Consider the following 51,842-nt stretch of genomic DNA (forward strand, 5'->3'; position numbering starts at 1 on the left):
TCAGAGACTTGGTATTCATTTTTCGTCCGAGGACGTTAAGAATCCATGTCACTTTGAGTGCCCACACAGATTGTCTGATAAATTGTTAAAGAGCAGTGCGACGGCGCCGAGCGCTCTGTCGCGAGGTCCCGTATAATACGTTTTCCTCATTCAGAGTCAAGCGTTTATTTTCGCTTTTCTCCGTTGGCGTTCATCTCTGAACCCCGCTGACCCGGCGGCTTGCATGCCGTTGTTCCGTGTCAGTGGAGGCGCATTATAGGGGGTAATTCTGATGTGGCAAGTTTAAATTCAAATAAATGATTCGTTCGCTCACTTATTAAACAATCCTGCATCCGGACTTTAATTCTTGCCTGGTTTTTAAACAAAAACGAGCCCAGAGGGCCCGTTTTTGTCGTTTTGTGATTTACTGCACTGCCACTATATGGTCGTCTTTCACCACCAGCTGAACTTCTTTACCGGGGATCAGCTCGCCGGAAAGAATTTGCTGCGCCAGCGGGTTTTCGATCTGCTGCTGGATAGCGCGTTTTAACGGACGAGCGCCATACACCGGATCATAACCATTCGCACTCAGCAACTTCAGCGCTTCATCGGACATGTGGACTTCGTAGCCACGTTCTTCCAGACGTTTGTACAGACGCTGCAGCTGAATCTGAGCAATCGAAGCAATGTGTTTTTCACCCAGCGGGTGGAAGACCACGACTTCATCGATACGGTTGATGAATTCCGGGCGGAAGTTCTGACTGACCACACCCAGAATCAGATCTTTCATGTGACTGTAATCCAGTTCGCCGAAACGTTCCTGAATCAGATCCGAACCAAGGTTAGAGGTCATAATCACAACCGTATTACGGAAATCGACCGTTCTCCCCTGTCCATCGGTCAGACGACCGTCGTCCAGCACCTGCAACAGGATGTTAAACACATCCGGATGAGCCTTTTCTACTTCATCCAGCAGGATGACAGAGTAAGGACGACGACGTACCGCTTCCGTCAGATACCCGCCCTCTTCATAGCCGACATATCCCGGAGGCGCACCGACCAGACGCGATACGGAGTGTTTCTCCATAAACTCAGACATATCGATACGTACCATGGCATCATCGCTATCAAACATAAAGTTCGCCAGCGTTTTGCACAGCTCCGTTTTACCGACACCGGTTGGACCAAGGAACAGGAACGACCCGATTGGACGGTTAGGATCGGACAGCCCGGCCCGGCTACGGCGAATCGCGTTGGATACTGCTTCAACCGCTTCGTTCTGACCAATCACCCGACTGTGCAACTCCTGCTCCATACGCAGCAGTTTTTCACGCTCGCCTTCCATCATTCGCGCTACCGGAATACCGGTCCAGCGTGCCAGCACTTCGGCAATTTCCGCATCCGTCACTTTATTACGCAACAGACGCATCGTTTTACCTTCAGACTGTGTAGCCGCTGCCAGCTGTTTTTCCAGCTCCGGGATTTTGCCGTACTGCAGTTCAGACATCCTGGCCAGGTCGCCAACGCGTCGCGCCTGCTCGATGGCGATTTTTGCCTGTTCCAGCTCAGCTTTAATCGTCTGGGTTCCGGAGAGCGACGCTTTTTCCGCCTTCCACTCTTCTTCTAATACGGAATACTGACGTTCTTTATCCGCCAGCTCTTCATTCAGCATATCCAGACGTTTCAGACTGGCTTCATCGGCTTCTTTCTTCAGCGCCTGCTGTTCCAGCTTGAGCTGAATAATACGTCTGTCGAGTCGGTCGAGCTCCTCCGGCTTCGAGTCAATCTGCATACGGATGCTGGATGCCGCTTCATCGATCAGGTCGATAGCTTTATCCGGCAGCTGACGGTCAGCAATATAACGATGCGACAAGGTTGCCGCTGCGACGATCGCCGGGTCAGTGATCTGTACATGGTGGTGCAGCTCATAGCGCTCTTTCAGACCACGCAGGATCGCAATGGTATCTTCAACGCTTGGCTCAGCAACAAACACTTTCTGGAAACGACGCTCCAGCGCAGCATCTTTTTCAATATACTGACGATACTCATCGAGCGTGGTTGCGCCGACGCAGTGCAGCTCACCGCGCGCCAAAGCAGGTTTCAGCATGTTGCCGGCATCCATTGCGCCGTCCGCTTTCCCCGCCCCGACCATAGTGTGCAGTTCATCAATAAACAGAATGACGTTGCCTTCCTGTTTTGCCAGATCGTTCAGCACCCCTTTCAGGCGCTCTTCGAACTCACCGCGATACTTGGCCCCGGCCACCAGCGCCCCCATATCCAGCGCCAGAACCCGACGACCCTTCAGCCCTTCCGGTACTTCACCGTTGACAATACGCTGTGCCAGTCCTTCAACGATGGCGGTTTTACCAACGCCGGGCTCACCAATTAAAACCGGGTTATTTTTAGTTCGGCGCTGCAGAACCTGGATAGTACGGCGAATCTCTTCGTCACGGCCAATGACCGGATCCAGTTTGCCCTGTTCAGCACGTTCGGTCAGATCGACCGTAAATTTTTTCAATGCCTGACGTTGGTCTTCGGCACCCTGATCGTTCACGCTTTCACCTCCGCGCATTTGTTCAATCGCCTGAGCCACATTGGCGGTTGTTGCTCCGGCGGATTTTAAAAGGTCGGTCAGCGTACCGCGTGATTCAAGCGCCGCCAGAACGAACAGTTCTGACGAAATAAAATTGTCCTTCCTCTTTTGCGCCAGCTTGTCGCAAAGGTTCAGAATACGCACTAAATCCTGAGACGGCTGTACGTCACCGCCGGTGCCTTCCACCTGCGGTAAACGGCTCAGCGCCTGAGTGATATTGGTGCTTAACTCTCCGGCGTTAATGCCCGCAGAGGTTAATAAAGGACGTACCGATCCCCCTTCCTGATTCAGCAAGGCGCTCATTAAATGAAGAGGTTCGATGAATTGGTTGTCGTGCCCGAGTGCAAGCGACTGGGCATCGGCAAGAGCAAGCTGGAATTTATTGGTAAGACGATCCAGACGCATAACTCCTCCCATAACAGGTCAAATTTGCTACTGGAGATTAAATGAGGTCATCCCTCAATTATTCAAGGTTAAAGACCTGAACTATGCGAAAAATAAATTTGCCTTCTGGACCGTCTTGATTCGCCAGGTTATCTCAACCAGATAAAACTCGCCATACGGCCCGTAGTCTTATCGCGACGATAAGAGAAAAAATCATCCTTTTCGCTTAGCGTACAGCGATCGCCGCCGAAGATCTGCGTGACGCCAACATTGGCTAAACGCTGACGAGCCAGCCGATAGATATCAGCAAAATATTTCTCGCCGACGGGGCGGAAAGCCTCTTCCGCTTTCCCGTCCTTGACTATAAACGCATCCCGCACTTCCGGACCGACTTCAAAAGCCTCGGGACCGATCGCCGGGCCAAGCCAGGCCAGAATGTTTTTCGGCTTATCGGCGAAACATGCAACCGTCGCTTCCAGCACACCGTCGCATAATCCGCGCCAGCCGGCATGAGCAGCGGCAACTTCCGTCCCTGCGCGATTACAAAAAAGAACCGGCAGGCAGTCCGCCGTCATTACCGCGCACACCGTACCCGGTGTATTACAGTATGACGCATCCGCCCGTTTTGACTCATATGGCCCGCCGTCCAGGGTGAGCACCGCGGTGCCATGAACCTGCTCCAGCCATACCGGATATGACGGCAGCCCGCCAGCGGCAAACATGCGCCGACGGTTTTCTTCCACGTGCTGCAGATTGTCTCCGCAATGGGCGCCCAGATTGAGCGAATCGTACGGAGGCAGACTGACACCGCCAATACGCGTGGAGCTACAGGCAGCCACGCCTTCCGGCACGGCCCATTGCGGTACAATCAGTTTAGTCATAGCCAGTCAATATCGTCCTTGTGATCTTCATAATCTGCACGCATTGCCTCAATCAGATCAACCATATCCTGAGGAATTGGCGCATGCCATTCCATCTCGATACCGCTGATCGGGTGGTACAAGCGTAACATCGTCGCGTGCAGTGCCTGACGGTCAAACTTGCGCAGGGCGGTGATAAACGCTTCCGATGCACCTTTCGGCGGACGCGGGCGGCCGCCATAGACCTGATCGCCCACCAGCGGATGGGTGATGTGAGCCATATGCACACGAATCTGGTGAGTACGGCCGGTTTCCAGGCGCAGGCGCAGGCGCGTGTGAATACGGAAGTGCTCCATAATACGGTAATGCGTTACCGCCGGTTTCCCCATCGGGTGCACCGCCATATGCGTACGTTTCGTCGGGTGACGGCTGATAGGTTCTTCTACCGTACCACCCGATGTCATGTGACCAATTGCTACCGCTTCATACTCACGGGTGATTTCACGCAGCTGCAGCGACTCCACCAGACGAGTTTGTGCCGGGATGGTTTTCGCTACGACCATCAGACCGGTCGTATCTTTATCCAGACGGTGAACAATACCCGCGCGCGGTACGTCGGCAATCGGCGGATAATAGTGCAGCAGCGCATTCAGCACAGTACCGTCGGGGTTGCCCGCGCCTGGGTGAACAACCAGATCGCGCGGTTTATTGATCACGAGGATGTCATCATCTTCGTAGACGATATTGAGCGGAATATCCTGCGGTTCGAAGCGCACGTCTTCTTCGATTTCAACATCGATGGAGACGCTCTCTCCCCCTAAAACTTTTTCTTTCGGCTTGTCGCTGACAGCGCCGTTTACCAGCACTCGCTGGTCGAGGATCCATTCTTTTATGCGCGAACGCGAATAATCCGGGAACATTTCGGCCAAAGCCTGATCTAAGCGTTGACCGAGTTGATTTTCGGACACCGTTGCGGTGAGTTGTACTCGTTGTGCCATATACAGCTTCTTCGTTTAACGTTGGGTTTTACGGCTTTGCCGTTTAATATAGTGTGCTATTGTAGCTGGTCTTAATCGGGAGCAGGAACAGAGATTCTCCCGCATAAACATTTTGAGGAAGTCAAAACGTCATGACGCGCATGAAATACCTGGTGGCAGCGGCCACACTGAGCCTGGCTTTGGTGGGTTGCTCCGGCTCAAAGGAAGAGGTGCCTGATAATCCGCCGAATGAAATCTACGCGACCGCCCAGCAAAAGCTGCAGGACGGTAACTGGAAACAGGCAATAACGCAACTGGAAGCGTTGGATAACCGCTACCCGTTCGGTCCTTATTCCCAACAGGTACAGCTTGACCTGATTTATGCGTATTACAAAAATGCCGATCTGCCGCTGGCTCAGGCAGCCATCGACCGCTTCGTTCGTCTGAACCCTACGCATCCTAACATTGATTACGTCATTTATATGCGTGGTCTGACAAATATGGCGTTGGATGACAGTGCGCTGCAAGGATTCTTCGGGGTCGATCGCTCCGATCGCGACCCGCAGCACGCTCGCGATGCCTTCAACGACTTCTCCAAACTGGTACGCGGTTACCCGAACAGCCAGTATGCGACCGACGCCTACAAACGTATGGTGTTCCTGAAGGATCGCCTGGCGAAGTACGAGCTGTCAGTGGTTGATTACTACACCGACCGCGGCGCATGGGTTGCCGTCGTGAACCGTGTCGATGGTATGCTGCGCAGCTACCCGGATACTCAGGCGACTCGCGATGCGCTACCGAAAATGGAAAACGCCTACCGCCAGATGCAAATGAACGCTCAGGCAGACAAGGTGGCGAAAATTATCGCCGCTAACGGTAAAAACACCTGATCGTTTTTCAGATAAGCAAAACGGCAGCCATGAGCTGCCGTTTTTTATTGTTCAGGCGCCTGAGCTGAAGCGTTTTAGCGCCGAGTCATCCTATCAAATATGACTCCCTTTCCCCTTTCCGACAAGTAAAATCTCACCTGTTCCTGCCCTGCCTCACAAAATGAATTCGTTGACAAAAAGTGACATTAAAATGTGATATAGATCACACATCTTGACATTGGGAGAGGTATGCTGAGTTCACCAAGACGGGAAAGACAAGAGGTAAAATTTATGACAATGAACATTACCAGTAAACAAATGGAAATTACTCCGGCAATTCGCCAGCATGTCGCAGACCGTCTCGCCAAATTGGATAAATGGCAAACCCACTTAATCAACCCGCACATCATTCTCTCTAAGGAGCCGCAGGGTTTTGTCGCTGATGCAACCATCAATACGCCAAACGGGCATCTGGTCGCCAGCGGAAGAAGCGAAGATATGTACGTCGCAATCAACGAATTGATCAACAAGCTGGAACGGCAGCTGAATAAAGTGCAACACAAAGGGGAAGCCCGCCGCGCCGCAACATCGGTGAAAGAGGCAGGCTTTGTGGAAGAAGAAGAGTAATCCTTAACTTAATATTGTGTAACGCCACGCGCCTTCGGGCGCGTTTTTTATTGACAGGATGAAAACAGTACGGGTACTGTAATCTCAACTCAGCAAAGGAATTCATCGTGAAACGACTAGCGTTCTTCTTCGCATTCTTTTTTACCTTCCCCTGAACGGGAGGCGATTCGTCGTGTGATAAAGAATGCGAAGACGAACAACAAGGCCTCCCAAACGGGAGGCCTTTTTTATTGATAAATCAATAACAAGAAAGGCAACACATATGACCGAGGAAAACCCGTTACTGGCTCTGCGCGATAAGATCAGCGCACTGGATGAAAAACTGCTCGCGCTGCTGGCAGAACGCCGCGGACTGGCTGTAGAGGTCGGTAAAGCAAAGCTGGCATCGCACCGTCCGGTTCGTGATATCGACCGCGAGCGCGACCTGCTGGAGCGTCTGATAACGCTGGGGAAAAGCCACCATCTGGATGCCCACTACATCACCCGCCTGTTTCAGCTGATCATCGAGGATTCCGTTCTCACCCAGCAAACCCTGCTGCAACAGCATCTGAATAAAATCAATCCGCATTCAGCGCGCGTGGCTTTCCTGGGACCAAAAGGGTCATATTCACATCTGGCCGCCCGCCAGTACGCGGCGCGCCATTTCGAACAGTTCATTGAGAGCGGTTGCGCGAAATTTGCCGATATTTTTAACCAGGTGGAAACCGGCCAGGCCGACTACGCGGTCGTTCCTATCGAAAATACCAGCTCCGGTGGCATCAATGATGTCTACGATCTACTGCAGCATACCAGCCTGTCGATCGTCGGTGAGCTCACGATCCCAATCGATCACTGCGTTCTGGTCTCAGCTTCAACCGATCCGCAACACATTCAGACCGTATATAGCCACCCGCAGCCGTTCCAGCAGTGCAGCCAGTATCTGAGCCGTTACCCACACTGGAAAATTGAATACACCGAAAGCACCTCTGCGGCGATGGAAAAAGTGGCTCAGGCGAACTCACCGGGCGTAGCCGCGCTGGGTAGCGAAGCCGGTGGCGCACTGTACGGCCTGCAGGTTCTTGAACATTGCCAGGCAAATCAGACACAAAACATCACCCGTTTCCTGGTGTTGGCACGTAAAGCGGTGAATGTTTCCGAACAGGTACCGGCAAAGACCACGCTGCTCATGGCAACCGGCCAGCAGGCCGGTGCGCTGGTTGAAGCGCTGCTGGTGTTGCGCAATCACAACCTGATCATGACCAAGCTGGAATCTCGTCCGATTCACGGTAACCCGTGGGAAGAGATGTTTTATCTGGATATCCAGGCCAACCTGGAATCAATGCCGATGCGTAAGGCACTAAAAGAGCTGGCCGAGATTACTCGTTCCATGAAAGTTCTGGGTTGCTACCCAGGCGAAAACGTCGTGCCGGTCGATCCTATCTAACGCTCTGTAAATACGGGTTTCTTCATCCCTGCCACCGTCACCGGCAGGGTGAAGATAGCGCCGGAGAGCGGATATTTCTGGACTTCGTCGGCAGACATATTTTCGCGCGTGGTCGTAATGTACAACGTGCGCATATCCGCGCCGCCAAAACAGACCATTGTCGGGCAGCGCACCGGTAATCGATGTTCTTCCAGCTGTTCACCGGTCGGTGAAAAACGGGCGACACGCCAGCCATCGAACATTGCGCTCCAGTAGCAACCCTCTTCATCCACGGCCGCCCCGTCCGGGATACCTTCTCCCGGCTGAAAACGACGAAAGACTTCGCGTTTGCCGGGCTCGCCCTGCTCATCCAGCGGAGTGCGGTAGATAACGGCGTTTGGCGTATCCGAGGTGTACATCCAACGCTTGTCCGCGCTAAAGGCCAGACCGTTGGCGCCATGGATATCGCACTGAATCACCCGAGGAGTGAGATCGTGGTTGATGCGCATCAGCAGCGCGCCGTTATAATCTCCCGGCCCCCAGAATGTACCGGCATAAAAGCGCCCGTCGCGATCGGTGCCGCCATCGTTAAAGCGTGCCAGCTGCGGGTTGCTCGGATTATCACAAACTTTGCGCCGCAACAGGCCATGGGCATCGGTAAGCCAGATAGCGCTGCGTAGCGCCACAATGAAGCCCCCTTTCTCGCGCAGGGCAAAGCAGCCCACTTCTTCGGGAAACTGCAGAACCTGATGTTCGCCGCTGCGGATGTCGTAACGGTGAATTTCGCACTGCAGAATATCGGCCCAGTAGAGCGCCTGCTCGGCTTCACTCCAGGTCGGACATTCCGGCAGATGTCCTGCGTAATCAAACAGCGGTTGTGGTTCAGCCATCGTTTTCATCCCTATAAAAAAAGCCAGCGGGTTTCCCCTCTGGCTTTGATTATATATGGTTTTCCGTTACTGCCGGTTATCATTCGCCTGACGCAGCAGCGTCCGACTTTCGCTCTGGAAGCGCTGGGCATAATCGCCAAACCAGTGCTCTACTTTGCGGAAGCTGTCGATAAACGCCTGTTTATCCCCCTGCTCCAGCAGGCCAATCGCTTCACCAAAGCGCTGGTAGTAGCGTTTAATCAGCGCCAGATTGTTTTCCGACGACATAATAATGTCGGCATACAGCTGCGGATCCTGCGCAAACAGGCGGCCAACCATCGCCAGCTCAAGGCGGTAGATCGGCGATGACAACGCCAGCAGCTGTTCCAGGCGAACGTTTTCTTCCGCCAGATGCAGGCCATAGGCAAAGGTCGCAAAGTGACGTAGCGCCTGAATAAAAGCCATATTCTGGTCGTGTTCAACGGCGCTGATACGGTGCAGACGGGCGCCCCAGACCTGAATTTGCTCGAGGAACCACTGATAGGCTTCCGGCTGACGACCATCGCAGTAAACCACCACCTGCTTCGCCAGGCTGCCGCTGTCCGGCCCGAACATCGGGTGCAGACCCAGTACCGGACCACGGTGCGCGGCCAGCATCGCCTGTAAAGGTTCCGCTTTCACCGACGCCAGGTCGACCAGGATACAGTCCGCCGGTAACGGCGGCAGCTGACCAATCGTATCGACCGTGGCATGGATAGGCACGCTGACGATGACCATTCCGGCATCAGCAACAATGTCCGCTGCCCGCGCCCAGTCGTCTTTCTCCAGGATGCGTACCTGGTAGCCTGAAAGCGTCAGCATTTTCTCAAACAGGCGCCCCATCTGCCCACCACCGCCGACAATCACGACCGGGCGCAGATTCGGACACAGCGTTTTGAAGCCTTTATCATTCTCGCTGGAATATGACTCGCGCATGACGCGACGCAGCACGTCCTCGATAAGATCGGGTGGAACGCCCAGCGCCGACGCCTCTTCCCGTCGGGAAGCCAGCATCGCAGCTTCCCGTTCCGGGACGTAAATCGGCAGCCCATACTGGCTTTTGACCTCTCCGACTTCCGCTACCAGCTCCAGGCGCTTAGCCAGTAGCCCCAGCAGCGCCTTATCGACTTCATCAATTTGATCGCGTAACGCGGTCAGTTCAGCAACCATACTATCCTCTTACCCCAGACGAGCCGCCAGATGACCGCGCAGATCTTGATCCAGTTCGCGGAGCAGTGCATCAGTCGTTTCCCAGCTGATGCAGGCATCGGTGACGGATACGCCGTATTTCATATCACAACGCGGCTGCTCAGAAGACTGATTACCTTCGTGGATATTACTTTCGATCATCAGGCCAATGATGGAACGATTACCATCTTTAATCTGTGCGACGACGGATTCCGCAACCGCAGGCTGGCGGCGGTAGTCTTTATTAGAATTCCCATGGCTGCAATCTACCATCAGTGACGGTTTCAGTCCCGCCTGAGCCATCTCTTTTTCGCACTTCTCGACATCTTCCGGGCCGTAGTTTGGGGCTTTACCGCCGCGCAGAATAACGTGGCCGTTCGGATTGCCCTGAGTTTGCAGCAGACAAACCTGGCCGGCCTGGTTAATCCCGACGAAACGGTGCGGCATCGCTGCGGCACGCATCGCGTTAATTGCCGTCGACAGGCTACCGTCGGTACCGTTTTTAAAGCCAACCGGCATTGACAGACCTGACGCCATTTCACGGTGAGTCTGGGATTCGGTCGTACGTGCGCCGATAGCGGACCAGCTAAACAGATCGCCGAGGTACTGCGGGCTGTTTGGATCCAGCGCTTCCGTTGCCAGCGGTAACCCCATATTCACCAGCTCTACCAGCAAACGACGCGCAATCTTCAGACCGCCTTCAACATCAAATGAGCCATCCATATGCGGATCGTTAATCAACCCTTTCCAGCCCACGGTAGTACGAGGTTTTTCAAAATAGACGCGCATGACCAGGTAGAGGCTATCGCTGACCTCTTCGGCAAGTGCTTTAAAACGATGAGCGTATTCAATTGCCGCCTCTGGATCGTGGATCGAGCAAGGTCCACACACCACCAGCAGACGCGGATCGCGGCCGGCAATAATGTCAGATATCGTCTGACGGGACTGCGCAATTTGCGCTTCTTGTTCGAGGCTCAGCGGGAATTCAGCTTTCAGCTGATCCGGCGTGATCAGAACCTGTTCGTCGGTAATATGTACGTTATTCAGCGCGTCTTTTTGCATGATTGCGATCCTGTGTAGCTCGTTTGCGATAGTGGGTTCCTCGGTGAGGAGTGACGTAACGATACCACACAAAGTAAAGATTTCAATCCATAATACGTAAATTTTACTTTACACCAGCAAATTAAATGGCTATTTATTCCGCCACAAGTGTAAAGATATTGGTACAATACGATATTTCACCCTGCCGACACTCACCTTTCCCCCACCTTCGTTTACGAAAAATCCTGGGCAGAATTATCTCAAAGGAAAGGGGGCGGTTAATGACGCTCCCCACCAACAATGGTATCCTGCGCCCGGGCATCAGCGATCTGCAATTCATGCACCCCGACGAACCTGACGGATCCGTTAATGAAAGAGTCTCACCGTCTTTTTTTTATTTTTTTGTTATTTATCGTGGGCCATCCCGCTTTTGCCGCTGACGCGCCTAAAAATGTTCGGGCTATTGTTTCGGGTATTGTCACCTATACCCGCTGGCCAGCATTATCTGGCCCGCCCAGGTTGTGTATCTTTTCTACCTCGCGTTATACCTACAGCCTGGCTCAGGAACAACCTGAGGCTTTACCGTACAAACCGGTCATTGTGCGTAATACCGAAGAAGCGTTGAATACGGTCTGTGATGGATTTTATTTTGGCAGCGAATCGCCCTCTCAACAGGCGAAGCTCACCGCAGAATACCCATCACGTCCCCTGTTACTCATTGCGGAACAAAATAGCGAGTGTGCAATTGGCAGTGCTTTTTGCCTGATCATAAATGACAAAAGGGTCAGATTCTCCGTGAATCTGGATGTCCTGACACACAGCGGTGTGCGGGTTAATCCAGACGTACTGATGCTTGCCCGGAACAATGCACATGAATAAGGATTTCTCTCAGGCTCCGCGCCCCACCTTTAAACGAGCACTACGCCGTATCAGCGTGATAAGCGTGGTGATCTCTATGACCCTGGTCTGGCTATTGCTGAGTACCGCATCAGTCTTTACGTTAAAACAGTATGCGCAGAAGAATCTGGCGCTGACGGCCGCCACAATGAGCCGTAGTCTTGAAGCCGCGCTGGTTTTCGATGACAGCGCTGCGGCAGAAGAGACGCTGGCCACGCTCGGCAGGCAGGGGCAGTTTTCAGAAGCGCTGGTGCTGGATAACCAGCAAAATCACTTCGCCGTCTGGCGTAATACGGACCTGGTTCGGCAGGAGAAATTCAGCGGGATCATCAGCAAATGGCTGTTTCCTGAACCAACAACCCAGCCAATCTGGCATTTGGGGAAGGTCGTCGGCGAACTTCGGCTGACGGCGCTGGACAGCCTGATAAGCCACTTCCTCGGCATATCTATCATCGTTTTGACTGGCAGTATTCTGCTGGCCTCATTTATCGCCTTATTGCTGACGCATTCTCTGCACCACGGTATCGTCACCGCCTTACAAAGCATTACCGAAGTGGTCCATGATATCCGGGAAAACCGCCACTTCTCCCGCCGGGTCCCTGAAGAGCGCATCGAGGAGTTCCATCTGTTTGCCCAGGACTTTAATAGCCTGTTGGGTGAAATGGAGGACTGGCAGCAGCAGCTGCAGGCTAAAAATGCCCAGCTGTTACGCACGTCGTTACATGATCCCCTCACCGGGCTGGCCAATCGCGCGGCGTTTCGCAACGTCATCAGTACATTAATGAAAGATGAGGCTGCCCGACGCAGTTCGGCATTACTCTTTCTTGATGGCGATAATTTTAAGCTGATTAATGATAACTGGGGTCATGCAACGGGAGACAAGGTCCTCATCGAAGTCGCCAGCCGGCTGATGAATTTTGTCAGCAAGCACCATCAGGCCTGGCGTTTAGGCGGGGACGAATTCGCGATCTTGTTGCGTGACGTTCACTCAGAGGCGGAAGTAAAGACGCTCTGCGCATCGTTATCCAGCCAGTTTCTTGAGCCGTTTAATCTGCATAACGGCCATACTGCGACCCTGTCGCTCAGCATCGGCTATGCGCTGGCCTGGGAACATGCGTCAGCGGAGAACCTGCAGGAGTTCGCCGATCAAAATATGTATCGGATGAAACACCGGCGTATTCCGCAAGTACAAAAATAAAAGGAACCACAATGCTCAGGAAATATTTTACTCCCGCGCTGATGGCCGCGGTTTTACTCACCGGCTGTCAGGCCCCGCAAGGGAAATTCTCTCAGGAACAGGTTGCCGCCATGAAGTCTTACGGCTTTACGGAAAGTGATGGCGACTGGTCGCTGGGTTTGTCCGACAGCATCCTGTTTGATAAAAACGACTACCATCTGCGCAGCGACAGCCAGGCGCAAATCCAGAAAATGGCCTCTCGTCTGGCTGCTACCGGGATTACGCACGCTCGGTTAGACGGACACACCGATAACTACGGTAAAGACAGCTATAACGAAATGCTGTCGCTTAAACGCGCCGATATCGTCGCGGATGACTGGGCGAAGGGAGCCAATATCCCGCGCAGCAATTTAACGACCCGTGGATTAGGTAAAAAATATCCGATCGCCAGCAACGATACGGCGAAAGGACGTGCTGAAAACCGCCGCGTTACGGTGGTCATCAGCACGCCGTAGGCACTTAGTCGACCGACTTCGCGAGCAAGACGGCCGTTGCCGCCCGCCAGCGTAGATAGTCAATGACCAGTCCTGCCGCGAGGCTGGCGCCCATTAACGGTAGCGCCAGCCCCAACATCACTGCAATCGCCAGCGTGAGCGCGCGGGCGGGCCATCCCAGGTTGAACCACGCCTGAATCAGGGTATTCGCCGGGTTAAACGCCGCATGAGCCGGCCGCCGGATCCACCACAGACGATATCCCACCACAATCATCACGCACAACGCGATCCCAAACGCAATCAGCAGCAGCTGATTGGCAAGACCAAACAGAATCCCCATATGGAAATCCACGCCCCAGCGGGTCAGCTTCGCCATTAACGGGAAATCGGCAAAGCGGGTGCGATCAACAACCTGCATACTCTCCCCGTCAACTGCCACCGCGTCCACCTGCGTTGGCCAGCTTCGGTCAATTTCATTGACCGTCCACGCACGCCCCGCCGCTGCCGGAGGTCGGATTTCCAGCTTGCTGGCATTGAGACCCGCCGCACGCGCGATTGTCAGCACCCGATCAAACTGTTCGCCTTTCGCCGCCGGCGCCGCATCGGCCATATGCCCCATATGATGTTCGGCATGCGGATCATGCGGCATCGGCATTGCGCTATGCAGCTGCGTATTCACCTGCGGGGTCAGCCAGCCGAATGCCGCGCGCATTTTATCCACATTGCCACCGGCCCACTGCGACCAGGTCAGCCCGGTGGCGGAGAAGAGCAGCATACCTGCCAGTAGCACCCAGCCGAGAGAAACATGCAGACGACGGCTATTCTGCATACGATTATTGATCCGCTTGCGGGGACGAGTCATCGCCCAGAGGACAATGCCACCGAGTGCCGCAACCCACATCCATGATGCAGCCAGCTCGCTATAAAGCCGGCCGCTATCCCCGAGCAGCAATGATTTATGGGCGTAATCGATCCACTGGCGCAACGGTAAAATTCCGCTGGTACCATAGACCGTCATATCGCCCTTCACTTTCAGCGTTACCGGGTCGATAAAGATCGCCCGGGACTCAGACTCTCCCAACTGCGGATCGGAAAACATCACCCGCGTGGTCTCCCCGGCCTTAATAGCCGGGCGCACCGCCTGTAAACGAAGATTCCCCTGAGTCGTCTCTTCCGCGACCATCAGCTGGGCGCTAAGCGGCTGACGATCGCCGTTCAGCGAACCATGAAGGGCATCCTGATAGAGCCAGTTCTCCAGCTGTGGAGTGGCCACGTACAGCGTCCCGGTAAGGGCCGCCACGAAGATAAACGGCCCGATAAACAGACCAATATAAAAATGGAGACGTCGCAGCAGGTTCAGCCATGCCGCGCGTGAGGTGCAGGTAGTCATACTTTTCCTTTCTGAAAGCAAAAAGAGAACGTAGCGCTGTGCGCATTGTTATTTTAGAAAGCAGAAAAAGCAGACCGACGCGGCGGGGCGCGGGTTTCGGGGTACAGCCAGGGGAAGAAATGCCGGCGCTTGAGCACCAGACAGGGGAAAAGCACGCGCACGCGGCGCAGGATAACGGAGATAAGCAGCGCCAGCGCAAAGAGCAGCCCCGGTACGTGAGCCAGCAGCACGCAGTAGCCACAGGCCTCCGCATGGTCGAGCGGCATCGTGTGCGTCGACTGGGGCGCAGGAGAGACCGCCGGGTGGGACATCGCCTGCTCATGCGGCATATCCGCCATCATCATCGCATGATGCATGCCGGGCATAGCGCTCATCGGATCTTTTTGCAGTGACACCGAGATCAGCGGCGCAACCACAATCAGCAGGATCGAAAACAGCGCCAGCCATGCGGCTCGCCGTATAAACGCTGATTGTAGAGAAAGTTTGCTGACCACCGCCCCTCCGAAATGAGAGCGATATTGTAAATGATTTACATCAGAATGGTTAAATTGAAGATAAAAAAAGGGCCGGCCCAACGGGCCAGCCCTTTTCATCAGGATGTCGCGAAAGCGAATCTTAGTTAAGACGCTCTTTGATACGAGCAGACTTACCGGTACGCTCACGCAGGTAGTACAGTTTAGCTTTACGTACAGCACCACGACGTTTAACAGCAATGCTGTCAACTACCGGAGAGTGAGTCTGGAAGACACGCTCAACGCCTTCGCCGTTGGAAATTTTACGAACAGTGAATGCAGAGTGCAGACCGCGGTTACGAATAGCGATAACCACGCCCTCGAATGCCTGCAGACGTTTTTTGGAACCTTCAACAACCCATACTTTCACTTCCACGGTATCACCCGGACGGAAGGAAGGTACGTCCTGCTTCATCTGTTCTTGTTCAAGTTGCTTAATAATGTTGCTCATAATTTAATCTCTTATCCTGGGTAAACTGATATTGGGGGCTTACGCCATCCCATCATGTTTATGCTGCTGTTTTGCGTGTTCAGTTTTGAACTCCGCCAGCAACTTTGCTTGCTCTTCAGTCAGAGCCAGGTTTTCCAAAAGTTCAGGTCTTCTAAGCCAGGTACGGCCCAGCGACTGTTTCAAACGCCAGCGACGAATCTCAGCATGGTTTCCCGACAGCAAAACTGGCGGTACTTCCATCTCTTCTAACACTTCAGGACGGGTATAGTGTGGACAGTCCAGCAATCCATCGGCAAAGGAATCTTCCGTTGCCGATGCCTCATGACCCAGAACCCCCGGAATAAACCGGGAAACGGAGTCAATCAGCGTCATGGCTGGTAACTCACCACCGCTGAGGACGTAATCACCGATTGACCATTCTTCGTCAATTTCGGTCTGGATTACGCGCTCATCTATGCCTTCATAGCGACCGCACACCAGAATCAGTTTCTGATTCGTTGCCAGTTCGCTGACGCCCGCTTGATCAAGCTTGCGTCCCTGAGGTGACAGATAAATCACCTTTGCGCCTTCACCTGCCGCGGCTTTTGCTGTGTGAATGGCATCCCGTAAGGGTTGCACCATCATTAGCATCCCCGGTCCGCCGCCGTAAGGACGATCGTCCACGGTACGGTGCCGGTCATGAGCAAAGTCACGAGGACTCCAGCTCTGGATGCTCAGCAGGCCATTTTTTACTGCCCGGCCAGTTACCCCGTAATCGGTAATTGCGCGGAACATTTCAGGAAACAGGCTAATTATGCCAATCCACATAGCGCCGTCTTTTACCGTTTATCCGGAGAATTTAAAAACCAGGATCCCAGTCTACTTCGATGGTACGAGTAGCGAGATCGACTTTCTTGATAACCTGCCCATCGAGGAACGGAACCAGCCGCTCCTTGATACCAAATGCATCTTTCAGGTTTGCCTTAATGACGAGAACGTCATTTGACCCGGTTTCCATCATGTCGATGACTTTACCAAGGCCATAGCCTTCTGTGGTTACTACCTGGCAGCCCATCAGGTCTTTCCAGTAATAGTCACCCTCTTCGAGCTTCGGCAGCTGCGAGGAATCCACGACAATTTCGCAATTAGTCAGCAGATTCGCAGCATCACGATCGTCAATGCCTTTCAGCTTAATAACGATGTCCTGATTATGGTGGCGCCAGCTTTCCAGCTCAACGACCTGCCACTGACCCGCCTTCTGGATTAACCAGGGCTGATAGTCAAAAATGCTTTCGGCGTCTTCGGTGGAGGAAAACACTCTGAGCCAACCACGGATACCGTAGGAAGAACCCATCTTGCCCAATACGATCGGATCAACAGGTGCTTGTGCGGTGTGTTGCTTGCTCATCATGACCACCGTGACAGATTAAGCTGCTTTGTTTGCTGCTTTGATCAGCGCTGCAACGCGATCGGAAACGGTAGCGCCCTGGCCAACCCAGTGAGCGATACGATCCAGATCCAGACGCGTTTCTTCTTCGTTCGCAGAAGCGATCGGGTTGAAGAAACCAACGCGCTCGATGAAGCGACCGTTGCGTGCATTACGGCTGTCGGTGACAACAACCTGGTAGAACGGACGCTTTTTAGCGCCGTGACGAGCTAAACGAATAGTTACCATAACATCCTCTTGTGTGAATAGAACACCCGGGCCCCATCGAGGAACGGAGCCCGGGTGTCATATTAAAAGCCCGAAAATTTTACTGATTTCTGGGGAAATTGCAATCAGCATATGCTGCGCATAGGCTAAATAGGGCAAATAAGCTCGCCAGATATCATCGACCGCCCGGGAACCCTGGCGGCATCATCCCTTTCATCCCACGCATCATCTTCATCATGCCGCCTTTCGACTTCATCTTCTTCATCATGCGCTGCATATCGTCAAACTGCTTGAGCAGACGGTTCACGTCCTGCACCTGCATCCCGCAGCCGGCGGCGATACGACGCTTACGTGAACCTTTAATGATTTCCGGCTTAGCGCGCTCTTTCAGGGTCATCGAGTTGATGATCGCTTCCATCCGCACCAGCACTTTGTCGTCCATCTGCGATTTAACGTTATCCGGGATCTGCCCCATACCCGGCAGTTTGCCCATCAGGCTGGCCATGCCGCCCATGTTCTTCATCTGCCGCAGCTGCTCGAGGAAGTCGGTCAGGTCAAAGCCATCGCCCTTCTTCAGCTTGGAGGCCAGTTTCTCAGCCTGCGCGCGGTCAACCTTGCTCTCGATATCTTCGATCAGCGACAGCACGTCGCCCATGCCGAGAATACGGGAAGCAATACGATCCGGGTGGAATGGCTCCAGCGCTTCGGTCTTTTCGCCGACGCCGAGGAACTTAATCGGCTTACCGGTGATGTGACGAATCGACAGCGCGGCACCGCCGCGGGCGTCGCCGTCCACTTTGGTCAACACCACGCCGGTCAGCGGTAGCGCTTCGTTAAACGCCTTGGCGGTATTTGCGGCATCCTGACCGGTCATCGCATCAACGACGAACAGCGTTTCTACCGGATTAAGAGAAGCGTGGACCTGTTTGATTTCGTCCATCATCGCTTCATCAACGTGCAGACGACCGGCGGTATCCACCAGCAGCACGTCGTAGAACTTCAGCTTCGCTTCTTTCAGCGCGGCGTTAACGATATCGATCGGCTTCTGGCCCACATCGGACGGGAAGAAATCAACGTTAACCTGCTCAGCCAGCGTTTCCAGCTGTTTAATCGCCGCCGGGCGATAAACGTCCGCGGAGACCACCAGCACTTTCTTCTTGTGCTTCTCACGCAGGAATTTACCCAGCTTGGCGACGCTGGTAGTTTTACCCGCCCCCTGCAGACCCGCCATCAGCACGACGGCCGGCGGCTGAGCGGCTAAATCCAGCGCCTGGTTCTCTTCGCCCATCGCCGCAACCAGCTCGTTACGTACGATTTTGACAAACTCCTGACCCGGGGTCAGGCTTTTGTTCACTTCATGACCCACCGCGCTCTCTTTGACGCGGCTGATGAAGTCACGAACGACCGGCAGCGCGACGTCCGCCTCCAGCAGCGCCATGCGGACTTCACGCAGGGTGTCTTTAATATTGTCTTCGGTAAGGCGTCCGCGGCCGCTAATGTTGCGCAGCGAACGCGACAAACGATCGGTTAAATTATCAAACATTGTCTCTCGCCTGAGGTGGAAACTGTCGGTCGCAGCAGCGACACGAAAACACGGATTTGGCGCAGTATAACACGACATGAAGCGCGATGTGATGCAACGGTTGGAGCAGACGTCGCGTGACGCTATACTGCTTCTCTTTCTTATTTAGTCAACAGTCGACACCCATATGCCTGTTTTTGCTCTGCTCGCGCTTGTCGCCTATTCCATCAGCCTTGCGCTGATCATCCCTGGCCTGTTGCAAAAAAACAGCAGCTGGCGGCGGATGGCGATTCTTTCCGCAACTATTGCGTTGATTTGTCATGCTTTTGCGCTGGAGTCACGTATTTTCCCCGGCGGCGAGAGCGGACAGAATCTCAGTTTATTAAACGTCGGTTCGCTGGTCAGTCTGATGATCTGTACCGTGATGACTATCGTCGCGTCGCGTAACCGCGGCTGGCTGCTGCTGCCTATCGTCTACGCATTTGCGTTGATAAACCTGGCTTTCGCCACTTTCGTGCCGAACGAATACATCACCCACCTGGAAACCACGCCGGGAATGCTGGTGCACATCGGCCTGTCGCTCTTCTCTTACGCAACGCTGATTATTGCCGCGCTGTATGCGCTCCAGCTGGCATGGATCGATTATCAGCTGAAGAACAAAAAGCTGGCCTTCAGCCATGAAATGCCGCCGCTGATGAGTATCGAGCGTAAAATGTTTCATATTACGCAGGTCGGCGTGGTCCTGCTGACGCTGACGCTGTGCACCGGTTTGTTTTATATGCATAACCTGTTTAGCACGGAAAATATCGATAAGGCCGTGCTGTCGATCGTTGCGTGGTTCGTCTATATCGTTCTGTTATGGGGCCACTATCATGAAGGATGGCGCGGTCGTCGGGTCGTCTGGTTTAACGTCACCGGCGCCGGCCTGCTGACGCTGGCTTACTTTGGCAGCCGCGTGCTTCAACAGTTTATTAGTTAACCCCGAACACCCGCCTGTCCCGGTAGGTGCCATCATTGCAGAAAGCCTGAAGACTGGCGCGATCAGCGCCAGCAGGCTCATAAAATAGCCTACCGGGCCAGGCGTTAAGGAGTCCCCCCTGGAACACATATCTACCACCACGCTGATCGTGACGCTGATTATCATGGTGATTATCTCTGCCTATTTCTCTGGTTCTGAAACCGGGATGATGACCCTGAACCGCTATCGACTGCGGCATATGGCGAAACAAGGCAACCGCCAGGCAAAGCGCGTAGAAAAGCTGCTGCGTAAACCCGACCGCTTAATCAGCCTGGTGCTGATTGGCAATAACCTCGTCAACATCCTCGCCTCCGCGCTGGGGACGATTGTCGGTATGCGTCTGTATGGCGATGCCGGGGTGGCCATTGCCACCGGCGTGCTGACCTTCGTGGTCCTGGTTTTTGCCGAGGTCCTGCCTAAAACCATCGCGGCGCTGTATCCGGAAAAGGTCGCCTACCCGAGCAGCTTCTTACTGGCGCCACTACAGGTGCTGATGATGCCGCTGGTCTGGCTGCTGAACACCATCACCCGCCTCCTGATGCGCATGATGGGCATCAAAACCGATATCATCGTCAGCGGCGCGCTGAGCAAAGATGAGCTGCGCACCATCGTGAACGAGTCGCGCACCCAAATCTCCCGCCGTAACCAGGACATGCTGCTGTCGGTGTTGGATCTCGAAAAGGTCAGCGTCGATGACATCATGGTCCCGCGCAATGAAATTATCGGTATTGATATTAACGACGACTGGAAATCGATCGTTCGCCAGCTGACCCACTCTCCTCACGGACGCATCGTGCTGTATCGCGGCTCGCTGGACGACGCCATCAGCATGCTGCGCGTACGTGAAGCCTATCGCCTGATGACCGAGAAAAAAGAGTTCACTAAAGAGGTGATGCTGCGCGCCGCCGACGAAATTTACTTCGTGCCGGAAGGAACGCCGCTCAGCACGCAGCTGGTGAAGTTCCAGCGCAATAAGAAGAAAGTAGGCCTGGTGGTCGATGAGTACGGTGATATCCAGGGGCTGGTGACGGTAGAAGATATTCTCGAAGAGATTGTCGGTGACTTCACCACCTCAATGTCGCCGACGCTGGCTGAAGAGGTCACGCCGTTAACTGACGGAACCGTCATCATCGATGGCAGCGCCAACGTGCGTGAAATCAATAAAGCGTTTAACTGGCATCTGCCGGAAGATGAGGCCCGAACGGTTAACGGGATTATTCTGGAGGCACTGGAAGAGATCCCGGTTCCCGGCACGCGCGTGCGCATCGAGCAATATGATATCGATATTCTCGACGTCCAGGACAACATGATTAAGCAGGTGAAGGTCAAGCCGGTGAAGCCCCTTCGTGAAAGCGCCGCCGAGTAATCGACAGGCCTGAGGCAGAGACGGTGGACCCTGGGTTCGCCGTTTTTTTTGCCCGCCACTCTCCAGGCAACAAAACCGCGGGGCGATAAAAAAACGGCCGCCCTCAGGCGGCCGTTGGAGGCGAATTATTTCGCTTTCGCCACGGTGACCATCGCTGCGCGAATGGTACGACCGTTCAGGGTATAACCCTTTTGCATCACGCCCAGCACGTTGCCAGCCGCCACATCGTCAGACTCAACCATGGCGATGGCCTGGTGCACGTTAGGATCCAGCGGCACATTGGTATCGGCAATCACTTCCACACCGAATTTGCGTACGACATCCAGCATCGACTTCAGCGTCAGCTCGATACCTTCAACCATGGAAGCCATGTCCGGATTGGCTTTATCGGCCACTTCCAGCGCGCGGTCCAGGCTGTCGATTACCGGCAGCAGTTCGTTAACGAACTTCTCCAGAGCAAATTTGTGCGCTTTTTCCACGTCCAGCTCGGTACGACGACGCAGGTTTTCCATTTCCGCTTTTATGCGCAGGACACCATCGCGTTCACGAGTCTGAGCTTCAGCCAGCTGCGCTTCCAGATTCGCAATTTTTTCATCGCGCGGATCCACCTGCTCAGCAGAAACTTCAGGCTCAACCGCCTCAACGTTCTCGTGCTGTTCCGTGATAATTTCTTCCGGGGCTTGCCCGTCAGGCGTTTTCTGTTCTTTACTACTCATGAATTTCTCCGCGTTTTTTTTCGCATTCATCTCGCTAACTTCGCTTATTATGGGGATCCGTTTCCGGGTTTCAAGGGAAGCTGTCAGATTGTCATCATTCATTTAACGCAAGGACATCCAGAACATGAAGAACCATTTCAAGTGTATAGGCATTGTGGGACACCCTCGTCACCCAACCGCGCTGACCACACATGAAATGCTCTGGCGCTGGCTCTCCGGCAAAGGCTACGAGGTTCTGGTCGAACAACAGATTGCCCATGAGCTTCAGCTTAGCAACGTCAAAACGGGCACGCTGGCGGAAATTGGTCAGCAGGCGGATCTGGCGGTAGTGGTGGGCGGCGACGGCAACATGCTCGGCGCAGCGCGAACGCTGGCACGTTATGATATCAACGTCATCGGCATTAACCGCGGCAACCTCGGTTTTCTGACCGATCTTGACCCGGATAACGCCCTACAGCAGCTCGCCGACGTACTGGAAGGCCACTACATTTCGGAAAAACGTTTTTTGCTGGAAGCCCAGGTCTGCCAGCAAGATTGCCAGAAGCGCATCAGTACCGCGATTAATGAAGTGGTCCTGCATCCGGGCAAAGTTGCGCATATGATTGAGTTCGAAGTGTATATCGATGAGGTATTTGCCTTCTCCCAGCGTTCTGACGGCCTGATTATCTCCACGCCGACGGGTTCCACCGCCTATTCATTATCCGCCGGCGGCCCCATCCTGACCCCCTCCCTGGATGCCATTACCCTGGTCCCTATGTTCCCGCATACCCTCTCGGCGCGTCCGCTGGTGATTAACGGTGACAGCACCATTCGCCTGCGTTTTTCCCAGCGCTGCAGCGATCTGGAGATCAGTTGCGACAGCCAGATAGCGCTGCCGATTCAGGATGGCGAGGATGTCCTTATCCACCGCTGCGATTATCATCTGAACCTCATTCATCCAAAAGATTACAGCTATTTCAATACATTGAGCACCAAACTCGGCTGGTCGAAAAAATTGTTCTGATTTTAGCAGCTGCCTCTTTACTGGATAAAAAACCAGTCTATACTGTACGAAAACACAGTAATGGTTTTTCATACAGGAAGGCAGCTATGCTGGCGCAACTCACCATCAGTAACTTTGCTATCGTTCGTGAACTGGAAATCGATTTTCACAGCGGAATGACCGCGATCACCGGGGAAACCGGTGCAGGGAAATCTATTGCCATTGATGCGCTAGGGCTGTGCCTTGGCGGAAGAGCCGAAGCAGACATGGTGCGAAGAGGCGCCAGCCGCGCAGACCTGTGCGCCCGCTTCGCCTTAAAAGATACTCCGGCGGCGCAGCGCTGGCTGGAGGAGAACCAGCTGGAAAGCGGACGTGAGTGTTTACTTCGCCGCGTCATCAGTACCGACGGGCGCTCCCGCGGTTTTATTAACGGTACCGCCGTCCCGCTTTCTCAGCTTCGTGAGCTCGGCCAGCTGCTTATCCAGATTCACGGCCAGCATGCGCACCAGCTGCTGACCCGACCTGAACATCAGAAAACCCTGCTCGATGGCTACACCGGTGAGTATGCGCTTACTCAGCGTATGGCTGAACACTATCGTCAGTGGCATCAAAGCTGCCGCGAGCTGGCTCAGCATCAGCAGCAGAGCCAGGAACGCGCTGCCCGCGCCGATCTGCTGCAATATCAGCTGAAAGAATTAAATGAGTTCAATCCACAGCCGGGCGAGTTCGAACAAATCGATGAAGAGTACAAACGCCTGGCCAACAGCGGCCAGCTGCTGACCACCTGTCAGCACGCGCTGACGGTGCTCGCAGACGGCGAAGAAGCCAACCTGCAAAGCCAGCTCTACACCGCCAGGCAACTGGTGACTGAGCTCGTCGGGATGGACAGCAAACTCTCGGGGGTGCTGGATATGCTTGAAGAGGCGGCGATTCAGCTCAGCGAAGCCAGCGACGAACTGCGTCACTATAGCGACCGTCTGGATCTCGACCCGAATCGTCTGTTCGAGCTGGAGCAGCGCATCTCTCGTCAGATAGCCCTGGCGCGTAAGCATCAGATCACCCCGGAAGAGCTCCCCGCATTTTATCAGGGCCTGCTGGAAGAGCAGCGGCTGCTCGACGACAGCGCGGGCTCGCTGGAATCCCTTAGCCAGACCGTGGTAGAACACCATCAGCTGGCGCTAGAGACTGCTCAGCAGCTGCACGCTCTGCGGCAAAGCAGCGCGGCAGAGCTGGCGCAGTTAATCACCGAGAGTATGCGCTCACTTTCCATGCCTCACGGGGTATTTGCCATCGAGGTTGCCTTTGATGAGCGTCATCTCACCGCCGAAGGGGCCGACCGTATCGAGTTTCGCGTCACGACGAACCCGGGGCAGCCGCTTCAGCCCATTGCTAAAGTCGCCTCCGGTGGCGAACTGTCGCGTATTGCGTTGGCCATTCAGGTCATTACTGCGCGGAAGATGGAAACGCCGGCCCTGATTTTCGATGAGGTAGATGTCGGTATCAGCGGCCCGACGGCGGCAGTCGTAGGCAAACTGCTGCGTCAGCTGGGCGAATCTACCCAGGTCATGTGCGTCACTCACCTGCCGCAGGTTGCCGGCTGTGGCCATCATCATTTCTTCGTCTGCAAAGAGACCGACGGCGAGATGACGGAAACCCATATGCACCCGCTCGACAAACGGGCGCGACTGCAGGAACTGGCCCGTCTGCTGGGCGGTAGCGAAGTCACCCGTAACACGCTGGCAAACGCGAAAGAGTTGCTCGCGGCGTAAACTTTTTGATTTTCGCAGAGTCATAGTGAACAGCAAATTGCCGTAAGACCTGCAGTCGAAGGTTTCCAACTGGGCAAAGGTCTATTATTATCGGCATATTACAGATGAGCCACGTACTGCTCGGGCCCGAAAAGGAATAAAATCACTATGCGCTGTAAAACGCTGACTGCTGCCGCAGCGGTTCTTCTCATGTTGACCGCAGGCTGTTCCACTCTGGAACGAGTGGTTTACCGTCCTGATATCAACCAGGGTAACTATCTGGCACCCAACGATGTAGCAAAAATTCGTGTCGGCATGACGCAACAGCAGGTTGCTTATGCGCTGGGTACCCCAATGATGTCGGATCCGTTTGGTACCAACACCTGGTTCTATGTTTTCCGTCAGCAGCCTGGGCATGAAAAAATCACCCAGCAGACGCTAACGCTGACCTTCAACAGTAGCGGCGTGTTAACCAACATTGATAACAAACCGGCTCTGACCAACGAGTAATGCGGTAAGCACCTTGCTGCAAAAAGACAAAAAGCGCTCACTGAGCGCTTTTTTTATCCCGTTCGCCGCTATTTCCCGGCGTTTTTCTCCGCGCGCTGACGACGCAGCTCTTTCGGATCGGCAATCAGCGGACGGTAGATTTCCACCCGATCGCCATCATGCACCACATCATGCAGCTTAACCGGGCGACTGTATATTCCGACCTTGTTCTTCGCCAGATCGATATCGCCGCGCAGCGCCAGCAGGCCACTGGCAATAATCGCCTGTTCGACCGTGGCGCCCTCTTCAAGCTTTACGCTTTGCAGGTACTGCTTCTCCGGCAGAGCATAGGCAACTTCCACCACGATGTTAGCCGACACGATAAACCTCTTTGGCCCTGGCCGTGAAAGCCTGCACCATATTTAACGCCAGCTCTTTGAAGATGCGACCAAACGCCATCTCAATCAGCATGTTGGTGAATTCAAAATCAAGATGAAACTCAATTTTGCAGGCATCCGAGCTCAGCGGGATAAACTTCCAGCCGCCAATCAGCTTTTTAAACGGGCCATCGACCAGACTCATTAAAATGCTCTGGTTACTGGTAAGGGTATTGCGTGTCGTAAAGGTCTTACTGATGCCAGCTTTGGACACATCAACCGCCGCCATCATCTGCGTCGGCCCAGACTCCAGCACACGGCTCCCGGTGCAGCCCGGCAAAAAATCAGGATAGGACTTCACGTCATTTACGAGTTGATACATCTGTTCCACACTGAAGGGCACCAGCGCAGTACGGCTAATCTGAGGCATAGCAAGTTCCACATTTATACACGTCGCAAATAATATCATTTATCTGCCGCTAAAAAAAACGCTGTGCCGCAACTCGTGCTAAGATAGCGCATTACACCTCGCAGGATGGATTGAGGTACTGTGTTCCCGTTTAGCAATGACTTCAGGACATTATGACCAAGAAAAAAGCCCACAAACCTGGATCAGCCACCATTGCGCTGAATAAACGCGCCCGCCATGAATACTTTATCGAAGATGAATACGAGGCTGGTCTTGCCCTGCAAGGGTGGGAAGTCAAATCTCTGCGCGCCGGCAAAGCCAACATCAGCGACAGCTATGTCATCCTGAAGGATGGCGAAGCCTATCTCTTCGGTGCCAACTTTACGCCGATGGCCGTGGCATCGACCCACTACGTCTGCGACCCGACGCGTACCCGTAAGCTGCTGCTTAATCAGCGCGAGCTGGATGCCCTGTACGGCCGCATCAACCGTGAAGGTTACACCGTCGTCGCCTTGTCGCTGTACTGGAAGAACGCCTGGTGCAAAGTGAAAATCGGCGTCGCCAAAGGTAAGAAGCAGCATGACAAGCGTACCGATCTCAAAGATCGCGAGTGGGCGCTGGATAAAGCCCGCATTATGAAACACGCTGGCCGCTAATACCCTCTTTTTAAGGGCCGGCTCAGCTGGCCCTTATGCGCTATATCGTTGTTGATGCTGCTTTTTCACCCACCCCGCCCCCATAATCGTGCGAACGAGTGCTGGTAACTTCATTCACAAATCTGTTATACTCGCCTTAACACATTGGGGCTGATTCTGGATTCGACGGGATTCGCGAAACCCAAGGTGCATGCCGAGGGGCGGTTGGCCTCGTAAAAAGCCGCAAAAAAATAGTCGCAAACGACGAAAACTACGCTTTAGCAGCTTAATAACCTGCTAAGAGCCCTCTCTCCCTAGCTTCCGCTCTTAAGACGGGGAATAAAGAGAGGTCAAACCCAAAAGAGATCGCGTGGAAGCCCTGCCTGGGGTTGAAGCGTTAAAACTAATCAGGCTAGTTTGTCAGTGGCGTGTCCGTCCGCAGCTGGCCAGCGAATGTAAAGACTGGACTAAGCATGTAGTGCCGAGGATGTAGGAATTTCGGACGCGGGTTCAACTCCCGCCAGCTCCACCAAATAAAACAAAGGGTTACGTGAAAACGTAACCCTTTTTTTTTGAACATTGGCGGCAAAATGGCGGCAGACATTTATCAATGCAAAGGACTACCGATATGAAAAAATCACTTTTGATACTGTTACTCTTAACCTCATGCAATGCCTTAGCTGACAAAATCCCAAGCTCCATTGAGAATGTTATCGCTATCTTTCAAACAAGGACGCATAGCCTTGAAAAAGGCGAGTTAACAGTTAGATACGGCAGACCTGAAGTTACTGAAGAGATGGCCCATTCGTTCCTTGACAGTATTTGTACTGATTTCTTCATGAACAAATGGAAGCCTGAGACGATTAAAAAAATCACGCTTGTGAATATCACGCGCGATCAAGGTTATAAAATCAATGCGGGTGGCGCTGAATGTAAAAACGCGGGCTTTATGAACTCTGATAAAACGAAAATCTACATCGAAGATGCCACTCAGTTTTGACATCATGGCCTTATTAGTTGGTGCCATTCATAGGCATTTTGAATTGGTTTAGAAGTTCATATGCCCCTGCCCCCCTGACGTCGGATGCAGCGGGGCATTATCAATTACACCCGGTGTCATGATAAACCGTACTACGGTTTCATGGGTGATAAAGGTGGCTCCACAATTGATGTTCTGGCACTGACAATAACGCTCTTTTGTCTGGTCCGTTACCCTAAAGCTACTTCGTGTATGTGCCGCATGTCCGCATTTAGGACAATTCATCATATCCGTTTCTCCGCCGCTGCCTCTGAAGTTGCGTTAATAATACACAATATCAATATCGAGAACCAATTATTCAATATTGAGATCATCAATTTTCACTTCCAGTTCGATACTGGTCGTAAATCCGCTATCCGGGTTGACCGTGTGCGTTAACGTCGTGATGGTCCATTCCGCATCATCAATGGGCTGTTTAAAGCCGCTGACCTTTACGGGCATTTCCGTATAGAGATCCGCGCGGCCTTCTGCCAGTTGCAGAGAAAATGAGGCCACGCCGCGCTGTAGTCTCTCCCAGTTCATTTTTGCAGCCCGCTCTGCATTACTGCGGTTCGCATAGGTTCGGTTCAAAACCAGCACGTTCTCATCCGTCCCGATCAGGTAATCCCCCTGCTTTGCTTCCGGCACTTTTTGTTTTGTCGTCCTCCGGCGGCGTTTCACCTTAGCCGTTTCTTTTTTTGCCGGTTCCCGTGTATGCAGCCAGTGCGCGATCACCCCGGTATACGCCCCCCTGTCCGCCAGGCTAAACCGATGGTTGTCACCGTCCTTACGGGTAATAGTGATGACCGGCAGCGGTTTACCACTGGCTGTTTTCCCCTGCCCCTGCCGGATAAAGAGCAGATTACTGTCCTTAACTGAGGCAATCGCGCCGTACTGCCGCGCCAGCTTCATCAAAAAGCTGGCGTCGCTTTCGTTGGTCTGGTCCAGGTGATCCACAGCCTGCGCCGCCACATCATTACCGATGGCAACCTTCAGGCTGTGCCGCGTGGCAATCTCCTTCACCACCTCGCCTACCGTCGTTTTGTGCCAGGACTTTTCCCGGCGGACATTCAACGTCTCCCTGAAATCAGCGCTGCGGGCACGGATTGTCAGTCGATCCGGGCTGCCGCTATGCTCGATCTCATCAACGGTAAACTCCCCTTTTGAAAACAGCGGCTCGCCTTTCCAGCCCAGCGCCAGAGAAATCACCGCGCCACGACGCGGCATAATCACCAGGCCGTCGGCGTCGTCCAGTTCCAGATCGAGCTGATCAGCCTCAAATCCGCGGTTGTCGGTCAGCGTCATACCCAGCAGACGCTTATCCAACGTCTGCGTTGCGTCCTTTCCTTCAATTACGATGCGAAAGGCCGGTATCTTACTGCCCTGATTGAGTAAATCGGTCATCTCACTCACTGCAGTAATCCTCCCACCGTGTTTCTGATATTTCCTACCGCTGCCGCTGCGGAATCCTGCAGGCTGCTAAGCTGGTCACTCAGGCTGCCGAACATTTCGGACAGCGACTCATCAACACGCTTAAGGCCCAGCGAAAACTCTATTTTTCGCGCTTCACCGCTGGCGAAAAACTCCGTTTTCGTCTGGCTCAGGTTTTCAATCACGTACATACCGTAGATGGTCCCGCCACCCTCGATCAGCGGCCAGGCCTTTCCCTGCTCCGCCATTAGCTCCAGTGCCAATAATGACAACCGGCCGCCGGTAACTTCCGGCATGAGGACGCCGGACAGCGTCAGTTGGTCGTTATCTGGCCCCAAAAACTGCGTTGTAGGACGGCGATTAACGCGGTTGTTGGTCACATGCCGCCAGTTCCGCTGATACTGCAGTTGCTGATAGGGCACCGTGCGCAGCTGAAAGACAAACAAGCCCAGAACCATCATCATGAATCGTATCCCCCTTGATCGCTGAAGTTGCTGCGGGCCTTAGCCCTCATGCGGCGCTCGCGCTCATCGAGCTGCCGCGCGACCTCCCGCGCAATATCCTGCGGACTCTGTCCCGGCTGCGCCTGGATAATAATTTGTGCCTGGGTTTCAAACTGGAATACCGGCCGCGTGCCTGCCGGTTTATCTGCTGCAGGGCGATATGATGCTGCTGGCAGACTCATTGGATGAAGCGGCGCGGCCTCTGCGGGCATAGCTCCCCCCATCATTCCGGCCACAACGGACGCCAGCGCCGCCGTCTTCCGGCGGCTGGTCACATAGGCAGGACCGTTAATCAGCTCCGGGCCATTCTCGCCAGCAATGCCCACCTGCCCGCGTGGAATATAGCCGCCACTGTCATACATCCCCGCAAAGAATCCGCCAGCGCCTTTCTGCTGAGGTGCGCCTGGTGATTTGTCTCCGCCGGTCATCCAGTCCGGTAGGTAGCTTTTCACCGATGCCAGCTTGCTCTTGAGCATTTCCCACTTCTCATTGATACCGCTCAGGATGCCATCAATGATCGCGCCGCCCACCGCTTTAAACTTCGCGGGCAGCGCAGCAACATCACTCAGAATTTCATCCCATTTGCTGCTGATGGTCTGCTTAATCACAGCCCATGCCCCTGTCACCCCGGATGAGATGGCATCCCACATTGCTTTAAACTTCGGCCCCAGCGTTTCCCAGTTCTGCCAGATGTAGATGGCTCCCATCGCGATGAGGCCAATTATCGCCAGAATGGGGTTAGCCATCATCAGCCTACCCAGCCACAGAATGGCCTGTCCCGCACCGCCAATCACTTTCGTGATAAGGGCAAATGCAGAGGCAAATTTAAGGCCCAGAACCCCGGCACTCACACGCACTATCGCCATCGGCCCCAGAATGGATGCCAGCGCCAGCGACAACACGCCCGCCGCGGTAGCGACAACGGCAAACACCGCCGCAATTTTGAACAGCGCCGCCGTCAATTGTGGATGACGTTTAACAAACCCGTCGAGAGCTGACGCCAGATCACCTAACCAGTCAGCAATATTTTTCAGTACCGGCGCGACGGTTTCGCCAATACTCGCCATGGCGTTAGTAAACGAGCCGCCAGCGGCTTCCCATTTGTTGCCGAGGGTATTAAGGGACGCATCGACGCGCTCGCGCAGAGTCGCCTGGCTCTCCAGTTTGGCGACGGTTTCACGATAGCCCGCCATGCCTTTTGACATCATAGTATTCAGCGCTTTTAGCACCTCATTATCATTACCAAACAGGGCTTTCGTCGTCGCAAGTTTTGTTTCATCATTTAATTTTTTAAGCTTTTCTAACTGCGCGTACATCTTTTCCAGGCCGCCAAATCCGCCTTTTCCATCGGAAAAATCAAACTTGATACCTTTTGCTTTCAGCTCGTCGTTTACGCCCTTAATATTTTTGGCATCCAGCGTGGCCTGAAAAATTTTACGGTAGGCATTACCCGCTGACTCGCCAGCCATACCGGCCTGATCAGCCATGATCAGAAGCGGACTGAAAGTTTTCGCAGCATCCAATCCCCTCTTTTTGATTATCTCCATTGCGCTGCTGATATTTGCAAACCCCTGGAGCATATTTCCCGGGTCAACGCCCGCGTAATAACCCCGCTGGATCACGTCCATCAGGCTCATCATGTCTTTTTCGGTGGTCTGCGTGGCGTCCTGCAGTTTCGCGGCAAACTCTGCGGCATCCGTCGGTGCCATCTGCAGCTGCACGCCGAGATACGCCGCCGACTCACCCAGCCCGCCCAGGATGACCTGCGCAGACATGCCCTGACGGCGTAACATGGTCATCATGTTCTGAAAGTCTGCCGTGGTGCCGGGCAGCCGGTCACCCAGGGCGATCGCCAGTTTGTTCAGTTGCAGAAACTCCGGCGCTATCTTTCCGCCCGGCCCCATCATGGAGCCTGCCAGCTGATTAGCGGCGTTCTCTGATTCCGAATAGGCGCGAATGGGTGCCAGCAGTGTCGCGCCCGTTGTCACTCCAGCCGCCATCATTCCTGCCCCGTTCCCCGCCAGGCTGTTACGCACGTCGCGCATCTTGTCAGCTTTGGCCCTGATCGCATTCAGCTTGCGCTGTCGCTCGCCCACATCCCGCAAGCGCCGCTCCTGCTCTGCCAGCTGTTTGTTATAGCGATCCGTTTCGCGGGTAATGCGTGCCGTTTCACGGGCACCGCCGCCCGCAGAGATGCCGAGGCGGTACAGCTCCGCCCTGGCTGCCGCCATCTGCCGCGTTTCCTGCTGCTGCTTTTGCTCCAGACGTGACACGGCCCGCCATTGCGTTTCAAGCGCCGCCGTCTGCTTTTTCGTCGGGGATTCGAGGGCTGACATTTCGCGGGTCATCATCTGCGCACGCAGCCGCGCCTGGTCCAGTTCGGTACTGGTCCGGCTCAGGCTCTGTGACAGCTGATCGAAGGATTTTAACTGGCCCCCCGCATCGTTCAGCCGTTTCAGCTGTTCGCGGGTCTGCCGGACGGCAGAGGCCAGCTCCTTAGAGCCAGCCTGCGCCATTTTTAAAGGGCGGGTGAGTTTATCAACCGCATTCAGAACCACCTGCAGACGCAGGTTTTTATCACTCATCGCTGGCCCCGCTTCGCATTATCGCTCTGTGCCGCCACTCCAGCACTTCTGTAAGCGGCATAACTTCAGTGACGGACGGCGGCCAGTGAAAGATCGTGGCGATATCCGCCACCAGGTCATCTACCGTCAGGCTGTCGGCAAATCTGCAAACGCCGACTTCGGCAACAAAAAATAGACAACCTCCATCGACATTGCGGCAAGGTCTGCCGGGTCAAGGTCCGCCATTTCCTGCGGGGTAAGCGTTGGTGTGGAGATGCGGGGGATCACGGTCATCATAGAGGCCACGTCCATTTCCATCACTGCCTGAAGGCGTGTTCCGCGCAGTGCGCCGGACTGCGGTTTACGCAGCACAATTTCCGTAATGGTGGTATCACCGCGCTTGATCGGGCTATCCAGCTTCACCGTTGCTTCTGTTTTCTCACTCATGTTCTTTTCCTGTTATGGGGTGGCTAGCACGGAAGTCCGCGCCAGTGCTGCATTAAAGGCCGATGGCGTTACGGTGCTCTTCCATCAGGTCAACGCCGTCAACAATTTCAATCATGTTGATCACATCGACCTCATAGAGCACTTCGCCGTTAATGGTCAGCTTCGCATAGGAGTTGGTGCTGCTCACTTTGGTGGTGTTGCTCTCGCCGGTTTTCCACTCGCCGGAATCCACCTCTTTGTGGCGTCCGCGCACAACCAGCTCTACGGCCTGCACCTCGCCGGTGTCATCGCGCTGGATAGAGCCGGTGAAGCGCATCTGCACCCCGTCAACCGTGGCCTTGCCCATCTGTTTGAACAGCAGCGCTTCAGTGCCGCCGATGGTCATTTCCGTATCCAGTGCCCCATCATCCAGCCCCAGATCAATACCGACAGAACCGGGCATGCCGCCGCCGCGATAGTTCTCTAACTTGCGGGAATATTTCGGCAGGGTGATCGATTCGGCAATACCCATCCAGTTGTTTCCAGCGTTAAAAATGTTCAGGTGTTTAAGTTTGCGTGGTAAGGCCATTGCTCCCCCTTATGCGCTAACGCGGGTGGTGAAATCCACCAGGTAACGGTCAGTGATGCGCTGGCGCAGCATCAGGTTTTCCAGTGGCGGGACTGGCGTGTAGTCGTAATCGATCCAGAGCTTCCCGGCTTTCAGGGTGTCTTTGTCGTTAACGCTGTCATCAATCCAGCAATCACCGCCGATGAGGTAGCCCTGATTCACCAGACTGCGCATTTTTGCGCGGATACCTTCGATAATGTCGCGGGCCAGCGACGGGTTAAGCGGCATATCCACCGCCCACATATGGCCCTCTGCCATGGTGTCAGCCAGCACCTGCGCGGTGCGGGTGTAGTTTTCAAACTGGAAGAGCGGGTCATCGCTGAGGCAGCGGGAACCCCAGAAGCGAAACCCGTCTTTGCGGATCAACGTGGTCACGTCGTTCTGGTTCAGCAGTCCGGCATCGGTTGCCGGGTCCTGCAGGTCCCAGAACACATCCGCAGACAAGCCAGTAACGCCGTTGACGCCCACGTTAGACAGGGTTTTGTGCCATCCGGTCTGCTCGTCGATTTTGGCCCTCAGGCCAAGGGCGCGGGCGGTGGCGTAGGCGGTCGCATCCGCCTGCAGTACCGTGTCAAAGTTGATGAAGTCAGGCCAGATCAGCATCCCTTCACGCTGGCTGAAGTTTTCACGGTAGGTGATCGCCTCCTCCACCGTTTTACATCCGTAGGCCGACATATAGGCAAAGGCCCGCAGGCTCTGCGCCACGCTCAGCAGCTCAGTGGATACGGCCTGCGTATCATGGCCCGGTACGCCGAGAATGCGCGGCTTCACGCCCAGCTGCGACTGCGCCGAAAGTAGCGCCTTCATGCCTGTTTTCTTACCGTCAGCGGTCACGCCGCCGATGATGTTAGCGGTGGTTTCCGCTTCGGTTTCGCCCTGGGCAACACGGACCACTACGGTCACAGGCTTTGCCTGGTCTGCGATTGCGTCCAGCGAGCGGGCCAGCGTGCCGGACTCGCCCGCTTTGCCGCTGGCGGTCAGTACATCGGTAAGCAGTACCGGCTTATTGAGCGGGAACATGGAGGCATCGGCATCATCGCCGGTGCACACCATGCCCACGATCGCCGTGCTTACCGTCGTGATAGAGCGGGTGCCGTCGTTAACTTCTACAACGCGCACGCCGTGGTGGTAGTCTTGCGCCATGGAATGAATCTCCTGTTTAGGGGTTCACCCATGGTATGGAAATCATTCACCGCAAGCCGTTGATGGGCGTTGTACCGTGGTTGATACAACCGCAGGCAGAAAAAAAGCCCCGTTACGGGGCTGATTTGTTCAGGAATTTATCGGGATATTCAGGCGACGCGGCTCCAGCACATCAGCAGGGTGTGGGCTTCCACCACGCTGAACGATTTACTTTCGCCGAGGTTGTCGGTTTTGCCGCTTGTCGAATGTTTGTGCGGTGGTAAATCGACAATATGAGCGTGGTCTCCCGCCTCATCCGTGTAATTTCGGGTGCGCCGGCTGTCATTATCCGAACCAACAACATAATTATCATCCCAGACTTCACCCGGAGCGAGCATCCCGCCCCTGTGTTTATGTCGCCCTGCCTCCCTGGTTGTCAGCTCTTGTCCCTGTGACTCGCTGGTTTCGCCGGTAACGTTAATCTGCACGGCTGGCAGGTTAGCCTGCTGGAGTGTGACGGTATCGCTGCCGCCGGTCTGCCCGACGTTCGAACCGTCAGCCTTGCCGATGCGGATCGTTTTATTTTCGCCGGTGTACACCCATTGCGACCACGGCCAGCGCTCATTGGGGTTAAGGTTCTGACTAAAAAATCGCGTCGTACCAACGGGGTTATCATCTTCCCAGAAATCACGCTTTGCCGCCGTTATCGCATCAGCAATCACCTGCTGAATATCCACATCAAGCTGTCCTGCAACCTTATCGGTATAGTCTTTTGCCTCCCCCTTAGCGCGATCAACCTCCTCTACAGTTGCCAGAATGACGGACGGGTCAGCCTTCAGTTCTACATCTGAGGTGTTACTGACTCCGATATAGAGATTTACTGACTGTAGTCGCCCTGAACCCTGGGCAAGCAGGGGTTTATATGACTCAGGCAGGCTGGCAACCGCCAGACAGTCCCCGTCTTCGTCATAAAGTGCCGCCTCGCGGAGCCAGAAACCGCCAACCTGAGGCATGATAATCATTTGGGCGCGAATGATATTTGCGCCACTGTCGGCAATGACCAGGCGATTCAGGGGGGCGCGATAAACTTCATTAACCAGACCCGTCTGGCTCTCATCGGGTGCTGTCGCCGCTCCGCCGCCATCGCCAACGGCCATATGCGAAAAGCCTACGGTCTCCCCTGTCAGAGCCGCAGCGGCGAGCTTTTCCGCCCCCCGACTTGTCATTATTGCGTGATATTTCGTGACCATGTTTTCCCCTCAGAGATCAGAGATCCCCCAGGCTGCATTGAGATACGCGCTAACGCTGTCGATAACCGATGCAACCTGCGCCTGCGTCAGTGCTGTCTCGAAAATCAGTTCCATACCCATCGTAATAGCCGCTCCCGCCGGATAGGCTGCAGGTGCATGATGAGAGCCGATGCGAATTGTGCGATCCGTATATGCAGTTCGGTCAGTCAGCGCCCGCGAGTTCTGCCATGCAAGCGCGCCGCCCTGCCGCGCTCCAATTCTGGCAATTTTGTTATCACCATCAACCAGCTCGACAAATGCCGCCCATTTTGAGGCGTCATAGGCTGCGCTGAAGTAGTTGATCATATTGGTAGGGGTAACGCCGCCGTCCTCCACGAACGCACCGTAAAGGCTTTGCCCGGAGAAAAGAAAAGCCAGACCGTCACCGCGATACACTGCCGGTGCGCCTGAATAGCTGTAGTTCCCCATCATAAATGCCTGTTGCTGTTCGGTGGCCGCCGTCGGCTTTACCGGTTTGCAGATCACGATGTGCGTCTGGTTTTTTGTTGAGACCTTCCCGGTATCAAAGCAGTTACCAAAGCTACAGACCGCCCCAAATTCAGCCAGGATTGCAGGCGCTCCGACCTTTGTCAGCGGGGCGGAATTGTCAGCGCGGTTCCTCATGCTCAGTTCTGAGGTTCCGCCGTGGATATACATCGCCTTTAACCCTGCAGTGACAGGCAGGTTTGGCTGCATGAAGTGCCCTTTTTTCGGATGCGTTCCCGGTATAACGACGTCACCGAGTTTAGGAACGTAAATTTCATTTGTCATAATTCAGCCTTTAATCAGTGCATTATTCAGGGTGGATGCAATCATGTTGCCGCCCACTGCATTGGGGTGCAGGTTGTCAAGAAAACAGCCCAGACTGTTCATTTCATCCCAGGTATCAAACAGGTCGTAAATACTGAAGAATTCGCAGTTCAGCGACTGCGAGAGGTCGTACATCACATCGCGGAAATCAACGAGTGGCGTTGCCGCCGCTCCGTTTGTACGCGGTGGTGCCATGAGGATAAATCCCACGTCAGGGAGCACGGCGCGACAGGCGGCCATATACTTTTGCAGCGCGGTACGGAATGTGGCTGTCGATTCCGAAATTCGGTAATCGTTGTTCCCGATGATGATACAAATGACGTCCGGCTGCATCGTGCTCAGGTACTCCGCGATTTTGTCGGAGAACAACAGAAACTGGTCCGCCAGAATCCCCGCGTTCCCTGCTTTGCTCATTACGCATCCTGCCACGCTGCTGCGCCAGAGATAGAATCCGTGGATAGCAACACGCCCGGCGTTGCCATCGGTTTTTAGGTAGATGGTTCTGGCCTCATCCGGCATACCCGTCAGCAATACCGATTTCGTCAGGCCGGTATTCCCGCAGACAACCTCAGCCCACTGCGTCACCCCGCCGACGTCGTAGCCATACTGAAAACGCCCGTTCAGATCCTGGTAATAAATCCGGCAATCAGTACAGCGGACGTTAGTCACGTTAAAGTAGGCGGTTGCCGTCGTGGTATTGATGGACTGCCCGTCGATACCACAGCCATAAAGCGGTGCTCCGCTGGTCGGCGAGGAGTCGTACAGATCCCATCCGGCAGAGCGAAAAATATTCGAACCGTCCCGCGCAACACCGTAGTTAACGGTACGCCAGCCTAAACCAGCATCGCCATAATCCGCGTGCAGTAGTCCCGCAATAGAGGTTGCCAGTTCGTTATTCTGCGTCCAGCTGTCGCCGGTCAGCATGAAGTGGGGGCGGACAGCCAGACCCGCTTTGAGTTGCGCTTTCTTCGCTTTCCAGCGCCAGAGCGTTCGCCCGTCGGTATGCAGCGGAATGTTATAAGCGGCGGTGTACATACGCCGTTGATACCACCGGGCAAAAATGCCCCGGATGTTTGGTCCGATACCCGTCGCGTCAAACTCGCCGTCCTGGAACCAGAACGGGACAGAATCGGCAGCGTCAGTCATTCCCGGAACGAAGGAGGGATCAACCAGCGGTATGCGCTGATTCAGGGCCTTTTCAATTATGGCGTTGATGTAAGCCCAGACTTTTTGCTGAAACCCCTCAGAAATCATGGACACGTTAAAACCGTTATCCCAGAACAAGGGGATATTATTGTCGCCATCTACGGCCAGGGGGAAGAAGGTGTTATTCACACCGCTAACCCCGGTATTAACTGAATCCCCCAGACGCGCGCGAACGTCCGTATAAATCATCTGGTACAGAGACATAGCGACTCTTGAAACGGCGAAACCGTCATCCCACCAGGCCGGAACACTACCGCCGCCATCGACGAATAAGGGGAAAAAGTTGTCATCCACAAATCCGCTTGAGGTCAGCTTTGCAATCAATTGCAGGGCGGCTTCAATAGCTTCCTGAGACAGCATTTTTCGGCCAGTCTGCTGTAGCGCGCCAGAAACATTCGCGTACTCATCTGCAAGGGATGAGTCGCTATGATTTATCACCCAGCAATTGCCACCCTCTGGAATATTTCCCGCAGATAAATCGTTCTCAGCCAGAGGGAGCGACGGGAAGAAACGGACGCTGTTGATAATCGCTCCCTGACCGAGCAACCCCGTAACAGCCCTGGCAACGCCACCATCATTCAGGAAATAACGAAACGCCAGCGTTTCACCCTCGCCCAGGGCAACGCGAAACAGCTTACCTTGTGGTGTGCCAGCTAATCCCGCTATGGTACCGTCTGGATCGTCTTCGGTTTCAAAGAACGTGTATTCCCTGTAATCGGAAATACCCTCAATCAGCACCTTCAGGAACTGTGTGCGGTTTGCAAGTTGCTGGGCCTGGATATTTGCAGCGCCTTTCGTCCCGCCTTCCACTTTGTCTGCGCGGGAAAGCTGGTAAATCGAACTCTCCCACAGAGTTTTTTCTGTAATATTCATGCTATTTTCCTGAGAAATTAACGCTGCCGAAATAGAACTGCTGGCCGTCGTAGTGAATACTGTCTTCTGGTTCGTATCCCGGCGGATAAACGCTAATATCTTCACCGTCAAATATTGCAGCCCCCAGCCATACCTGCCCTCTGACTCCTGCGGTTAGTGTCATTTGTGCCAGATGCCGACTGACTGGCTTTGCATCACCAATAATTCGCTCAAGCTCGTTTATCATCGGCTCCGTTATGCCGATTTCGTTCAGGTCAATCTCAAGCCGAAACGTCCCGGCGGGGTCGGCTACTTTCCACCACTCCTCAAGGGTCATTGAATAACCCAGCCCCTCGATCACCCGCTTAACTGCCGCCACCGTTCCTTTGCGCTGATGTATCCAGAACGCATCACTGACCGCCTGACGTTTTACCGTCTCTGACCAGGTTTCCTCCCAGCGGTCCACAGAAAAAGCCCACGCCAGATAAGGAAGGAACTTTGCCGGACATTTCCACGGGTTCCACAGATCGCGAAGCGGCACGTTTAAATCGCTGATTCCAGAACAGGCCTGCGCCAACCTGCGCTCCAGCGCGGACGATCCCGGCGGTAACAGGCTATTCATCAGAGCCACCAATCTCTGCTTTAAAGTCGGTGCAATAGGACGCCTGGGTTTTATCTAACACCATGTCAGCCAGCGGCTTCATCAGCTCGACACGCTGCACGCCCTGCACGTGCAATGCGGCATAAATCGCGGACAGCCTGACGTCACGCCCCAGGCGGCGCTGCTCGTTGATATATGCCGTACCCTGCGCTTTCGCCGCCGCCAGAATCGGTTCCTTTGCCGGACCGGGATAGACATACAGAACCGCGTCGATTTCATAGCGGACAATCTCAGCAGAGCGGACGCTCACCCGATCTGCCACAGGGCGCACGGCTTCATCATTCAGGGCATCCCCGACCACCTGCAGCAAATCATCCGACGCGGTGCCATCGCCGTCGCGGGCCAGAATCGTCACCACCACTTCCGCCGGTGACGGGCTGAACGCCGACGCATCCGCCACCCGCCCATCCGAGCTAAGCGCGTGATATTCATAGGCTCCCACTGGTCCGGCAACACTCATCCCTTCAAATGCCGCCGGGATGCGCTGGCGATAATCTGCGTCCGATTCCATTACCGCCTCCGTGGGCGGCGTGGTGGTGTCATCTGCAGCCGTAATCACCCGGCGCTGTACGTTGTTATTCGCGCCTAAATTGTCCAGGTCATCCCCGCCGGAATAGGCCACCATGACAGCTTTCGCCGCCTCGTTAATTCGCTGGCGCAGCAGCAGCTCCCGGTACACATTTTCCTGCAGCGTCTTTACGATGGGTTCCGATTCCAGCGTTAAGGTACGGGCCACAGCCTCCTGCTCTTCTGCCGGATAGAGCGCGACAAACTCCGCCTTACGCTCTGTCAGCAGGGTTTCAAAATCCGGCACATCCACGATTTGCGGCGGCGGCAGCTGGGAAAGGTCAATAACGGCCATTGTCTGCTCCTGTCGATACGGAAAGGGACACAGGCACGCCGTCATTGCGCTGGCCTGCCAGCTCAATCACCATGGAACCATCCATGCTGCTGCTGTTAATCGTGATGGTGTCGAGCTGCAGCCGCGGCTCCCAGCGCTGCAACGCGACGTACACCGCAGACATGATCTGCAGGCGCAGCGCCGGGTTTTGCGGCTGGTCAATCAGCGCGGACAACAGGGAGCCATATTCCCGACGGGCAAGGCGACTCCCCTGCGGGGTCAGCAAAATATCCCGCACGGACTGACGCAGGTGATCCGTTTCCGTAATGGTCTTGCCGGTGTCGCGGTTCATCCCGATATAAAGCGTCAAAATGGACCTCCCGTCGTTCCGCCACTGTCGCCAGGGTGTTTATGCTTATCAGCAACGACGCCGTTTGACGTCATCGCTCCGCCGCCGTGAGTCACATCGCCATTCAGGATCACGTTGCTGTTAATACGGGTCGTGTCGGCCTCGATCACAAACTCCCCTGTTTTGCAGGAAACCAGCTGCGACGACTCAATCAGCACGGCTTTAACGCCCCGGATAATCCAGCGCCCGGTGGCAGGGTCGTATTCGAACCAGCCGCCATCCTCGTATTCGGTCACATCCGCGCTTTCAGAGTCTGACGGCGGCGGGCACGCGTTGGAGTAGATGGCCGGAAGGGCAAAAGCCGTTTCCAGATTGCCGCCGAGGCTGAACAGCACCACCTGCTCACCCGGTGACGGGCACCACCACGTGCGCGACTTCCCGGCACGGTAGGTCAGCCAGTTAATCCAGTTGGTTTCAAGATCGCCTGTTTTCACCCGGCACAGCCAGCCGTCCCGGTCCACTTCGGTCACGATGCCGGTGCGGATCAGATTGGTGATAAGGCGCATAATTTCGGTTAATTGAGCATTCATGAGGGCAAGATTGCATTACCGCGAGCAATCACAAAACTAACCTGCATTGTCTGGTATCTCTTACAATTAAGGGATAACATCGAGATCTAGATGAACTAATAGAAATGCGTGCTCGCTTAGGATAAAAATGATTTTATATAAATATGTTGACTCTGATACAGCTGAATTAATCATTCAAAATTCAACATTAAAATTTTCCAGAGCATCATCACTAAATGATCCATTTGAATTAACTGGTTTACACTATGGTTCAGAGGAAGAATACAAAAACCAAACTTTAAAATTCCGCGCTGCCTCTATGTCATATGGGATTTTATCTCTGACACGAGCCCCAATGAACCCTCTTATGTGGGCACATTATGGAAAGGGCACAAATTATGATGATAAAAAAGGCATTCGAATCGATAAAGATAATGGCTCACATGCCGGGGTGGTTTTTGGCATTGATGCAAACGAAGCAGGACTAAACAATGACGGCATGAATGTCATTCCAGCAAAATATGGGAGTGTCATTTATGCATCAACTAAACCCCACAACCCTTATATAAACTCTGAGAACCAAAACTTCTTTGAAGGAATGCATTTTCAATTCAATCCTGATTTCTTAGAAGCACTCCAGCGAACCTTCCTTTACAAACCTTCCTATTGGTCATATGAGGAGGAAGTTAGAGTGGTGAGAAATATTTCTAGATGCAAAGGTGAAATTCAGTCTATAAAAAAATCCAGTATTAAAGAAATTTACATCGGCATCAGAAATGCTTATAAGCATGATTACTTAGTATTAATGCGTAAAAAAATAAACAAGCAACTTCCTAACTGCCAAGTTTACGTTTGTTTTTTTGATGTTTACGAGTGGGCCTTCATTAAAATATCTATAGATGAAGCTATTGAGCAAATCGCTTCACAATATTTACCCCCCAATAATCCAACGAAGAAGGATATCTCTAGTTAACTCCTCTACTTCATTGTTAACACCAAGCAGGCGGCGCTCTGAATACTTCACCTCCGCCCCTTTTCTGCTGACCCGATCACGCAGGCCATAGTGATGAACGCGGGCAATGCGCTGCACTCTGCCCTCAAATTCGACACTGGCAGAGTCCGGGCTGGCGACGGCTTTCAGATATTTTGTGGTGCGGAGTTTGGCAAACATCTGCCGCCGGATGCGGCCCTGCTTCGTCCGGGCTGTTACCCGGCGTGGTTCGTATGCCGTGCCGTCCGGGTTACGTTGCATCCGGATATTTTTCTGCTGGCTGCGGCGCAGCTGCTGCGCCAGCTCCCGCATCATGCGCTTACGTGCGGCAGGCTCCAGCCCCGCCAGGAGCGCATCTAACCAGGCGTCAACTTCCTGCAGCTCAGCCACGGCTCACCACCCACATTTCGTCCGGTTCTTCCGGTTCCGGCACGGCTTCGACGCTGGACACGTCACCGTCAGCACTGACGATCACGCGCTCTGTCAGCTGCAGGTTCAGGCTGATATCGCAGACATCATTGCGCAAGATATCCACCTCAAACGTAAACAGCTTTTCGCGCAGCTCCGGGTTATGGACAGCATCAGGCTGGTTGTCCATCAGCCAGGCCAGCACGGGAGCCATCAGCAACCCCTGATCGCCGCTGAAATCCACGATCACCACGTTCAGGGTATAGCGATACTCCCAGGACAACGACGCTGCGCCGGTAGCCACCACTGAGCCGTTATCGACGAACAAATGCAGCTTGTCCGGGTTGTCCCGGACATACGCCACGGCTTTATTCAGGGCGAGGCGTAAGGACTGAGGTTTGTTCACTGTTTCTCTCCTGGCAGGAAATTATCGTATCCACCTTGTCGGCACAGACCGACCAGGCGGCCTCTGCCTCATCCAGCGCCGTCAGCAAATCACCGTTAGTGCGTGCCGCTGACTTTTCCAGGCGGCACTGTGTCACCCTGGGACAACCATTCACGGTAAGCTGCACCTCCGGCGAGGGCCGGACGTTCTCGCATCCTGATAATGTCAGCAGGCAAAGGAGTACCAGCCCAGCGGCGCAAATCCTCATTTTCACGTTTTAGCTCCTCAATCCGGCGCTGACGGCTTCGCAGCAGCGCGTTTGTGCTTTCTGCCGCCGCGTAAAGCCGCGTCTGCTCCCGGTTGTTGGTTTCGGTCAGGATGGACAAGGCGATCAGCTGGCTGTTTGTTTTTGCCAGCTTTTCTCCCTTCGCTTTCAGGTCGCTACTTTGCTGATCGATGGTGTGGCTGGCCTCATTCAGTCGCCATGACTGCCAGCCCAGCGCCGCCAGTGCCAAAACCAGAATTACTGCCAGCGTGCGCGTCATTCCCTTATGCTCCTTTTAAACACCAGGCCAGCTCACGCCCGCGACGGTTATCCAGCCCCGGATTAAATATGCCTTTGACATATACCCAGCGCGGCAGCTGATAGCAGGCGTCGCGCCAGCGTTTCTGATTGATAAACTTCACCATGGTTGAGCTGCAGGCATTGCCCGTGCCAACGTTGAACGCCAGCGACACCAGGGCGTCATAAACGTACTGCGGCACGCTTACCAGGACACACCGCGCCAGGGCGGCTTCTACCCGTAATACATTGGTGATGAAGTTCCCCGCCGCCTGCCGCTCTGTGATGGTTTTCCCCGGAACCACGCCCGACGTATTACCGATGCCATCGGTCCACACGCCAGCGTCGCACTGGTACGGCTGCAGGCGGCATCCCTCGTAATCAGCAATCAGCTTCAGCCCGTCCACAGAGGTGTGGAGCTGCTGGAAATTGGGCAGCGTGGCGGCGATGGCCAGCACTGCCCCCACCAGGCAGCGCTTAACGATTGAAGGATTCATATTCCCCCTGCGTAATCTTCCCGCCGCGCAGCAGCTGGTAAGTTTTGTGTTTGTAATACCAGTTGATCGCCAGCATCAGCAGACCAATCAGCACACCTCCCACCGTAGAGGCGTCTTTAAGCGATAAATCGCCCATCCACGCCAGCAGCACAGCGATGCAGTACGTAATAAAGGCGCTGATCCGTTCAAGCGTCATAATTCATTCCCATAACTGGACGGTCTGCACCGTGGTAGCGGTGGCAATATCCGGCAGCTCCACCTGCAGCCCGTGAGGTAAAAAAGGGCCATGCTCAGCCAGCCCCGGATTTGCCTGCAGTACCTGCTCTGTGACGCCCTGCGTGCGCCCGTAATGACGCCAGCAAAGCGCATCCACCGTGTCACCCTGGTACGCACGCACTTTCATCAGATCAGCTCCACCGTACAGTGGGGAGCATCCTGCACCCGGCTGATTGCCCAACGTGCATCACGCCACAGATCACCGCTGGCCTCCGCCAGCTCCTCACCTCGTTTGACGCCGGATGCCGTGGCGTCGTAGTCCTGGTAACGCTCATTCACCTGCGCACGCGCCCAGCAAAACACAGCGTTATGGTAGTGGTGGATGCGCTCGCTTTTGCCGTCCAGCTCTTCCGCCGGTACGTCTGCCAGTGTCTGAAACCCCAGCGCCTGCTGGCGCTTGCGGAAGTCGTACAGCTCCGCATTGACCTCTGACATTGCGGACCGGATGAGCTGCCCGAGACGCGGCGACGTCACCGTGCCATCCGTCCGCATCACGCTGCGAAACTCCGACAAATCCACATCGGGCCAGAATGGGGTGTTTTTGATGACCTCCGCCTGTTCCGGCGCCTGCTCTGGCGCAACAAACTTCATGCGGGTTTTCTCCTGAAAAAGTGGGCGGTGGACGGGATTTTGATAAGGCAATGCCTGTCGCCATCCCGTGCCGCCCGTGCGCGGGGCACGTTCCGTTAGTGACTGTTACGCAAATGTCGCTCCAGCCGCTCTTTGTCCTTCTTTACACCGCAACGGGGATCGAGCTGCAGTGCAAAGTTGTAGTGGTTTAACGCTGCTGCCGGACTGGACTCGCTGATCACAGCGGCGATGGCTTTATGCAGCCTGGCGCGTGACTGGTCCGGCATATCCAGTGCATCCGTCAGTGAAAGCGCCTGCAGCAGCACGTCAGCAGGAAAATCTGCTTTCATGCGCTGCGCGGCTTCTGCCTGGTCTGCCAGCTCTTCGGCGATAACGGTCTGCACGTTGCGACGGCCCAGCGCCTGCGGCATCACCCAGCCATGCCTGAGCGCGTGGGCTGCAATCTGCAGACCACCGGCAAAATCACCGGCATCGATACGCCAGACCATCAGAAACATCAGCACGTCATCCTGCTGCGCTCCACCGGCTGCCAGTACGCCATCCGCCCAGGCGGTATATTTGGGTAACAGCTCCACCTTGATTTGTGCCTTTTTCACGGTGGACTGAACCCCCTTGAGGCGGCGGCGGTCTTCAGCCAGTTGCAGCAGCATCAGGTCATACCCTGACGCATGGCGAACACTGCCGCCCTGACGGGCGGCCTGTTCAGCCTGAACGCGCAGGCGGTGCTGCCGTGCGGGACTCAGGCTCATGCGTTACTCCCCGGCACCGGCGCTGAAATCGCCAATCGTGATGTTTTCCACCAGTGCCACGCAGCGGTAATCCTCCACCACATACGCTTCATTGACGGATTCAAAGTTTTCAATGCGATCACGTTTCGGGTTATCAATCACCGAACGGCGGCGGGTGTCTTCCTGCCAGTAGATGGACAGGTTATCCAGGCGGGTGATCAGTACGGCGTTTGCCGGGAATGACGGGGCGCGAACAGCCTGCAGGCCGCCCATGCGTTTCTGACTGATAATCATGTCAGCCGCCAGCTTTTCGCTGTTCTCCTGGTCTTTATTGACCAGCGGGAAATACTTGTCGGACAACAGCTCACGCCCGCAGATCACGACCAGTTCCGCATCGTCCTGGAAAATCGGGTCAACCAGCTCATTAACGGCATCCATCACCAGCGCATCCAGGTTGGCATATTTACCTCCCTTGCCGACCTTCACCGGGTCTGCAGTGGTGGTGCCATCTTCTGCCGTGGTACTGCCCATCACACAATCCGGGGCATCTTCTCGGACCTTCTGCAGCCAGCCTTTGTTGACGTCCTGCAGCAACGGATTTGCGGCACGGTCTGAGGTTTTGGCACGCTTCACACCGTTAAACCCGATCATGATGCGGTCCAGCGCCTGACGTTTCACGATGGCGTTACGGATGCGCACCTGAAAATCCTGGAATTTCGCCCACATATCCAGTTTTGCGTAGGTCAGTACCGTATCAAAGTTGGTCTGTTCGCATTTGTACTCAACATCCACCATCTCAGTGGGATCAGTTGGCTCGCGCTCCTTCGTGGTCGTGTCAGTGGTCCCGGCAATGGTGCTACCGACGCCCAGGCCCAGAAGCTGGCCTGACTGCTCCGCCACACCAATCACGTTAACCATGGTCAGAAATGCCGTGGACTGCTGGATCTGGTCTTCCAGCGTCTGCTGGACAGACGGTTCAACGGTGAATTTACTGGATAACTCTTCGACTTCCACGCCATTCAGACGCGCCAGCTGCTGCAGGTAAGCGTTAAAGGCAAAACGGGTATTCTTTTTCATGAGTTCTTATGCTCCATCAGCAATTGGTCAGGGTGCCTGCAGGTGCTTCACCACCTGGCGCACGCTGGCGATAATCTTTGCGGCTGTCTTCCTGGCTCAGCCTCAGTTCCAGCGCAGAAAAGGCGGTCTGCTGCTCCTGCAGTGCGGTTTCCAGCTCTGCAATGCGCTTACCTTGCGCGTACATGGATTGATCGGTGCGCTCGCTCAGGCTCTGCTGCTCAGTAGCGACCAGCTCAACAGCACGATGCACATCAGAGAAACGCGCATCATCGGTCTGCTCTTTTTTGGTAAACATCGCGGTGACGCGGGCAAAGAGGGAGGTTTTTTCGCCCTGGACCTCTTCCCACTCGATCAGCGTTTCTTCTGCGGCGGTAAAGAGGTTTTCCGGGTTCTGTTTACGGCCTGCCAGCGGGTTGCTTTTTGCGCTGGCACTAAACTGCAGCATTTCTGTACCCAGGCTTGCCGGGTCGTCAGTCGCTGCAAGGCCAATCAGGTACGCCTTGCCGGTATCGGCAAAGCTGGTATTGACCTCCATCGAGGTGAACAGCTTTTGCAGCTTGCGGGTATACGCCACCAGGTCATCTGACGGGGTGATCCACGCATACAGGGCCATTTTCCCTTTCAGCGGGCCGTCCGTAATTTCTTCGGCCTCCAGCTTATCGACGGTCCCGAAACGGCGGAATGGGCTGTCCGGGGTGTAGCCCTTGATGTGTTCCAGATTAATCAGCGCGGTATAGACCTGCGGGTTATAGCTCGCCGCCATCTGCTCCAGCCAGGCACGCTCGATGGTGCGCCCGTCGGTTGTTGCCCCTTCCACACCAATGCGGAAGCGTTTTGCTTTAACTGCCATTTGAGCGACTCCATCAAATAACTCAGTGAGGTCTTATGGTTGCTGTGATGGAGGGGGTGAAACAACGCGCAGACCTTGTGCGGTAAACCACACAAAAGCCAGCCGGGGAAAGGCTTCTGGCAAGCCCGTATGTTTGTCCCATGGAAACGATGACCCCCGCAGACCTCGATCCCCGTAGGCAGGCACTACTGCTGTATTTTCAGGGATACCGCATAGCCCGCATTGCTGAAATGCTGGGCGAGAAAGCCGCAACCGTTCACAGCTGGAAAAAGCGCGATAAGTGGGGCAGCTATGGCCCGCTTGACCAGATGCAGCTCACCACCGCCGCACGGTATTGCCAGCTGATCATGAAGGAGCACAAAGAAGGGAAAGACTTTAAGGAGATTGACCTGCTGGCGCGTCAGTCTGAACGCCACGCCCGCATCGGAAAATTTAACAACGGCGGCAACGAGGCCGATTTAAACCCCAATGTGGAAAACCGCAACCGTGGCCCCCGCAAACCTCCTGAAAAAAACCTGTTCAGCGACGAACAGATCGAAAAGCTGCAGGAGATTTTCCACAGCTCAATGTTCGATTATCAGCGCCACTGGTGGGAAGCCGGTAATAAACACCGTATCCGCAACGTGCTTAAATCCCGCCAGATCGGGGCGACGTACTATTTTGCCCATGAAGCGCTGATAGATGCCCTGGTGACGGGCCGAAACCAGATATTCCTGTCAGCCAGTAAATCCCAGGCGCACATGTTTAAGCAGTACATCATTGAGTTTGCCAAAGAGGTCGATGTTGAACTCAGAGGCGATCCAATGGTGCTTCCGAACGGTGCCACGCTGTATTTTCTGGGGACCAACGCCCGCACCGCGCAGAGCTACCACGGCAACCTGTATCTTGATGAATATTTCTGGATCCCGAAATTCCAGGAGCTGCGAAAAGTCGCCTCTGGCATGGCACTGCACAAACGGTGGCGGCAAACCTATTTTTCTACGCCGTCCAGCCTGACGCACAGCGCTTATCCCTTCTGGTCTGGTGCCCTGTATAACCGTGGTCGTTCAAAATCGGACCGTGTCGATATCGATCTAACTCACTCCGCGCTGGCGGCGGGCCTGCTGTGTGCTGATGGTCAGTTCCGGCAGATCGTGACGGTAGAAGATGCCGTGCGCGGCGGCTGTAACCTGTTCGATCTGGACCAGCTGCGACTGGAATACAGCCCGGACGAATACCAGAACCTGCTGATGTGCGAGTTTCTTGATGATCTCGCGTCCGTGTTCCCGCTGTCTGAACTGCAGGCCTGCATGGTGGACAGCTGGGAGGTCTGGGAAGATTTTCAGGCGCTGGCCCTGCGTCCGTTTGGCTGGCGCGAGGTCTGGATCGGATATGACCCGGCAAAAGGCACCCAAAATGGTGACAGCGCCGGGTGTGTGGTGATTGCACCGCCAACGGTGCCCGGCGGTAAGTTCCGCATCCTTGAGCGCCACCAGTGGCGCGGAATGGATTTCCGCGCTCAGGCGGAGGCTATCCGCAAACTGACCCAGCAGTACAACGTGTCCTACATCGGCATTGACTCTACCGGCGTCGGTCATGGTGTTTACGAAAACGTGAAAGCCTTTTTCCCCGCCGTCCGGGAGTTTGTCTATAACCCCAACGTCAAAAACGCCCTTGTGCTCAAGGCATACGACATTATCAGCCACCGCCGCCTGGAGTTTGACGCCGGGCACACTGACATTGCGCAGTCATTTATGGCTATCCGCCGTGCCACCACTGCCAGCGGCAACCGTCCGACCTATGAAGCCAGCCGCAGCGAAGAAGCCAGCCACGCCGATCTGGCCTGGGCAACGATGCACGCACTATTTAACGAACCGCTGCAGGGCGAAGCCGCCAATACAAGCAATATCGTGGAGATTTTTTAATGACTGAGAATACCGCACAGGATGCAATGCCACCTGACGTACAACCCAATAATACAGCCTCTACCCAGGCGTTCAGCTTTGGCGATCCCATTCCTGTACTGGACCGCCGCGAACTGCTGGATTATGTGGAGTGCGTGCAGATGGACAGGTGGTATGAGCCGCCAGTGAGTTTTGACGGACTGGCCCGCACCTACCGTGCCGCCGTGCATCACAGCTCACCGATTGCCGTTAAGCGCGACATTCTCAGCAGCACCTACATCCCGCACCCACTGCTTAGCCAGCAGGCTTTTACCCGTTTTGTTCAGGATTATCTGGTATTTGGTAACGCTTACCTGGAGAAACGCACTAACCGACTCGGCGGTATTCTTTCGCTGGAGCCATCACTGGCGAAATACACCCGACGCGGGGTTGACCTTGATACTTACTGGTTCGTGCAATATGGCATGACTACCCAGCCGTATGAGTTCACCAAAGGCAGCATCTTTCACTTGATGGAGCCGGACATTAACCAGGAAATCTACGGACTTCCCGGCTACCTCTCCGCTATCCCTTCAACCCTGCTCAACGAGTCCGCTACGCTGTTCCGCCGTAAGTATTACATTAATGGCAGTCACGCCGGGTTCATCATGTACATGACCGACGCGGCGCAGAATCAGGAGGACGTGAACAACATCCGCCATGCGATGAAAAGCGCCAAAGGACCGGGGAACTTCCGCAACCTGTTTATGTACTCCCCTAACGGGAAAAAAGACGGCATCCAGATCATTCCATTGTCAGAGGTGGCAGCAAAGGATGAGTTTCTGAATATCAAAAACGTAAGTCGTGATGACATGATGGCGGCGCACCGCGTCCCCCCGCAGATGATGGGCATCATCCCCAATAATACCGGCGGATTCGGTGACGTGGAAAAGGCCAGCCGCGTCTTTGTCCGCAACGAGCTGATGCCACTGCAGAAGCGATTGCAGGAGTTGAACAAGTGGCTGGGAGAAGAGGTGATCCGATTCGACCCCTATACGCTGGACATTACCGACAACTAAAGAAACGCCTGCGACTGCAGGCGTTTTTTTTATTCTTTAATTAATGTTCCCCATATCTGATCCATATCAACCTCCTCAACCACAATACAAATTGAACAATGGACATGGTCATCATCAATACGGATATATGAAAACAACCTTGTTTTTACTTTTCCATCAAATTGCGCACGCCCTCCTTTATTCGTGATCGAGATGTAGTCACCTACATTAGGTAGCATTAACAGTGGGTTATCATCTGAATTACACCCAACGACCTCTCCATCATCATCGGGGCGCTGCTCCCCTTTACGCAAGTACTGAAAGTCATAGCTGTATGTCGTTTTCATAAAAATCCTTTCATAATGTTTTAGTTCTATCTGAGAGCACAATCTAAATATAACGCTTACAAAGATCCGTCAACTTCGATACATCCATTTAGAGTAGCTGAGCCATATTTTGCGAAGTGCTATTTTTTGCCACCCCGTTCTTATCCTTTCCCCCCGCCCGCCTGTCAGCGGCCCGGAAAATGCACCGGATTTTCACCATTCCCCCCCCTTGCGCGCGCTCGTATCCCCGCCACGCCTGCCCGCTTTGTGTAGTGGTTTTCATGCACCTGCATGAGAAACGAAAAAGCCCGCCAGAACTGGCGGGCCGGAGCTAAAACGATCCTCAAACGATCATGCGGATTCATGCGGCATGGTCATGCACTCCCTGTGCAGCATCATGTCAATGTAAAATCCTCGTCAAAATCCATGAAATTTGCAGAGACGCACGTTAACTGATTGAGGTATACGATCCCATCGTGGAGTGATACCGGGTATTCGAGTTCCATAATAAATACTCCGTCACACGTCCGGCCAAGCCAATACCCGCCGCCGCATTCCTTCTGGCGTTGGAAAAACACCCAGCCGCCCGGCTCGTATCTTTCCAGCATCTCACCCCGATACACAATCTGGTAGTTGCTATCATGGTTTCCCATAACTAACGCCTCGCTTCTCTCGTTGTTCAACCCGGCAGGCGCTAAAAGCCAGTTTTACCGCCTCGCCAGGTTCTGGTTAATGCATCCAGCTATCGTCCTCCCAGACCTGCTGCATTATTTCCATTACACGCTTTTTATCTTCATCCAGTTTTAACCCGCTTAACTCGATGCCATTGGCGCTACCTTTTCGAATGCGGATCGTGGTTTTGGGATACAGAGGGCACAGGTTGCGGTAAAGCTCGTTTTCGAGGGCTACCAGTGTCGCAGGGCTTATCTTCTGTTCTTTATCAATCATTATTTCGACACGCATAGAGATTCCCCTTAACTGGAAACGTCCATTGACCGCCCGTATTCATGGTTGCGAATTTTCGCCATTAGTTCATCGGTCAACTCTGAAACCCACTGAATAGCAAGTCGCTTCTCTTCATCGCTGCACTCACTAGCCGCTACAAGCTTGATAAAAAAATCAATACGCTGGAGTTTCAACGACTCCAAAAGATAATCCTGCATTTCCCCTCCTGACCTTACTACGGGATACGGTGATGCTGTATAAATAACCGTCGCGGTAGGGATACCCGTTACCGGATACCCCCCGCACAGATCCCGGCGTGCGCGATTTACGCACCGGGCTCCTGCCTCGGGTGTCTGGCGGTGAACCGCTCCAC

General features: G+C 54.4%; 64 protein-coding genes, 1 other RNA gene and 1 other annotated feature. Of the genes, 18 read left to right on the forward strand and 47 right to left on the reverse strand.

Translation table 11 applies throughout. The features are described 5' to 3' along the window. Nucleotides 1–403: 403 nt before the first annotated feature. The 3 genes from clpB to rluD all read right to left on the reverse strand — a co-directional run bounded on the left by clpB (nt 404) and on the right by rluD (nt 4,814). A complete protein-coding gene (gene clpB / locus BV390_RS26555) occupies nt 404–2,977 on the reverse strand; it encodes an ATP-dependent chaperone ClpB (protein WP_085397510.1) in 2,574 nt (857 codons plus the stop codon). 128 nt (nt 2,978–3,105) lie between these two features. After that, on the reverse strand, nt 3,106–3,837 hold the full coding sequence (gene yfiH, locus BV390_RS26560) for a purine nucleoside phosphorylase YfiH (protein WP_085397511.1): 732 nt from the start codon (nt 3,835–3,837) through the stop codon (nt 3,106–3,108). Continuing rightward, nucleotides 3,834–4,814: a 23S rRNA pseudouridine(1911/1915/1917) synthase RluD gene (gene rluD, locus BV390_RS26565; RefSeq protein WP_032686452.1), complete on the reverse strand. Its 981-nt coding sequence runs from the start codon at nt 4,812–4,814 to the stop codon at nt 3,834–3,836. Before rluD ends, yfiH begins: the two co-directional genes overlap by 4 nt. Nucleotides 4,815–4,945: 131 nt before the next feature. Between rluD and bamD the strand changes: the two genes are divergently transcribed. The 4 genes from bamD (at nt 4,946) to pheA (ending at nt 7,712) form a co-directional block, all read left to right on the forward strand. Further along, nucleotides 4,946–5,683, forward strand: a complete 738-nt coding sequence (gene bamD, locus BV390_RS26570; RefSeq protein ID WP_004866513.1) for an outer membrane protein assembly factor BamD — start codon at nt 4,946–4,948, stop codon at nt 5,681–5,683. 270 nt (nt 5,684–5,953) lie between these two features. Then, nucleotides 5,954–6,289, forward strand: a complete 336-nt coding sequence (gene raiA / locus BV390_RS26575; protein WP_004866516.1) for a ribosome-associated translation inhibitor RaiA — start codon at nt 5,954–5,956, stop codon at nt 6,287–6,289. 106 nt (nt 6,290–6,395) lie between these two features. Then, nucleotides 6,396–6,520 (forward strand) — a sequence feature (Phe leader region). Then, nucleotides 6,397–6,444 carry a pheA operon leader peptide PheL gene (pheL, locus tag BV390_RS31335; RefSeq protein ID WP_193312497.1) on the forward strand — a complete coding sequence of 16 codons (48 nt, stop codon included), beginning with the start codon at nt 6,397–6,399 and terminating at the stop codon, nt 6,442–6,444. It overlaps the preceding feature by 48 nt. Nucleotides 6,521–6,551: 31 nt before the next feature. Beyond that, nucleotides 6,552–7,712 (forward strand): bifunctional chorismate mutase/prephenate dehydratase, encoded by a 1,161-nt coding sequence (gene pheA, locus BV390_RS26580; protein ID WP_004866518.1) that lies wholly within the window; start codon nt 6,552–6,554, stop codon nt 7,710–7,712. Here the strand turns inward: pheA and BV390_RS26585 are convergent. The 3 genes from BV390_RS26585 to aroF form a co-directional block, all read right to left on the reverse strand. Then, complete coding sequence (locus BV390_RS26585; protein ID WP_047665382.1) at nt 7,709–8,581, reverse strand: SMP-30/gluconolactonase/LRE family protein; 873 nt, start codon at nt 8,579–8,581, stop codon at nt 7,709–7,711. The genes pheA and BV390_RS26585 overlap by 4 nt on opposite strands. A gap of 66 nt (nt 8,582–8,647) precedes the next feature. Next, nucleotides 8,648–9,769 (reverse strand): bifunctional chorismate mutase/prephenate dehydrogenase, encoded by a 1,122-nt coding sequence (tyrA, locus tag BV390_RS26590; protein ID WP_032696867.1) that lies wholly within the window; start codon nt 9,767–9,769, stop codon nt 8,648–8,650. A gap of 9 nt (nt 9,770–9,778) precedes the next feature. Further along, a complete protein-coding gene (aroF, locus tag BV390_RS26595; RefSeq protein ID WP_004866527.1) occupies nt 9,779–10,849 on the reverse strand; it encodes a 3-deoxy-7-phosphoheptulonate synthase AroF in 1,071 nt (356 codons plus the stop codon). A 348-nt stretch (nt 10,850–11,197) separates the two neighbouring features. On the opposite strand from aroF, the gene yfiR reads away from it, so the two are divergent. From yfiR to BV390_RS26610, 3 genes are read left to right on the forward strand one after another with little or no spacing between them, the layout of a single operon-like run. Further along, nucleotides 11,198–11,707 carry a regulatory sequestration protein YfiR gene (yfiR, locus tag BV390_RS26600; protein WP_032686450.1) on the forward strand — a complete coding sequence of 170 codons (510 nt, stop codon included), beginning with the start codon at nt 11,198–11,200 and terminating at the stop codon, nt 11,705–11,707. Further along, nucleotides 11,700–12,923, forward strand: a complete 1,224-nt coding sequence (dgcN, locus tag BV390_RS26605) for a diguanylate cyclase DgcN/YfiN (protein ID WP_032686449.1) — start codon at nt 11,700–11,702, stop codon at nt 12,921–12,923. Before yfiR ends, dgcN begins: the two co-directional genes overlap by 8 nt. Before the next feature lie 11 nt (nt 12,924–12,934). Then, complete coding sequence (locus tag BV390_RS26610; RefSeq protein WP_085397512.1) at nt 12,935–13,417, forward strand: OmpA family protein; 483 nt, start codon at nt 12,935–12,937, stop codon at nt 13,415–13,417. Nucleotides 13,418–13,421: 4 nt separating this feature from the next. Here BV390_RS26610 and BV390_RS26615 read toward each other — a convergent pair whose 3' ends face one another. The 7 genes from BV390_RS26615 to ffh all read right to left on the reverse strand — a co-directional run bounded on the left by BV390_RS26615 (nt 13,422) and on the right by ffh (nt 18,925). Then, on the reverse strand, nt 13,422–14,786 hold the full coding sequence (locus BV390_RS26615) for a PepSY-associated TM helix domain-containing protein (protein ID WP_032699005.1): 1,365 nt from the start codon (nt 14,784–14,786) through the stop codon (nt 13,422–13,424). Nucleotides 14,787–14,839: 53 nt separating this feature from the next. After that, nucleotides 14,840–15,280 (reverse strand): DUF2946 domain-containing protein, encoded by a 441-nt coding sequence (locus tag BV390_RS26620; protein WP_032686446.1) that lies wholly within the window; start codon nt 15,278–15,280, stop codon nt 14,840–14,842. A 121-nt stretch (nt 15,281–15,401) separates the two neighbouring features. Then, nucleotides 15,402–15,749 carry a 50S ribosomal protein L19 gene (gene rplS, locus BV390_RS26625; protein ID WP_002914145.1) on the reverse strand — a complete coding sequence of 116 codons (348 nt, stop codon included), beginning with the start codon at nt 15,747–15,749 and terminating at the stop codon, nt 15,402–15,404. 39 nt (nt 15,750–15,788) lie between these two features. Beyond that, nucleotides 15,789–16,556, reverse strand: a complete 768-nt coding sequence (trmD, locus tag BV390_RS26630; protein ID WP_004866546.1) for a tRNA (guanosine(37)-N1)-methyltransferase TrmD — start codon at nt 16,554–16,556, stop codon at nt 15,789–15,791. Nucleotides 16,557–16,587: 31 nt separating this feature from the next. Next, entirely contained in the window at nt 16,588–17,136 is a 549-nt protein-coding gene (gene rimM, locus BV390_RS26635; RefSeq protein WP_004866548.1) for a ribosome maturation factor RimM, read from the reverse strand. Nucleotides 17,137–17,154: 18 nt separating this feature from the next. Further along, nucleotides 17,155–17,403, reverse strand: coding sequence for a 30S ribosomal protein S16 (gene rpsP, locus BV390_RS26640; RefSeq protein ID WP_004866550.1), 249 nt, complete (start codon nt 17,401–17,403; stop codon nt 17,155–17,157). A gap of 154 nt (nt 17,404–17,557) precedes the next feature. Beyond that, on the reverse strand, nt 17,558–18,925 hold the full coding sequence (gene ffh, locus BV390_RS26645; protein WP_032686445.1) for a signal recognition particle protein: 1,368 nt from the start codon (nt 18,923–18,925) through the stop codon (nt 17,558–17,560). 166 nt (nt 18,926–19,091) lie between these two features. On the opposite strand from ffh, the gene BV390_RS26650 reads away from it, so the two are divergent. Next, the gene (locus BV390_RS26650) at nt 19,092–19,883 is read left to right on the forward strand and encodes a cytochrome C assembly family protein (protein ID WP_004866556.1); all 792 of its coding nucleotides are present in this window, start codon (nt 19,092–19,094) and stop codon (nt 19,881–19,883) included. Between the two features lie 118 nt (nt 19,884–20,001). Beyond that, nucleotides 20,002–21,288, forward strand: coding sequence for an HlyC/CorC family transporter (locus BV390_RS26655; protein ID WP_032686444.1), 1,287 nt, complete (start codon nt 20,002–20,004; stop codon nt 21,286–21,288). Nucleotides 21,289–21,413: 125 nt separating this feature from the next. Here the strand turns inward: BV390_RS26655 and grpE are convergent, their stop codons facing one another. Next, nucleotides 21,414–22,004 carry a nucleotide exchange factor GrpE gene (gene grpE / locus BV390_RS26660; RefSeq protein ID WP_004866563.1) on the reverse strand — a complete coding sequence of 197 codons (591 nt, stop codon included), beginning with the start codon at nt 22,002–22,004 and terminating at the stop codon, nt 21,414–21,416. A gap of 124 nt (nt 22,005–22,128) precedes the next feature. Between grpE and nadK the strand changes: the two genes are divergently transcribed. The 3 genes from nadK to bamE all read left to right on the forward strand — a co-directional run bounded on the left by nadK (nt 22,129) and on the right by bamE (nt 25,244). Continuing rightward, complete coding sequence (gene nadK, locus BV390_RS26665; RefSeq protein ID WP_004866566.1) at nt 22,129–23,007, forward strand: NAD(+) kinase; 879 nt, start codon at nt 22,129–22,131, stop codon at nt 23,005–23,007. An 86-nt stretch (nt 23,008–23,093) separates the two neighbouring features. Then, a complete protein-coding gene (recN, locus tag BV390_RS26670; protein ID WP_032686441.1) occupies nt 23,094–24,755 on the forward strand; it encodes a DNA repair protein RecN in 1,662 nt (553 codons plus the stop codon). Between the two features lie 147 nt (nt 24,756–24,902). Then, entirely contained in the window at nt 24,903–25,244 is a 342-nt protein-coding gene (gene bamE / locus BV390_RS26675) for an outer membrane protein assembly factor BamE (protein ID WP_004866572.1), read from the forward strand. Nucleotides 25,245–25,312: 68 nt separating this feature from the next. On the opposite strand, the gene BV390_RS26680 is transcribed toward bamE, so the two are convergent. Both BV390_RS26680 and BV390_RS26685 read right to left on the reverse strand, forming a co-directional pair. After that, entirely contained in the window at nt 25,313–25,603 is a 291-nt protein-coding gene (locus BV390_RS26680) for an RnfH family protein (RefSeq protein ID WP_032686440.1), read from the reverse strand. Next, complete coding sequence (locus BV390_RS26685) at nt 25,593–26,030, reverse strand: type II toxin-antitoxin system RatA family toxin (protein ID WP_004866577.1); 438 nt, start codon at nt 26,028–26,030, stop codon at nt 25,593–25,595. The genes BV390_RS26680 and BV390_RS26685 overlap by 11 nt, the downstream gene beginning before the upstream one ends. A 152-nt stretch (nt 26,031–26,182) precedes the next feature. Here BV390_RS26685 and smpB point away from each other — a divergent pair, with 152 nt between their 5' ends. The 3 genes from smpB (at nt 26,183) to BV390_RS26700 (ending at nt 27,644) form a co-directional block, all read left to right on the forward strand. Further along, nucleotides 26,183–26,665, forward strand: coding sequence for an SsrA-binding protein SmpB (gene smpB / locus BV390_RS26690; RefSeq protein ID WP_004866580.1), 483 nt, complete (start codon nt 26,183–26,185; stop codon nt 26,663–26,665). 146 nt (nt 26,666–26,811) lie between these two features. Next, nucleotides 26,812–27,176: a transfer-messenger RNA gene (gene ssrA / locus BV390_RS26695) on the forward strand. Between the two features lie 96 nt (nt 27,177–27,272). After that, nucleotides 27,273–27,644, forward strand: a complete 372-nt coding sequence (locus BV390_RS26700) for a hypothetical protein (protein ID WP_085397513.1) — start codon at nt 27,273–27,275, stop codon at nt 27,642–27,644. 48 nt (nt 27,645–27,692) lie between these two features. On the opposite strand, the gene BV390_RS26705 is transcribed toward BV390_RS26700, so the two are convergent. From BV390_RS26705 to BV390_RS26775, 15 genes are all read right to left on the reverse strand, one after another. Further along, nucleotides 27,693–27,911, reverse strand: coding sequence for an ogr/Delta-like zinc finger family protein (locus BV390_RS26705; RefSeq protein ID WP_085397514.1), 219 nt, complete (start codon nt 27,909–27,911; stop codon nt 27,693–27,695). A gap of 66 nt (nt 27,912–27,977) precedes the next feature. Beyond that, entirely contained in the window at nt 27,978–29,066 is a 1,089-nt protein-coding gene (locus BV390_RS26710) for a phage late control D family protein (RefSeq protein ID WP_369804374.1), read from the reverse strand. Between the two features lie 5 nt (nt 29,067–29,071). Beyond that, nucleotides 29,072–29,557, reverse strand: a complete 486-nt coding sequence (locus BV390_RS26715; RefSeq protein WP_085397516.1) for a phage tail protein — start codon at nt 29,555–29,557, stop codon at nt 29,072–29,074. Beyond that, entirely contained in the window at nt 29,554–32,181 is a 2,628-nt protein-coding gene (locus BV390_RS26720; RefSeq protein ID WP_085397517.1) for a phage tail tape measure protein, read from the reverse strand. Before BV390_RS26720 ends, BV390_RS26715 begins: the two co-directional genes overlap by 4 nt. Further along, entirely contained in the window at nt 32,174–32,293 is a 120-nt protein-coding gene (locus tag BV390_RS26725) for a GpE family phage tail protein (protein WP_085397518.1), read from the reverse strand. The genes BV390_RS26720 and BV390_RS26725 overlap by 8 nt, the downstream gene beginning before the upstream one ends. Before the next feature lie 14 nt (nt 32,294–32,307). Continuing rightward, nucleotides 32,308–32,607 carry a phage tail assembly protein gene (locus BV390_RS26730; protein WP_085397519.1) on the reverse strand — a complete coding sequence of 100 codons (300 nt, stop codon included), beginning with the start codon at nt 32,605–32,607 and terminating at the stop codon, nt 32,308–32,310. A gap of 52 nt (nt 32,608–32,659) precedes the next feature. Next, nucleotides 32,660–33,175 (reverse strand): phage major tail tube protein, encoded by a 516-nt coding sequence (locus BV390_RS26735; protein ID WP_085397520.1) that lies wholly within the window; start codon nt 33,173–33,175, stop codon nt 32,660–32,662. Between the two features lie 9 nt (nt 33,176–33,184). After that, a complete protein-coding gene (locus BV390_RS26740) occupies nt 33,185–34,357 on the reverse strand; it encodes a phage tail sheath protein (RefSeq protein WP_085397521.1) in 1,173 nt (390 codons plus the stop codon). A gap of 149 nt (nt 34,358–34,506) precedes the next feature. Then, nucleotides 34,507–35,586 carry a phage tail protein gene (locus BV390_RS26745; protein WP_085397522.1) on the reverse strand — a complete coding sequence of 360 codons (1,080 nt, stop codon included), beginning with the start codon at nt 35,584–35,586 and terminating at the stop codon, nt 34,507–34,509. A gap of 9 nt (nt 35,587–35,595) precedes the next feature. Continuing rightward, nucleotides 35,596–36,396, reverse strand: a complete 801-nt coding sequence (locus tag BV390_RS26750; RefSeq protein WP_085397523.1) for a hypothetical protein — start codon at nt 36,394–36,396, stop codon at nt 35,596–35,598. Between the two features lie 3 nt (nt 36,397–36,399). After that, nucleotides 36,400–38,514 (reverse strand): SGNH/GDSL hydrolase family protein, encoded by a 2,115-nt coding sequence (locus tag BV390_RS26755; RefSeq protein WP_085397524.1) that lies wholly within the window; start codon nt 38,512–38,514, stop codon nt 36,400–36,402. Between the two features lies 1 nt (nt 38,515). Continuing rightward, complete coding sequence (locus tag BV390_RS26760) at nt 38,516–39,118, reverse strand: phage tail protein I (protein WP_085397539.1); 603 nt, start codon at nt 39,116–39,118, stop codon at nt 38,516–38,518. Continuing rightward, complete coding sequence (locus tag BV390_RS26765) at nt 39,108–40,016, reverse strand: baseplate assembly protein (RefSeq protein ID WP_085397525.1); 909 nt, start codon at nt 40,014–40,016, stop codon at nt 39,108–39,110. Before BV390_RS26765 ends, BV390_RS26760 begins: the two co-directional genes overlap by 11 nt. Beyond that, nucleotides 40,003–40,365: a GPW/gp25 family protein gene (locus BV390_RS26770; protein WP_085397526.1), complete on the reverse strand. Its 363-nt coding sequence runs from the start codon at nt 40,363–40,365 to the stop codon at nt 40,003–40,005. Before BV390_RS26770 ends, BV390_RS26765 begins: the two co-directional genes overlap by 14 nt. Then, complete coding sequence (locus BV390_RS26775; protein WP_085397527.1) at nt 40,362–40,934, reverse strand: phage baseplate assembly protein V; 573 nt, start codon at nt 40,932–40,934, stop codon at nt 40,362–40,364. The genes BV390_RS26770 and BV390_RS26775 overlap by 4 nt, the downstream gene beginning before the upstream one ends. Nucleotides 40,935–41,061: 127 nt before the next feature. On the opposite strand from BV390_RS26775, the gene BV390_RS26780 reads away from it, so the two are divergent. Further along, on the forward strand, nt 41,062–41,886 hold the full coding sequence (locus BV390_RS26780) for a DUF2971 domain-containing protein (protein ID WP_085397528.1): 825 nt from the start codon (nt 41,062–41,064) through the stop codon (nt 41,884–41,886). Here the strand turns inward: BV390_RS26780 and BV390_RS26785 are convergent. The 11 genes from BV390_RS26785 to BV390_RS26830 all read right to left on the reverse strand — a co-directional run bounded on the left by BV390_RS26785 (nt 41,845) and on the right by BV390_RS26830 (nt 47,278). Next, a complete protein-coding gene (locus BV390_RS26785) occupies nt 41,845–42,294 on the reverse strand; it encodes a phage virion morphogenesis protein (RefSeq protein ID WP_085397529.1) in 450 nt (149 codons plus the stop codon). The two genes, BV390_RS26780 and BV390_RS26785, sit on opposite strands and share 42 nt — an antisense overlap. Continuing rightward, on the reverse strand, nt 42,287–42,718 hold the full coding sequence (locus tag BV390_RS26790; protein WP_085397530.1) for a phage tail protein: 432 nt from the start codon (nt 42,716–42,718) through the stop codon (nt 42,287–42,289). The genes BV390_RS26785 and BV390_RS26790 overlap by 8 nt, the downstream gene beginning before the upstream one ends. Beyond that, complete coding sequence (lysC, locus tag BV390_RS31680; RefSeq protein WP_227517255.1) at nt 42,681–42,929, reverse strand: Rz1-like lysis system protein LysC; 249 nt, start codon at nt 42,927–42,929, stop codon at nt 42,681–42,683. Before lysC ends, BV390_RS26790 begins: the two co-directional genes overlap by 38 nt. Next, nucleotides 42,814–43,242: an Rz-like lysis system protein LysB gene (gene lysB / locus BV390_RS26795; protein ID WP_085397531.1), complete on the reverse strand. Its 429-nt coding sequence runs from the start codon at nt 43,240–43,242 to the stop codon at nt 42,814–42,816. The genes lysC and lysB overlap by 116 nt, the downstream gene beginning before the upstream one ends. A 4-nt stretch (nt 43,243–43,246) precedes the next feature. Beyond that, nucleotides 43,247–43,756 carry a lysozyme gene (locus tag BV390_RS26800; RefSeq protein WP_032696843.1) on the reverse strand — a complete coding sequence of 170 codons (510 nt, stop codon included), beginning with the start codon at nt 43,754–43,756 and terminating at the stop codon, nt 43,247–43,249. Beyond that, entirely contained in the window at nt 43,737–43,952 is a 216-nt protein-coding gene (locus BV390_RS26805; protein WP_004134639.1) for an HP1 family phage holin, read from the reverse strand. Before BV390_RS26805 ends, BV390_RS26800 begins: the two co-directional genes overlap by 20 nt. A gap of 3 nt (nt 43,953–43,955) precedes the next feature. Beyond that, nucleotides 43,956–44,159: a tail protein X gene (locus tag BV390_RS26810; RefSeq protein WP_032696842.1), complete on the reverse strand. Its 204-nt coding sequence runs from the start codon at nt 44,157–44,159 to the stop codon at nt 43,956–43,958. Then, nucleotides 44,159–44,623: a head completion/stabilization protein gene (locus BV390_RS26815; RefSeq protein ID WP_032696841.1), complete on the reverse strand. Its 465-nt coding sequence runs from the start codon at nt 44,621–44,623 to the stop codon at nt 44,159–44,161. The genes BV390_RS26810 and BV390_RS26815 overlap by 1 nt, the downstream gene beginning before the upstream one ends. Before the next feature lie 95 nt (nt 44,624–44,718). After that, the gene (gpM, locus tag BV390_RS26820; RefSeq protein WP_032696840.1) at nt 44,719–45,372 is read right to left on the reverse strand and encodes a phage terminase small subunit; all 654 of its coding nucleotides are present in this window, start codon (nt 45,370–45,372) and stop codon (nt 44,719–44,721) included. 3 nt (nt 45,373–45,375) lie between these two features. Further along, nucleotides 45,376–46,428, reverse strand: coding sequence for a phage major capsid protein, P2 family (locus BV390_RS26825; protein ID WP_085397532.1), 1,053 nt, complete (start codon nt 46,426–46,428; stop codon nt 45,376–45,378). 16 nt (nt 46,429–46,444) lie between these two features. Beyond that, a complete protein-coding gene (locus BV390_RS26830) occupies nt 46,445–47,278 on the reverse strand; it encodes a GPO family capsid scaffolding protein (protein ID WP_085397533.1) in 834 nt (277 codons plus the stop codon). A gap of 140 nt (nt 47,279–47,418) precedes the next feature. Between BV390_RS26830 and BV390_RS26835 the strand changes: the two genes are divergently transcribed. Together BV390_RS26835 and BV390_RS26840 are read left to right on the forward strand one after the other, a co-directional pair. Continuing rightward, nucleotides 47,419–49,182: a terminase ATPase subunit family protein gene (locus BV390_RS26835; protein ID WP_032696837.1), complete on the forward strand. Its 1,764-nt coding sequence runs from the start codon at nt 47,419–47,421 to the stop codon at nt 49,180–49,182. Then, entirely contained in the window at nt 49,182–50,219 is a 1,038-nt protein-coding gene (locus tag BV390_RS26840) for a phage portal protein (protein WP_085397534.1), read from the forward strand. The genes BV390_RS26835 and BV390_RS26840 overlap by 1 nt, the downstream gene beginning before the upstream one ends. A 29-nt stretch (nt 50,220–50,248) precedes the next feature. Here BV390_RS26840 and BV390_RS26845 read toward each other — a convergent pair whose 3' ends face one another. The 5 genes from BV390_RS26845 to BV390_RS26865 all read right to left on the reverse strand — a co-directional run bounded on the left by BV390_RS26845 (nt 50,249) and on the right by BV390_RS26865 (nt 51,687). Then, entirely contained in the window at nt 50,249–50,545 is a 297-nt protein-coding gene (locus BV390_RS26845; protein ID WP_085397535.1) for a hypothetical protein, read from the reverse strand. 164 nt (nt 50,546–50,709) lie between these two features. Next, nucleotides 50,710–50,889, reverse strand: a complete 180-nt coding sequence (locus BV390_RS31685; protein ID WP_085397536.1) for a hypothetical protein — start codon at nt 50,887–50,889, stop codon at nt 50,710–50,712. 30 nt (nt 50,890–50,919) lie between these two features. Then, on the reverse strand, nt 50,920–51,177 hold the full coding sequence (locus BV390_RS26855) for a hypothetical protein (protein ID WP_085397537.1): 258 nt from the start codon (nt 51,175–51,177) through the stop codon (nt 50,920–50,922). Nucleotides 51,178–51,253: 76 nt separating this feature from the next. Further along, the gene (locus BV390_RS26860) at nt 51,254–51,487 is read right to left on the reverse strand and encodes a DinI family protein (RefSeq protein ID WP_085397538.1); all 234 of its coding nucleotides are present in this window, start codon (nt 51,485–51,487) and stop codon (nt 51,254–51,256) included. An 11-nt stretch (nt 51,488–51,498) separates the two neighbouring features. Continuing rightward, on the reverse strand, nt 51,499–51,687 hold the full coding sequence (locus BV390_RS26865; RefSeq protein ID WP_045387397.1) for a hypothetical protein: 189 nt from the start codon (nt 51,685–51,687) through the stop codon (nt 51,499–51,501). Between the last annotated feature and the right edge of the window lie 155 nt (nt 51,688–51,842).

The sequence above is a fragment of the Klebsiella sp. YJ genome (assembly GCF_002108615.1).
Taxonomy (GTDB): Bacteria; Pseudomonadota; Gammaproteobacteria; order Enterobacterales; family Enterobacteriaceae; genus Klebsiella; species Klebsiella planticola.

Coding starts and splice junctions, on each gene's coding strand:
- clpB (WP_085397510.1), bottom strand. CDS start 2,977: ATGCGTCTGGATCGTCTTACCAATAAATTCCAGCTTGCTCTTGCCGAT.
- yfiH (WP_085397511.1), bottom strand. CDS start 3,837: ATGACTAAACTGATTGTACCGCAATGGGCCGTGCCGGAAGGCGTGGCT.
- rluD (WP_032686452.1), bottom strand. CDS start 4,814: ATGGCACAACGAGTACAACTCACCGCAACGGTGTCCGAAAATCAACTC.
- bamD (WP_004866513.1), top strand. CDS start 4,946: ATGACGCGCATGAAATACCTGGTGGCAGCGGCCACACTGAGCCTGGCT.
- raiA (WP_004866516.1), top strand. CDS start 5,954: ATGACAATGAACATTACCAGTAAACAAATGGAAATTACTCCGGCAATT.
- pheA (WP_004866518.1), top strand. CDS start 6,552: ATGACCGAGGAAAACCCGTTACTGGCTCTGCGCGATAAGATCAGCGCA.
- BV390_RS26585 (WP_047665382.1), bottom strand. CDS start 8,581: ATGGCTGAACCACAACCGCTGTTTGATTACGCAGGACATCTGCCGGAA.
- tyrA (WP_032696867.1), bottom strand. CDS start 9,769: ATGGTTGCTGAACTGACCGCGTTACGCGATCAAATTGATGAAGTCGAT.
- aroF (WP_004866527.1), bottom strand. CDS start 10,849: ATGCAAAAAGACGCGCTGAATAACGTACATATTACCGACGAACAGGTT.
- yfiR (WP_032686450.1), top strand. CDS start 11,198: ATGAAAGAGTCTCACCGTCTTTTTTTTATTTTTTTGTTATTTATCGTG.
- dgcN (WP_032686449.1), top strand. CDS start 11,700: ATGAATAAGGATTTCTCTCAGGCTCCGCGCCCCACCTTTAAACGAGCA.
- BV390_RS26610 (WP_085397512.1), top strand. CDS start 12,935: ATGCTCAGGAAATATTTTACTCCCGCGCTGATGGCCGCGGTTTTACTC.
- BV390_RS26615 (WP_032699005.1), bottom strand. CDS start 14,786: ATGACTACCTGCACCTCACGCGCGGCATGGCTGAACCTGCTGCGACGT.
- rplS (WP_002914145.1), bottom strand. CDS start 15,749: ATGAGCAACATTATTAAGCAACTTGAACAAGAACAGATGAAGCAGGAC.
- trmD (WP_004866546.1), bottom strand. CDS start 16,556: ATGTGGATTGGCATAATTAGCCTGTTTCCTGAAATGTTCCGCGCAATT.
- rimM (WP_004866548.1), bottom strand. CDS start 17,136: ATGAGCAAGCAACACACCGCACAAGCACCTGTTGATCCGATCGTATTG.
- rpsP (WP_004866550.1), bottom strand. CDS start 17,403: ATGGTAACTATTCGTTTAGCTCGTCACGGCGCTAAAAAGCGTCCGTTC.
- ffh (WP_032686445.1), bottom strand. CDS start 18,925: ATGTTTGATAATTTAACCGATCGTTTGTCGCGTTCGCTGCGCAACATT.
- BV390_RS26650 (WP_004866556.1), top strand. CDS start 19,092: ATGCCTGTTTTTGCTCTGCTCGCGCTTGTCGCCTATTCCATCAGCCTT.
- grpE (WP_004866563.1), bottom strand. CDS start 22,004: ATGAGTAGTAAAGAACAGAAAACGCCTGACGGGCAAGCCCCGGAAGAA.
- nadK (WP_004866566.1), top strand. CDS start 22,129: ATGAAGAACCATTTCAAGTGTATAGGCATTGTGGGACACCCTCGTCAC.
- recN (WP_032686441.1), top strand. CDS start 23,094: ATGCTGGCGCAACTCACCATCAGTAACTTTGCTATCGTTCGTGAACTG.
- bamE (WP_004866572.1), top strand. CDS start 24,903: ATGCGCTGTAAAACGCTGACTGCTGCCGCAGCGGTTCTTCTCATGTTG.
- BV390_RS26685 (WP_004866577.1), bottom strand. CDS start 26,030: ATGCCTCAGATTAGCCGTACTGCGCTGGTGCCCTTCAGTGTGGAACAG.
- smpB (WP_004866580.1), top strand. CDS start 26,183: ATGACCAAGAAAAAAGCCCACAAACCTGGATCAGCCACCATTGCGCTG.
- BV390_RS26700 (WP_085397513.1), top strand. CDS start 27,273: ATGAAAAAATCACTTTTGATACTGTTACTCTTAACCTCATGCAATGCC.
- BV390_RS26705 (WP_085397514.1), bottom strand. CDS start 27,911: ATGATGAATTGTCCTAAATGCGGACATGCGGCACATACACGAAGTAGC.
- BV390_RS26710 (WP_369804374.1), bottom strand. CDS start 29,066: ATGACCGATTTACTCAATCAGGGCAGTAAGATACCGGCCTTTCGCATC.
- BV390_RS26715 (WP_085397516.1), bottom strand. CDS start 29,557: ATGATGATGGTTCTGGGCTTGTTTGTCTTTCAGCTGCGCACGGTGCCC.
- BV390_RS26720 (WP_085397517.1), bottom strand. CDS start 32,181: ATGAGTGATAAAAACCTGCGTCTGCAGGTGGTTCTGAATGCGGTTGAT.
- BV390_RS26730 (WP_085397519.1), bottom strand. CDS start 32,607: ATGAGTGAGAAAACAGAAGCAACGGTGAAGCTGGATAGCCCGATCAAG.
- BV390_RS26735 (WP_085397520.1), bottom strand. CDS start 33,175: ATGGCCTTACCACGCAAACTTAAACACCTGAACATTTTTAACGCTGGA.
- BV390_RS26740 (WP_085397521.1), bottom strand. CDS start 34,357: ATGGCGCAAGACTACCACCACGGCGTGCGCGTTGTAGAAGTTAACGAC.
- BV390_RS26745 (WP_085397522.1), bottom strand. CDS start 35,586: ATGGTCACGAAATATCACGCAATAATGACAAGTCGGGGGGCGGAAAAG.
- BV390_RS26750 (WP_085397523.1), bottom strand. CDS start 36,396: ATGACAAATGAAATTTACGTTCCTAAACTCGGTGACGTCGTTATACCG.
- BV390_RS26755 (WP_085397524.1), bottom strand. CDS start 38,514: ATGAATATTACAGAAAAAACTCTGTGGGAGAGTTCGATTTACCAGCTT.
- BV390_RS26765 (WP_085397525.1), bottom strand. CDS start 40,016: ATGGCCGTTATTGACCTTTCCCAGCTGCCGCCGCCGCAAATCGTGGAT.
- BV390_RS26775 (WP_085397527.1), bottom strand. CDS start 40,934: ATGAATGCTCAATTAACCGAAATTATGCGCCTTATCACCAATCTGATC.
- BV390_RS26780 (WP_085397528.1), top strand. CDS start 41,062: ATGATTTTATATAAATATGTTGACTCTGATACAGCTGAATTAATCATT.
- lysB (WP_085397531.1), bottom strand. CDS start 43,242: ATGACGCGCACGCTGGCAGTAATTCTGGTTTTGGCACTGGCGGCGCTG.
- BV390_RS26800 (WP_032696843.1), bottom strand. CDS start 43,756: ATGAATCCTTCAATCGTTAAGCGCTGCCTGGTGGGGGCAGTGCTGGCC.
- BV390_RS26805 (WP_004134639.1), bottom strand. CDS start 43,952: ATGACGCTTGAACGGATCAGCGCCTTTATTACGTACTGCATCGCTGTG.
- BV390_RS26810 (WP_032696842.1), bottom strand. CDS start 44,159: ATGAAAGTGCGTGCGTACCAGGGTGACACGGTGGATGCGCTTTGCTGG.
- BV390_RS26815 (WP_032696841.1), bottom strand. CDS start 44,623: ATGAAGTTTGTTGCGCCAGAGCAGGCGCCGGAACAGGCGGAGGTCATC.
- gpM (WP_032696840.1), bottom strand. CDS start 45,372: ATGAGCCTGAGTCCCGCACGGCAGCACCGCCTGCGCGTTCAGGCTGAA.
- BV390_RS26825 (WP_085397532.1), bottom strand. CDS start 46,428: ATGAAAAAGAATACCCGTTTTGCCTTTAACGCTTACCTGCAGCAGCTG.
- BV390_RS26830 (WP_085397533.1), bottom strand. CDS start 47,278: ATGGCAGTTAAAGCAAAACGCTTCCGCATTGGTGTGGAAGGGGCAACA.
- BV390_RS26835 (WP_032696837.1), top strand. CDS start 47,419: ATGGAAACGATGACCCCCGCAGACCTCGATCCCCGTAGGCAGGCACTA.
- BV390_RS26840 (WP_085397534.1), top strand. CDS start 49,182: ATGACTGAGAATACCGCACAGGATGCAATGCCACCTGACGTACAACCC.
- BV390_RS26845 (WP_085397535.1), bottom strand. CDS start 50,545: ATGAAAACGACATACAGCTATGACTTTCAGTACTTGCGTAAAGGGGAG.
- BV390_RS31685 (WP_085397536.1), bottom strand. CDS start 50,889: ATGAATCCGCATGATCGTTTGAGGATCGTTTTAGCTCCGGCCCGCCAG.
- BV390_RS26855 (WP_085397537.1), bottom strand. CDS start 51,177: ATGGGAAACCATGATAGCAACTACCAGATTGTGTATCGGGGTGAGATG.
- BV390_RS26860 (WP_085397538.1), bottom strand. CDS start 51,487: ATGCGTGTCGAAATAATGATTGATAAAGAACAGAAGATAAGCCCTGCG.
- BV390_RS26865 (WP_045387397.1), bottom strand. CDS start 51,687: ATGCAGGATTATCTTTTGGAGTCGTTGAAACTCCAGCGTATTGATTTT.